At 71.2% G+C, this 57,671-nt stretch carries 46 protein-coding genes and 2 tRNA genes (2 of these 48 only partly in view); 38 read left to right on the top strand and 10 right to left on the bottom strand.

Annotation, left to right across the window (positions count from 1 at the left end; translation table 11 throughout):
• The 5 genes from proB to ACH4DZ_RS06075 all read left to right on the top strand — a co-directional run.
• Positions 1-674: the 3' portion of a glutamate 5-kinase gene (proB, locus tag ACH4DZ_RS06095; protein ID WP_398285740.1), read on the top strand. It extends 481 nt beyond the left edge of the window; 674 of the gene's 1,155 nt are visible here — the last part of the coding sequence; the start codon falls outside the window, past its left edge; the stop codon is at positions 672-674.
• A 267-nt stretch (positions 675-941) separates the two neighbouring features.
• Positions 942-1,400: a hypothetical protein gene (locus ACH4DZ_RS06090; RefSeq protein WP_210890155.1), complete on the top strand. Its 459-nt coding sequence runs from the start codon at positions 942-944 to the stop codon at positions 1,398-1,400.
• Between the two features lie 177 nt (positions 1,401-1,577).
• Positions 1,578-2,864, top strand: a complete 1,287-nt coding sequence (locus tag ACH4DZ_RS06085) for a glutamate-5-semialdehyde dehydrogenase (protein WP_398285739.1) — start codon at positions 1,578-1,580, stop codon at positions 2,862-2,864.
• Between the two features lie 85 nt (positions 2,865-2,949).
• Positions 2,950-3,540 (top strand): hypothetical protein, encoded by a 591-nt coding sequence (locus ACH4DZ_RS06080; protein ID WP_398285738.1) that lies wholly within the window; start codon positions 2,950-2,952, stop codon positions 3,538-3,540.
• A gap of 183 nt (positions 3,541-3,723) precedes the next feature.
• Positions 3,724-4,791: a hypothetical protein gene (locus ACH4DZ_RS06075; protein WP_398285737.1), complete on the top strand. Its 1,068-nt coding sequence runs from the start codon at positions 3,724-3,726 to the stop codon at positions 4,789-4,791.
• A gap of 229 nt (positions 4,792-5,020) precedes the next feature.
• Here the strand turns inward: ACH4DZ_RS06075 and ACH4DZ_RS06070 are convergent, their stop codons facing one another.
• Positions 5,021-6,139 (bottom strand): M48 family metallopeptidase, encoded by a 1,119-nt coding sequence (locus ACH4DZ_RS06070; RefSeq protein ID WP_398285736.1) that lies wholly within the window; start codon positions 6,137-6,139, stop codon positions 5,021-5,023.
• Positions 6,140-6,255: 116 nt separating this feature from the next.
• Between ACH4DZ_RS06070 and ACH4DZ_RS06065 the strand changes: the two genes are divergently transcribed.
• The 9 genes from ACH4DZ_RS06065 to ACH4DZ_RS06025 all read left to right on the top strand — a co-directional run bounded on the left by ACH4DZ_RS06065 (position 6,256) and on the right by ACH4DZ_RS06025 (position 11,577).
• Positions 6,256-6,411 (top strand): hypothetical protein, encoded by a 156-nt coding sequence (locus ACH4DZ_RS06065; RefSeq protein WP_210882676.1) that lies wholly within the window; start codon positions 6,256-6,258, stop codon positions 6,409-6,411.
• Positions 6,412-6,579: 168 nt separating this feature from the next.
• Positions 6,580-6,744, top strand: coding sequence for a hypothetical protein (locus ACH4DZ_RS06060; protein WP_398285735.1), 165 nt, complete (start codon positions 6,580-6,582; stop codon positions 6,742-6,744).
• Positions 6,745-6,791: 47 nt separating this feature from the next.
• Positions 6,792-7,466: a nicotinate-nucleotide adenylyltransferase gene (nadD, locus tag ACH4DZ_RS06055; protein ID WP_398285734.1), complete on the top strand. Its 675-nt coding sequence runs from the start codon at positions 6,792-6,794 to the stop codon at positions 7,464-7,466.
• A 16-nt stretch (positions 7,467-7,482) separates the two neighbouring features.
• On the top strand, positions 7,483-9,252 hold the full coding sequence (locus ACH4DZ_RS06050) for an LCP family protein (protein WP_398285733.1): 1,770 nt from the start codon (positions 7,483-7,485) through the stop codon (positions 9,250-9,252).
• A gap of 116 nt (positions 9,253-9,368) precedes the next feature.
• Complete coding sequence (gene rsfS, locus ACH4DZ_RS06045) at positions 9,369-9,815, top strand: ribosome silencing factor (protein ID WP_398285732.1); 447 nt, start codon at positions 9,369-9,371, stop codon at positions 9,813-9,815.
• Entirely contained in the window at positions 9,812-10,513 is a 702-nt protein-coding gene (locus ACH4DZ_RS06040) for a histidine phosphatase family protein (RefSeq protein ID WP_398285731.1), read from the top strand. Before rsfS ends, ACH4DZ_RS06040 begins: the two co-directional genes overlap by 4 nt.
• Positions 10,514-10,659: 146 nt before the next feature.
• Positions 10,660-10,732: transfer RNA gene (locus ACH4DZ_RS06035), tRNA-Ala, on the top strand.
• Between the two features lie 427 nt (positions 10,733-11,159).
• Positions 11,160-11,393 carry a hypothetical protein gene (locus ACH4DZ_RS06030; protein ID WP_010986886.1) on the top strand — a complete coding sequence of 78 codons (234 nt, stop codon included), beginning with the start codon at positions 11,160-11,162 and terminating at the stop codon, positions 11,391-11,393.
• A 111-nt stretch (positions 11,394-11,504) separates the two neighbouring features.
• Positions 11,505-11,577: transfer RNA gene (locus tag ACH4DZ_RS06025), tRNA-Ala, on the top strand.
• A 119-nt stretch (positions 11,578-11,696) separates the two neighbouring features.
• Here the strand turns inward: ACH4DZ_RS06025 and ACH4DZ_RS06020 are convergent.
• Positions 11,697-13,322, bottom strand: coding sequence for an NADH-ubiquinone oxidoreductase-F iron-sulfur binding region domain-containing protein (locus ACH4DZ_RS06020; RefSeq protein WP_398285730.1), 1,626 nt, complete (start codon positions 13,320-13,322; stop codon positions 11,697-11,699).
• Positions 13,322-14,554: a cytochrome b/b6 domain-containing protein gene (locus tag ACH4DZ_RS06015; protein ID WP_398285729.1), complete on the bottom strand. Its 1,233-nt coding sequence runs from the start codon at positions 14,552-14,554 to the stop codon at positions 13,322-13,324. The genes ACH4DZ_RS06020 and ACH4DZ_RS06015 overlap by 1 nt, the downstream gene beginning before the upstream one ends.
• Before the next feature lie 479 nt (positions 14,555-15,033).
• On the opposite strand from ACH4DZ_RS06015, the gene leuS reads away from it, so the two are divergent.
• From leuS to holA, 9 genes are all read left to right on the top strand, one after another.
• Positions 15,034-17,916, top strand: coding sequence for a leucine--tRNA ligase (leuS, locus tag ACH4DZ_RS06010; protein WP_398285728.1), 2,883 nt, complete (start codon positions 15,034-15,036; stop codon positions 17,914-17,916).
• A 213-nt stretch (positions 17,917-18,129) separates the two neighbouring features.
• Positions 18,130-19,002, top strand: coding sequence for a hypothetical protein (locus ACH4DZ_RS06005; protein WP_398285727.1), 873 nt, complete (start codon positions 18,130-18,132; stop codon positions 19,000-19,002).
• A 72-nt stretch (positions 19,003-19,074) separates the two neighbouring features.
• A complete protein-coding gene (locus ACH4DZ_RS06000; RefSeq protein WP_398285726.1) occupies positions 19,075-19,920 on the top strand; it encodes a DegV family protein in 846 nt (281 codons plus the stop codon).
• A gap of 178 nt (positions 19,921-20,098) precedes the next feature.
• Complete coding sequence (locus ACH4DZ_RS05995) at positions 20,099-21,283, top strand: helix-hairpin-helix domain-containing protein (protein ID WP_398285725.1); 1,185 nt, start codon at positions 20,099-20,101, stop codon at positions 21,281-21,283.
• Positions 21,280-24,021 carry a ComEC/Rec2 family competence protein gene (locus tag ACH4DZ_RS05990; RefSeq protein WP_398285724.1) on the top strand — a complete coding sequence of 914 codons (2,742 nt, stop codon included), beginning with the start codon at positions 21,280-21,282 and terminating at the stop codon, positions 24,019-24,021. Before ACH4DZ_RS05995 ends, ACH4DZ_RS05990 begins: the two co-directional genes overlap by 4 nt.
• A gap of 4 nt (positions 24,022-24,025) precedes the next feature.
• The gene (locus ACH4DZ_RS05985; protein WP_398285723.1) at positions 24,026-24,853 is read left to right on the top strand and encodes an arylamine N-acetyltransferase; all 828 of its coding nucleotides are present in this window, start codon (positions 24,026-24,028) and stop codon (positions 24,851-24,853) included.
• Between the two features lie 172 nt (positions 24,854-25,025).
• Positions 25,026-25,904, top strand: a complete 879-nt coding sequence (locus ACH4DZ_RS05980; RefSeq protein WP_398285722.1) for a YceI family protein — start codon at positions 25,026-25,028, stop codon at positions 25,902-25,904.
• Between the two features lie 176 nt (positions 25,905-26,080).
• Complete coding sequence (locus tag ACH4DZ_RS05975; RefSeq protein ID WP_398285720.1) at positions 26,081-26,326, top strand: hypothetical protein; 246 nt, start codon at positions 26,081-26,083, stop codon at positions 26,324-26,326.
• Between the two features lie 93 nt (positions 26,327-26,419).
• Complete coding sequence (gene holA / locus ACH4DZ_RS05970; RefSeq protein WP_398285719.1) at positions 26,420-27,406, top strand: DNA polymerase III subunit delta; 987 nt, start codon at positions 26,420-26,422, stop codon at positions 27,404-27,406.
• Between the two features lie 395 nt (positions 27,407-27,801).
• Here holA and rpsT read toward each other — a convergent pair whose 3' ends face one another.
• Positions 27,802-28,068 (bottom strand): 30S ribosomal protein S20, encoded by a 267-nt coding sequence (rpsT, locus tag ACH4DZ_RS05965; protein WP_107016309.1) that lies wholly within the window; start codon positions 28,066-28,068, stop codon positions 27,802-27,804.
• 256 nt (positions 28,069-28,324) lie between these two features.
• Between rpsT and lepA the strand changes: the two genes are divergently transcribed.
• Together lepA and ACH4DZ_RS05955 are read left to right on the top strand one after the other, a co-directional pair.
• Positions 28,325-30,193 (top strand): translation elongation factor 4, encoded by a 1,869-nt coding sequence (gene lepA / locus ACH4DZ_RS05960; protein ID WP_328496415.1) that lies wholly within the window; start codon positions 28,325-28,327, stop codon positions 30,191-30,193.
• A 252-nt stretch (positions 30,194-30,445) separates the two neighbouring features.
• Positions 30,446-32,332, top strand: coding sequence for an AMP-dependent synthetase/ligase (locus ACH4DZ_RS05955; RefSeq protein WP_398285718.1), 1,887 nt, complete (start codon positions 30,446-30,448; stop codon positions 32,330-32,332).
• Between the two features lie 33 nt (positions 32,333-32,365).
• Here the strand turns inward: ACH4DZ_RS05955 and ACH4DZ_RS05950 are convergent, their stop codons facing one another.
• The 3 genes from ACH4DZ_RS05950 to ACH4DZ_RS05940 form a co-directional block, all read right to left on the bottom strand.
• Positions 32,366-32,950, bottom strand: a complete 585-nt coding sequence (locus ACH4DZ_RS05950) for a two-component system response regulator (protein WP_398285717.1) — start codon at positions 32,948-32,950, stop codon at positions 32,366-32,368.
• A gap of 18 nt (positions 32,951-32,968) precedes the next feature.
• Positions 32,969-37,036: a HAMP domain-containing protein gene (locus tag ACH4DZ_RS05945; protein WP_398285715.1), complete on the bottom strand. Its 4,068-nt coding sequence runs from the start codon at positions 37,034-37,036 to the stop codon at positions 32,969-32,971.
• A gap of 369 nt (positions 37,037-37,405) precedes the next feature.
• A complete protein-coding gene (locus ACH4DZ_RS05940) occupies positions 37,406-37,729 on the bottom strand; it encodes a hypothetical protein (RefSeq protein ID WP_398285714.1) in 324 nt (107 codons plus the stop codon).
• 412 nt (positions 37,730-38,141) lie between these two features.
• Between ACH4DZ_RS05940 and ACH4DZ_RS05935 the strand changes: the two genes are divergently transcribed.
• Positions 38,142-39,953 (top strand): SpoIIE family protein phosphatase, encoded by a 1,812-nt coding sequence (locus ACH4DZ_RS05935; RefSeq protein ID WP_398286213.1) that lies wholly within the window; start codon positions 38,142-38,144, stop codon positions 39,951-39,953.
• 102 nt (positions 39,954-40,055) lie between these two features.
• Entirely contained in the window at positions 40,056-41,288 is a 1,233-nt protein-coding gene (gene hemW / locus ACH4DZ_RS05930; RefSeq protein ID WP_398285713.1) for a radical SAM family heme chaperone HemW, read from the top strand.
• A 182-nt stretch (positions 41,289-41,470) separates the two neighbouring features.
• On the opposite strand, the gene ACH4DZ_RS05925 is transcribed toward hemW, so the two are convergent.
• Complete coding sequence (locus tag ACH4DZ_RS05925; protein WP_398285712.1) at positions 41,471-42,274, bottom strand: DUF3097 domain-containing protein; 804 nt, start codon at positions 42,272-42,274, stop codon at positions 41,471-41,473.
• A gap of 70 nt (positions 42,275-42,344) precedes the next feature.
• Entirely contained in the window at positions 42,345-43,127 is a 783-nt protein-coding gene (locus tag ACH4DZ_RS05920; RefSeq protein ID WP_398285711.1) for an MBL fold metallo-hydrolase, read from the bottom strand.
• Positions 43,128-43,385: 258 nt separating this feature from the next.
• On the opposite strand from ACH4DZ_RS05920, the gene hrcA reads away from it, so the two are divergent.
• From hrcA to ACH4DZ_RS05875, 9 genes are all read left to right on the top strand, one after another.
• On the top strand, positions 43,386-44,402 hold the full coding sequence (gene hrcA / locus ACH4DZ_RS05915) for a heat-inducible transcriptional repressor HrcA (protein ID WP_398285710.1): 1,017 nt from the start codon (positions 43,386-43,388) through the stop codon (positions 44,400-44,402).
• The gene (dnaJ, locus tag ACH4DZ_RS05910; protein ID WP_398285709.1) at positions 44,403-45,542 is read left to right on the top strand and encodes a molecular chaperone DnaJ; all 1,140 of its coding nucleotides are present in this window, start codon (positions 44,403-44,405) and stop codon (positions 45,540-45,542) included.
• Between the two features lie 109 nt (positions 45,543-45,651).
• Complete coding sequence (locus ACH4DZ_RS05905) at positions 45,652-46,737, top strand: nitronate monooxygenase (protein ID WP_398285708.1); 1,086 nt, start codon at positions 45,652-45,654, stop codon at positions 46,735-46,737.
• A complete protein-coding gene (locus ACH4DZ_RS05900) occupies positions 46,734-47,477 on the top strand; it encodes a 16S rRNA (uracil(1498)-N(3))-methyltransferase (RefSeq protein WP_398285707.1) in 744 nt (247 codons plus the stop codon). Before ACH4DZ_RS05905 ends, ACH4DZ_RS05900 begins: the two co-directional genes overlap by 4 nt.
• A 469-nt stretch (positions 47,478-47,946) precedes the next feature.
• Positions 47,947-48,477: a hypothetical protein gene (locus ACH4DZ_RS05895; RefSeq protein ID WP_398285706.1), complete on the top strand. Its 531-nt coding sequence runs from the start codon at positions 47,947-47,949 to the stop codon at positions 48,475-48,477.
• 78 nt (positions 48,478-48,555) lie between these two features.
• Entirely contained in the window at positions 48,556-51,819 is a 3,264-nt protein-coding gene (locus tag ACH4DZ_RS05890) for a S41 family peptidase (protein ID WP_398285705.1), read from the top strand.
• Positions 51,820-51,941: 122 nt separating this feature from the next.
• Positions 51,942-52,295, top strand: a complete 354-nt coding sequence (locus ACH4DZ_RS05885; protein WP_398285704.1) for a histidine triad nucleotide-binding protein — start codon at positions 51,942-51,944, stop codon at positions 52,293-52,295.
• Between the two features lie 35 nt (positions 52,296-52,330).
• Positions 52,331-53,236 (top strand): ribonuclease Z, encoded by a 906-nt coding sequence (locus tag ACH4DZ_RS05880; protein ID WP_398285703.1) that lies wholly within the window; start codon positions 52,331-52,333, stop codon positions 53,234-53,236.
• 20 nt (positions 53,237-53,256) lie between these two features.
• Positions 53,257-54,261 (top strand): adenosine deaminase, encoded by a 1,005-nt coding sequence (locus tag ACH4DZ_RS05875; RefSeq protein WP_398285702.1) that lies wholly within the window; start codon positions 53,257-53,259, stop codon positions 54,259-54,261.
• A 20-nt stretch (positions 54,262-54,281) separates the two neighbouring features.
• On the opposite strand, the gene ACH4DZ_RS05870 is transcribed toward ACH4DZ_RS05875, so the two are convergent.
• Positions 54,282-55,604: an MFS transporter gene (locus ACH4DZ_RS05870; RefSeq protein ID WP_398285701.1), complete on the bottom strand. Its 1,323-nt coding sequence runs from the start codon at positions 55,602-55,604 to the stop codon at positions 54,282-54,284.
• Between the two features lie 320 nt (positions 55,605-55,924).
• Here ACH4DZ_RS05870 and ACH4DZ_RS05865 point away from each other — a divergent pair, with 320 nt between their 5' ends.
• Together ACH4DZ_RS05865 and ACH4DZ_RS05860 are read left to right on the top strand one after the other, a co-directional pair.
• Positions 55,925-57,034, top strand: coding sequence for a carbohydrate kinase family protein (locus ACH4DZ_RS05865; protein ID WP_398285700.1), 1,110 nt, complete (start codon positions 55,925-55,927; stop codon positions 57,032-57,034).
• A 168-nt stretch (positions 57,035-57,202) separates the two neighbouring features.
• A protein-coding gene (locus ACH4DZ_RS05860) for a PhoH family protein (RefSeq protein ID WP_398285699.1) crosses the window boundary here: on the top strand, positions 57,203-57,671 show its beginning. Its footprint extends 590 nt past the window's final position; only the first 469 of its 1,059 coding nucleotides appear in the window; it begins with the start codon at positions 57,203-57,205; the stop codon falls past the right edge of the window.

The following is a 57,671-nucleotide window of genomic DNA, read 5'->3' as shown; positions in this document are numbered from 1 at the left end:
TCCGCTTCGGCGACAACGACCGCCTCGCGGCCCTCGTCGCCCACCTCGTCCGCGCGGACCTGCTCGTCCTGCTCTCCGACGTGGACGGCGTGTACGACGGCGACCCCAGCAGACCCGGTACGTCGCGGATAGCGGAAGTACGCACTCCGGCCGACCTCGCCCACGTCGACATCGGCAGTACGGGCAAGGCGGGCGTCGGCACCGGAGGCATGGTGACCAAGGTCGAGGCGGCCCGGATCGCCGCCGCGGCCGGCATCCCGGTGGTGCTGACGAGCGCGGTGCACGCGGCGGACGCCCTCGCCGGGCGGGACACCGGCACGTACTTCCACGCCACCGGCCGCCGCTCCGCCGACCGGCTGCTGTGGCTGCAGCACGCCTCGACCCCGCAGGGCGCCCTCGTCCTGGACGACGGGGCCGTGCGCGCGGTCGTCGAGCGGCGCACGTCCCTGCTGCCCGCGGGCATCGCGGCCGTCGAGGGCGACTTCACCGCAGGTGACCCCGTCGAGCTGCGCGACAGCACAGGGCGGGCGGTCGCCCGGGGGCTGGTCAACTTCGACGCCAAGGAGATCCCGCAGCTGATCGGGCGTTCCACGCACGACCTGGCGCGCGAACTGGGCCCCGCGTACGAACGCGAGGTCGTGCACCGGGACGACCTGGTGCTGCTGACTCCGTGAACCGGGCGGCCCGGACGGGGGGCGGGGCCCGGAGCGGCGTCCACGGGACCTTCACCGGCGTACGCCCGGCGCCCGGCCCGTCAACAGGGCCCCGGCCGAAAAGAGCGGGGAACGCCGGACAAAGCCCCTGCACGGAGGTGGACCTTCGGTAAAAGTGCCACGCGGCGCCTTCCCACCTGCTCAACTTTGTCTCAGGGAGACCCCCTCAGTCCGATCAGTCGACAGTCCGAGCGGACCCATTGCGTGAAGGAGGCCGTCGTGAGACGAGTGCGCCCTGGGGCGGCGGCGTCCCGCAGTCTTGGCGGCTCGCGCGCGGCCGGCGAGGAGCGGGCGCTCACCAGCGTCGCCGCCGGTGACATGTACGAGGCGGAGGAGCCGCAGGACCTGCCGCGGCTGTGGCACGTCACGCTGAGCGTCTCGGGCGGCGAGGCCCCGCTGAAAGAGGTCAGGCGCGGTCTGGAACAGCTCGCCCACGACCATCCCTTTCTGCTGACCAGCCGGTACGCCAACGACCATGCGGAGATCCGCTACTGGGAAGAGGCCCGCGACCTGCACGACGCGGCCGCGGTCGCGCTGCGGCTGTGGGGCGAGCACCGCCAGACCGCGAAGCTTCCGCCGTGGGAGATCGTCGGCCTGGAGGTCATCGACCGCGAGACCTACCACCAGCGGATCGCGGAGGGTTACGGGCCGCTGCCGGCCACCCCGGTGGGCGTACACCCGTTCTGACCTCTGAGGCTCCTACTTCTGAGGCTCGTACTGGCTCGTACTTCGGTGACCCCTACTTCTGTGGTCCCAGCCTCTGCCATTCCCGGGGGCACACGCTTTCTACAGCCATTTCAGGACCTGTCTCGCGGTGTGGGACAACGGCTGAGCAGCTCTCGCGGGCGCACTACCCTGCGGGTTATGACCACGCTCTCGCCGTACGACTCGATGTCCCCGGTCACCCAGGCCGCCTACCGTGCCAAGGGCGCCGCCGCCGACCTCGCCCCGCTGCCGCGCGCCGAGAAGGACGACGCGCTGCTCGCGATCGCGGACGCCCTCGAAGTCCGTACGAGCGACGTCGTCGAGGCCAACGCCAAGGACGTCGAGCGCGCCCGCGAGGCAGGCACCAGCGAGACCGTCATCGACCGGCTGACGCTCACCCCTGAGCGGATCCGCGCGATCGCCTCCGACGTACGCGACGTGGTGGCGCTGCCCGACCCGGTCGGCGAGGTCGTCCGTGGCTCGACCCTCCCCAACGGCATCGACCTGCGCCAGGTCCGCGTCCCGCTCGGCGTCGTCGGCATCATCTACGAGGCCCGCCCGAACGTGACGGTCGACGCGGCAGCCCTGTGCCTGAAGTCCGGGAACGCGGTGCTGCTGCGCGGCTCGTCCTCGGCGTACGAGTCCAACTCCGCCCTCGTCCGCGTCCTGCGCGACGCCGTCGGCGGCTCCGGCCTGCCCGCCGACGCCGTCCAGCTCGTACCGGGCGACAACCGCGAGTCCGTACGGGAGTTGATGCGCGCCCGTGGTCTCGTCGACGTGCTCATCCCGCGCGGCGGCGCCTCCCTGATCCGCACGGTCGTCCAGGAGTCCACCGTCCCGGTCATCGAGACCGGCACCGGCAACTGCCACGTCTACGTCGACGCGCACGCCGACCTCGGCATGGCGATCGACATCCTGATCAACTCCAAGGCGCAGCGGCCCAGCGTCTGCAACTCCGCCGAGACGCTCCTCGTCCACCAGGACATCGCACCCCGGTTCCTGCCGCTCGCCCTCGACGCCCTCGCGGCGGCCGGGGTCACCGTGCACGGCGACGAGCGCGTCCTCGCGTACGCGAGGGACTCCAAGGCCACCGTCGTCGAGGCGACGACCGAGGACTGGGAGACCGAGTACCTGTCGTACGACATCGCGGCGGCCGTCGTCGACTCCCTGGACCGGGCCGTCGACCACATCCGGCTGTGGACCTCCGGGCACACCGAGGCGATCGTCACCACCTCGCAGCAGGCGGCCCGCCGCTTCACCCGGTTGGTCGATTCGACGACGGTGGCCGTGAACGCGTCCACGCGCTTCACGGACGGCGGCCAGTTCGGCTTCGGCGCCGAGATCGGGATCTCCACGCAGAAGCTGCACGCGCGGGGGCCCATGGGGCTGCCGGAGCTGACGAGCACCAAGTACATCGTCACGGGCGACGGGCACATCCGGCGCTGACCGGATCCGGCGCCGACCGTCTCGCCAGGCGGGAGAAATTCCATACGGTCTGCCCAAATCGACCACCCCGGTCTACTCTGGATCCGTGCCGGAGGACGTGGGGGGCACGCCGTTCCCTGACGGCTGGGAGCCCGACGACGACCGCGACCGCGGGGGTGCGGACGAAGAGTTCGCCTCCGTGGTCTTCGACGAGGCCTTCGTCCGGGCGGCGAAGGTGCACGAGCCGACCGCGGTCGAGCGTCTCCTGGCCGCCGCGGAGGCGAGAGCGGAGGCCTCCGAGGCCGAGGCCCGCCGGGCGCGCACCCGGGGCCTGCGAGGGGACGACGAGCTCTACAAGGACGGGTACGGCCCCGGCGGGCCGGGCGATTTCGGCCACGACCCCGATCTGGACGACCTGAACGACCGTGACGTCCTGCACGGCCGCTACGGCCACCCCGGCACCTACGGCAAGCAGTCCCGCTGGCACCGCCCCGTTGCCTGGCTGCTCGCCCTCGTGATGGGCATCGGCATGGTCGCGCTGGCTTTCGCGGCGGTCTACCGGGGCGCCTCGTCGAGCAGCGGGGACCAGGTCCCGCCGCCCGCCTCCACCGGACTCGAACAGGGCGGCGGTGTGGGCCCCTCGGCCTCCGCCGACTACTCCCCGCCGGCCGCCTCGGCGGTGCCCCGCACCCCGTGACGGTGCCGGTGGGCCGCTCTGCGGGGACCAGGGCCGGAACGAAGGGCCCCCACAGGTTTGAAGAGTGGTAGGCGCAACCTGGCGGGCTGCTCCGGGAGTTGACGGCGAACCTGGTGGGAACCTGTCAGAACTTGTCGTGTAGCAGGGCGTTTACCTGAGGTCCAGGAGACCTACTCTGAAAGTATGGGCAGTCCTGGAGACCCACCGGAGGGGACATCCGAGGGTGTACCCGGCGGGGGCGAGGAGGAGTACCGGTCCGTCGTCTTCGACGAATCGTTCGTCCGTGCTGCCCGCCTCCAGGAGTTCTCCGCGCAGGAGCGGATCGGCGACCACACCCCGGCCGTCCGCCGCCGCCCCCCGATGCGCCGGGGTCTCTCCCGGCAGGCCCTGGTCCTCGTCGTCCTGATCGCCGTGGCGTTCGGCACGGCGATCTACATGGGCGTACGCCATCCGTACCAGACCCCCGCCGCGAAGCATCCCGAACCACTGCGCATGACGGTGATACCGCTCGCGCCACAGAGCCGCGTACCCGGTTCGGCCGATGCGGAGGCCCTGTACGCGCACAGCCCCGCCGACCAGTTCCGCATAGGCGCCGACGGCATCACACTGCCCGCCTCCCGGCGCACCGCGCACTTCTCCGACAGCCAGATCGTCACCGCGCTGACCACGGCGAAGGACTACCTCGTCGAGTCCGCGCTCGACCCGGACGTCCTCACCGGCGGTGCCAGCCGGTCGGTGCGGATCCTGCTCGACCCGCAGCAGCTCGACCAGTTCGACCAGAGCTTCCGGAGCCCCGCCGCGGACGGGCGGCACGCGCCCACCGGCTGGCTGGTGCGCTTCGATCCGGCGCGGACCGAGCTGGCCGACACCAAGGTCAGGGTGCAGGGCACCCTGACCGCCGCCGAGACGGACTCCGACACCCTTGAGGTCAGCGCCGACCACACCTTCGTCTACGCGCTGCGGCCGACCGGCTCCGACGAGAAGGCCGAGGCCTCGCTGTTCACCGTCCGGCGCGAGCTGCACTTCCGGTTCGACCGGGACGACCTGCGCATGCACCAGGCCGAACTGCTCGTCTCCTACGTCCAGGCCGGGCCGCTGGCCTGTGCCGAGGACGCGACGAACCACCTGCGGCCGCTGCTCGCGGGGGAGACGGCGAGGGCGGGTGGGCCGGCCGGTACGGATCCGTTCGCCACGGGGAGTGCCACGGCGTTGTGCGGGTCGTTGGCGGCCAGTGCGCAGCCGAAGCTCTGACCCGACCTGACCGTCTGCGCTCCGCTGAGGGGGTGGAGGCGTCGTGGTGGTCTGCGGGTCGGCGGGGCCGGTTGCGCAGTTCCCCGCGCCCCTGAGGGAGGTGGGGGCATCGTCATGACTTGCGGGGCGGTGGGGGCTGGTCGCGCAGTTCCTCGCGCCCCTGAGGGGGTGGGGGCTGGTCGCGTCGTTCCCCGCGCCCCTTTCGGGGTGGGGCGCGGGTGTGTGGTTGTCAGGTGGTGCTGGGTGGGGGTGTGGCGTCCGGGTCGTCCGTGGGCGGGTGGTCCTTGGTGGTGGTGCCGGAAGTGCCGCCCGTGCTGCTGCCGCTCGCGAAGCCGCCGAAGCCGCGTCGCACCCGGCCGCCGAGGTCGCCCGCACCGCCCGCTATGTCGCTGACCAGCTTCATCAGCGGGTCCTTGGAGTTCTTCATGTCGGTGGCGTAACTGGCCGCGGACTGGCGGAAGGAGTCCGTGACCGAGGTGTCCCCGTCCTCGTCGCGGCGCGGGTAGTGGCCGTCCATGATCCGCTGGTAGTCGCGGGACTCCCCCCACTTCTTCAGCTCGGCCGCCCTGACCGTGGTGAACGGGTGGGAGCGGGGCATCACGTTCAGGATCTTGAGCACGGAGTCGCGGAGGTCGCCGCCGGCCTCGTACTCCTCGGCCTGGGCGAGGAACGCGTCCACGTTCATCTCGTGCAGGTGGTTGCCGCCCGCGATCTTCATCAGGCCGCGCATCGAGGCCCGCAGGTCCTGGCCGACCAGCAGCCCCGCACGGTCCGCGGACAGCTCGGACTTGCGGAACCACTCGCGCAGGGCGGTCACGATCGCCATGATCGCGAGGTTGCCGAGGGGGATCCACGCCACGCGCAGGGCGAGGCTGGTGAGGAAGAGCAGGATCGTGCGGTAGACGGAGTGGCCGGACAGCGCGTGCCCCACCTCGTGGCCTACGACCGCCCGCATCTCCTCCTCGTCGAGCAGCTCGACGAGCCCGGTGGTGACGACGATGATCGGCTCGTCCAGGCCGATGCACATCGCGTTCGGCTGCGGGTCCTGGTTGACGTACATCGGCGGGACCTTCTCCAGGTCCAGGATGTAACAGGCGTCGCGCAGCATCACGTTCAGGTGGGCGAACTGGGCGTCCGAGACGCGCACCGAGTCCGACAGGAACAGCAGCCTCAGGCTGCGCTCCGGGAGCAGGCCGCTGAGCGCCTTGAAGACCGTGTCGAAGCCGGTGAGCTTGCGCAGGGCGACCAGGGCCGAGCGGTCCGCGGGGTGCTCGTACGCCCGGGAGGAGATCCCCTCGAAGCGCCTGCGCTGCCTGCTCGGTACGTTCTCGTGGCTTTCTTCTGGCATGTGGTCCCCCATGCGTTTGGTCGCCATCTGTGCCCCCGAGGCGGGGGACAGCCTAGGCGGAGATACCTTGGACGGGCAGTACAGCGAAGGAGCAGTACGTCAAGGAGTAGTACGTCATGGAGCATTCCCCCGGATCGTGGCTCGTCGAGGCCGCGAGTGCCGCCCAGGAGCAAGGGGCGGGCAATCTCCTCCGCATCGTGCTGATCGTGATGGTCGTCGGATGTGGGCTGGCCGCCTGGTTCCTTCTGCGCGGCTACAAACGGGACGACTGAGACCCCGCGGAAGGTTCCCGCCCCGGCGGAGCCGAACTCCCCAACGGCGGAGTCGGAGTGATGGAGGAGAGGGCGCCCGCTTACGATGTGCGGAAGTCTTTATCCCGCCCTCCCCCACTCTCGACTGCGCTCGGGCGGGGGGACCCCCATGGATAGGTCCTGCTGAAGATGAGCCTCCACAGCACCGCTGCCCAGTTGGTCACACTCGCCGCCGAGGGCGAGGAGCACGGCGGCAACCACGAGAGCCTGAATCCCCTGTTCGTCGGCGGTGGAGCCTTTCTCGCCCTCCTGCTGCTGCTGTGGATCACCACCCGTTTCAACCGGGACCGCTGACGGCCGCGCGACAGAGCCCGCCGTCCGGGCCGGTAGGGTCTGCACGCATGGGAGAGCAGGACATGCCTACCGGTCCGGCGGGCGTCGTGGCACACGGCGTACGGCGTGGCACGGGAAACGGACCGTCGAACCCGGGCAAGCGCCGCCTCGGCGTCATGGGCGGAACGTTCGACCCGATCCATCACGGACACCTCGTGGCCGCCAGTGAGGTCGCCGCGCGCTTCCACCTCGACGAGGTGGTGTTCGTACCGACCGGCCAGCCGTGGCAGAAGACCGACCGCAAGGTCTCGCCGGCCGAGGACCGCTATCTGATGACGGTCATCTCGACCGCCGAGAACCCGCAGTTCTCCGTGAGCCGCATCGACATCGACCGCGGCGGTCCCACCTACACCACGGACACGCTGCGCGACCTGCGCATGCTCAACCCCGACACGGACCTCTTCTTCATCACCGGCGCCGACGCGCTCGGCCAGATCCTCACCTGGCGGGACGCCGACGAACTGTTCTCCCTCGCGCACTTCATCGGGGTCACCCGGCCCGGCCACATACTGACCGACACCGGTCTGCCGGAAGGCGGTGTCTCGCTCGTCGAGGTTCCCGCGCTCGCCATCTCGTCCACGGACTGCCGGGGCCGGGTCGCGAAGGGTGACCCGGTCTGGTACCTGGTGCCGGACGGCGTGGTGCGCTACATCGACAAGCGAGAGCTGTACCGCGGCGAGTGAGCCGAGAGGGGCACCGGTGAACGACCGATACGACGCTGGGTACGGAGGCGACCAGTACGAACTCGTCGGCTACGACGAGTTCGGACAGCCCGTGTACCGGCAGGTACCGCAGCCGGGACAGTCTCCGCAGCACCCTCAGTACTCTCCGCAACCGGACGAGTACGGCTCGTACGACCCCTATGGCGGGCAGGCGCAGGGGCAGGGACAGGTGCCGGGGCAGGCGCCCGCGCAGGATTACGGCCAGGACTACCGCCAGGACTACGCGCAGCAGGGATACGGGCAGCAGGGGTACGGGCAGCAGGGGTACGGGCAGGGCTACGGCTACGACCCGTACGCGACGGGACAGCAGGCAGGGCAGCAGACGGGGCATCAGGCGGAGCAGCAGGCGGGCCGGCCGCAGCCCCAGGTCGCCGAGCAGACCGCCTACATCCCGCAGCAGGCGGGCCCCGCGAAGGACCCGGCCCCGGCACCGGACCCCGTACCGGCGGAGGGTGACGAGCGGGCGGGTGAACCCGACTACCGCACCGAGCAGTTCGCGTTCGTCGAGGAGCAGCCCGAGCAGTCCGAGGACGTCATCGACTGGCTCAAGTTCACCGAGAACCGCACCGAGCGGCGCGAGGAGGCCAAGCGCCGCGCGCGCGGCCGGGTGGTCGCCCTCGTCGTGGTCCTCGCGATGGTCGTGGTGGGCGGGGCGGGCTATCTCTGGTTCGCCGGGAAGCTGCCCGGGTCCTCGTCGGACGCGAAGGGCGGCACGACCACCGCCGCGGGCGCCCAGAAGCGCGACGTGATCGTCGTCCACCTGCACAACACCAAGGGCAGCGGCACCTCGACGGCCCTGCTCGTCAACAACACCACCACGAAGCAGGGCACCACGGTCCTGCTGCCCAACTCCCTCGCCCTGACGGACGACGACGGCGGTGCGACCACCCTCTCCAAGTCCGTCGACGACGACGGTTCCTCGGGGACGCGCGACGAGCTCGACACCGTGCTCGGGACGGACATCGAGGGCACCTGGCGCCTCGACACCCCGTACCTGAACAACCTGGTCGAGCTCGTCGGCAACATCGACATCGACACCGACGCGGACGTGCCGGACCCCGAGGCGAAGAAGAAGGGCGAGGCGCCCCTCGTCAAGAAGGGCGAGCAGCAGACGCTCAGCGGCAAGATGGCCGTCGCGTACGCCACGTACCGCGCCTCCGGGGAATCGCAGAACGCGCAACTGCAGCGGTTCGGTCAGGTCATGCAGGCCGTGCTGCGCAAGCTGTCGTCCGACTCGCAGGCCGCGACGACCACCGTGCAGACGCTCGCGCAGATCCTCGACCCCTCGCTCACCGACAAGGACCTGGGCGCGTTCCTCGCCAAGCTCGCGGACCGCGCCAAGGAGGGCGACTTCAAGACCGCCCTGCTGCCCGTCCGGACGGACGGCCGGCTCAGCACGCAGGCGAGCGACAGTGTGGTCAAGGACGTGCTCGGCGGGGCCGCCAGGAGCCCCGAGAAGGGCGCCGCCGTCCAGGTCGGCATCCGCAACGCCACGGCCGACGAGGACGCCACCGAGAGGGCCAGGGTCGTGCTGCTCAACGGCGGCTACACCTTCGTCGACGGCGGTACGGCCGACGTCGCACAGGCGGTGTCCGAGATCACGTACGTTGACGCCGCGAAGAAGGAGGACGCGGCGGAGGTCGCCAAGACACTCGGCCTGCCGACGACCTCCGTGAAGAAGGGCAAGGTCACCTCGAACGCGGACGTGTCGGTGGTGCTCGGCCAGGACTACAAGGTGGGCGAATAGGCCGGCCCGCCCGGCCGGCCGGTGATCCGTTTATCGCGTGGGGCGCTGTCGGCGGTCCGTGAGACCCTTGGGGTATGACCCCCCGGGGTTCCTGACCGCCTACGGAAAGCCTTGTAGTGACCGCCACTGACCGTTCTGTCGAGCTCATCACCACCGCCGCGCAGGCGGCCGCCGACAAGCTCGCGCACGACATCATCGCGTACGACGTCAGCGACGTGCTGTCGATCACGGACGCCTTCCTGCTGGCCTCCGCGCCCAACGACCGCCAGGTCAAGTCGATCGTCGACGAGATCGAGGAGCGCCTCAACAAGGAGCTCGGCACGAAGCCGGTGCGCCGTGAGGGCGACCGCGACGCCCGCTGGATCCTGCTGGACTACGTCGACATCGTGGTGCACGTCCAGCACAGCGAGGAGCGCGTGTTCTACGCGCTGGAGCGGCTCTGGAAGGACTGCCCCGAGCTCGACCTGCCCGCCGACGCCCAGGCCACCCGGGGCAAGGCCGCCGAGCACGCCGACCTCCAGGACGCGGAGGACGACGCGGAGCTGCGCGGAGAACTTCGATGACGGCCGGCGCAGAGCGTCCGGCGGCGGACGGCAAGCCGCTGTCGGACGCCGGTCGCAAGGCGGGCCGGGGGCGCCGCGTCATCCTGTGGCGCCACGGCCAGACGCTGTGGAACGTGGAGCGCCGTTTCCAGGGCACCACGGACGTCGAGCTGACCGAGACCGGCGTGGGCCAGGCCCGCCGCGCCGCCCGGCTGCTCGCGTCCCTGAAGCCCGACGCGATCGTCGCCTCGGACCTGAGGCGGGCGGCGGACACCGCGGGTGAGCTGTCCGCGCTCACCGGCCTCGACGTGACGCACGACGAGGGGCTGCGCGAGACCTACGCGGGCGCCTGGCAGGGCCTGACGCACGAGGAGATCATCGCGCGCTACGGCGACCAGTACGCCGGCTGGAAGCGCGGCGAGCCCGTGCGCCGGGGCGGCGGCGAACTGGAGACCGAGGTCGCCGACCGGGCGGCCCCCGTGGTGCTCCGGCACGCCGACAAGCTGCCCGACGACGGCACGCTCGTGGTCGTCAGCCACGGCGGCACCATCCGCACCACCATCGGCCGCCTCCTCGGTCTGGAATCACAGCACTGGGAAAGCCTCGGCGGCCTCTCCAACTGCTGCTGGTCCGTCCTCGGCGAGGGCGCCCGCGGCTGGCGCCTCCTGGAGCACAACGCGGGGACCCTGCCGGAGCCGGTGCTGGGCGACGACGACTAGAACCTCCGGCCGGCACGCGTGGGTCCGCCCACGCAGGCCGGAGGATCCTGCCCCGGTGCCCCGCGGCCCCGGATTTCACTTTCCGGCTGGTCGCAGGCTAAAGTTTCTCTTGTTCCGCCGCCGGGAAAGCGGCCGGGACACCGCGAGGGGCTATAGCTCAGTTGGTAGAGCGCCTGCATGGCATGCAGGAGGTCAGGAGTTCAATTCTCCTTAGCTCCACAGGAAGATGATCCCGTCCCCGTCAGGGGGCGGGATCTTTCGTTGACCTGTTCTTCTCTGCGTGTTGAGTCACTCGGGCCTCCCCAGGCGTATACCTCTTCGGATGCATTACTCGTCGTTTGCGCTGGCCGCGGCCACTGCGGCGGGTCCCGTGTCCGGACTGGTACGAAGGCGTCGCTGACCGTATTGCTCCGGCCGTGGCAGAATCAAACGGCCGGAAGGGGGCGCGACCCGACGGGAGGGAGTGGCGATGCCTGCGAGCATCCTCGGGAAGGTCGACGACCTTTCCGATGCCGAGGTGGTACGGGACCCGATCACGCGCCTCGACCGCCCTCCCTGTGCTTCGGCCCACGTTGCTCAAGTCCTCGGCGACAACGGAGGAGTTCCCTACGTGTGCACGGCCTGCGGCCACAGCTGGAGCTGATCGATGGGTGCGCACAGGCGAAAGTGCGATTGGTGCGGCAGTGGTACGCCCATCGTCCGCGACATGGAGCCGGTCAACCACGACTACCAGTACTGGTGCGAGGAATGCGCACGGGCGCTGATCATAAAAGGCGACCCCATCGAGACGTACCGCGAGCTGGAGGGCGAGCCGATCTACGGCCGGCTCCTCGACGAGCACTGCACGCTCAAGCGCTTCTACTCGTTCGCCACGGCCTGATCCGGCCGGGGCGTCCCCGGCCGGGACCGCGACCGGGAAACGATTTGGTGGTGCGCGGAGGGACCGGTAATGTTGGCGTCGCCGCCGGGGAGACCCGGTGGGACACCGCAAGGGGCTATAGCTCAGTTGGTAGAGCGCCTGCATGGCATGCAGGAGGTCAGGAGTTCAATTCTCCTTAGCTCCACAGCAGATGAAGCGGGTCATCCGATCAGGATGGCCCGCTTCTTCGTGTCGTGACGTCTCGGTGTACCGGCGTACAGAGGTGTGCGGTGCGGCGGCCCGGGCTGCCGGGCCGCCGGTGGGTCAGCGACCGCGGCCCAGCGCGCGACGGCCGCCCCCGCCGCCCTCGCGTACGGCGGGCAGGTTCTGCCGGGGGGCCGCTCCGCGGGTGTCCTCCTCCAGGCGCAGGGCGAGCGCCGGGCAGCGTCGTACGGCCCGCAGTGCCTTCGCCTCCGCGTACCGGGGCACCTGTGCCTGCGCGACGGTCGGGAAGCCGTCGGCGCCCAGCTGGAAGACCTCGGGGAGGATGTCCGCGCACAGGCCGTGCCCGCGGCACAGCGTCCAGTCCACGAAGATCTTCTGGCGGGGTGCGCCCTGCTCCTCCTCCGGCTGGCCGCCGCCGGGGATGCCGGTGGGCTGCTGGCCGCCCTCGAAGAGCGGCAGAACACCCTCCACGGGGCGTCCGCAGCCGTTGCCGAGGACATGGGCGGCCAGGTCGTCGGTGAACGCCTTGATGGTCGACTCCAGGAACATCGCGGAGCCGTCCGGGTGCGAGCACGCGCCGCGCCGCTTCACGGAGTTGGCGACCTGCTTGAGCGCCTCCAGGGCGGCCGGACCGCCGCCGTTGAGGATGTCCTCCATGCCGCGGGCCGCGGCCGGCAGCCCGAGGTAGCAGGGGCCGCACTGGCCGGCGCTCTCCTCGGCCAGCCACTGGGCCACGCGCAGCGACTCGCCCAGCGGGCAGGTCGCCTGGCTGATCGGGAGGATCGCGCCGGCGCCCAGGGCGCCGCCCACCGCGTCCAGGGAGTTGCGCGAGACGATCGCCTCGTTGACCGTCGCGGAGTCCAGCCACTTGCCGTGGTAACCGCCGGTCAGCACGCCCTGCGGGACGGGCGGGGCACCGGCCAACTGCAGGATGTAGCGCAGCGGCACGCCCGTCGGGGCCTCGATCACCATGGGCCGGGCGACCGCCCCGGAGACGGTGAGCAGGACGGTGCCGGGCTCGTCGTACAGGCCGGTGTTCCCGTAGCGCTCGGCGCCGATGCGGGCGGCGATGGCCAACTGGGCGAAGGTCTCGGCGTTCGACAGCAGCGTGGGGGCGCCGCCGACACCGTTCTGCGAGGCGCTGGTCTTACGGCCCGGCGGGATCGCGGGGCCGCCGTCGATGGAGCGGACCAGGGAGGCGGCCGCTCCGGTCACCATCCGCACCGGGTTGCGCTGCACCCGCGCGCGGATGGTCGCGTTGCGCCGGTTGGTCAGGCCGCGCTCGGAGAGCGCGGCCTCCATCGACCGCTGGGTGGATTCCCGGGTCACTCCGATGACCAGGGTGCGGGCGCCCAGGGCCTCCGCGACCAGCAGGGCACCGTCCAGGATCAGATGCGGGGCACGGTTGATCATCACCGTGTCCTTGCGGCAGGCGGGCTCGTCCTCGCTGCCGTTGACGACGACCACGGGCCGTACGCCCCGGCGGATCGCCGTCTCGGCGACCGACCTGAGCTTCTTGTGGAACGGGAAGCCCGCGCCGCCGCGGCCCTTCAGGTTGATCCGTTCGGAGAGCTGCGCGAGCTGCTCACCGCCCATGGGCTCAAGCGGCCCGTGCACCTTCAGGTGCATGGGCAGGTCGAGTCTCTCGACGAGATCGAAACCGGAGGTGAGCTGGGGAAGGCCCACCACTCGGACTTCGGGGACGTCGGGAAGGGCCTCGTTCACTAAAAGCCTCCGGAAGGCGCGTTCCAGGGTTCGCCGTTGCTCGGTGCCTCGTAGGAACCGGGCAGCGTTTCAGTGGCGGGACCGCTGTTGTACGTGTCATTCGGGTTGTACGTACCGAGGGGGTCGTTCGTCTCACCGGTGTTGTACACGTCACTTCCGCCGTACGAGGCGCCCGGCGGGGGAGTGTCGTACGACACGGGGGTGAAGGCGCCCGTGTCGTAGTTGGGCCCGTCCGTGCGCGGCGGTGCCTCGTAGAGCGACGGCGACGGGGTCGGCCACCGGGTACCGGTGTTGCCGTCGGCGCGCGGCATCGTCTCGGTGGGCTGCATGTCGATCGGCATCTGCATGGGCCGGGTCGCCTCGGGGATCATCGGCTCCTGGGCGCGCGGCGTGCTGGACGTGGCCCGGTAGGCGGCCGCGAAGCCGCCGGTGTCGGTGAGCGACCCGGTGTCGGTGAAGGAGGCCCCGGTGTCCTGGAAGGAGCGCTGGGGGGAGCCGTTCCGCTGCTGGGGGACCGGCTGGTCGGGGAAGCCGGGCCGGCCGCCGCGTCCCTTCGGGGCCTCCGCGGCACGGCGTGCCGGGGGCTCCTCGCGGAAGGACCTGTTGTTGCCGTTGTCGAGCAGGGCCAGGACACGCTTGGCGAACTTGCGCTTGAACGACAGGGGGGCCGCGCGAAGGCCCAGTGCTCCCATGACGGCGACCAGGGCGAGGCTGTAGAGGATCACGAAGACCGGCTTCGCCTCGCGCCCCGCGAAGAGGCCGTGGACCAGGGCCGCGCACCAGGCGGGGTAGGCCAGCATGTGCACCGCGCGCCAGCGGGCGGCGACCTCGGCGGGGGACGCGAACCTGCTGCGCAGCGCGCCGGTGAGAGCGGTGAAGATCATCAGCAGGCCGGCCAGGGAGCCGAATCCGATGAGCTGGCCGGTGCCGGTGACACCCAGGCCGAAGGGGACGAAGACCGCGATCGCGGAGACGTGGTCGAGGACGAGCTTGACCGTGACGTGCAGCACCAGGAAGCCGACCGAACTGACCGCGGTCGTCCGGTGCACGGCCTGGGCTATCAGGCGCTGGCGGGTGTTGAGGAAGACCCGGTCGGTGGCGACGAGTCCCCACAGGACCGAGCAGGTCAGGGCGACGAGGGACAGCACGCCCGCGCCGAAGTTGATGAAGTCGCGGAACGCGTCACCTCCGACCACGACGCTGACGGGTATGAGCAGCAGAACGGCAGCCATCACTCCACCCTGGACCGAGCGACTCGGTCGGGAGAGCGTGCTGTTGTTGCGGCGAGAGTTCATGGGGCAACTCCGAACAGTTCGGGAAAGCGGTCCCGCTGCCGCACTCTAGGTCTAGCCATACCGAGGAGTACGAGGTTTGAGTTATATCGCTGTTATCAAAGGGCGGTGAGGGAGTTGTGATGTCCCTTAGCGGCCCTTACGCGAAGTAACCCTTGACCTTTGTCCAGCGATTGCCGACGCGGCGCGGGGAGCGACACTCAGTGCCGGAGCGTAGCCGAAAGTGCGTCGCGGCCCGCTCGGCCGCTGCGGTACCCTGACGTCATGCGTGCCGTACGCCTTCTGCTTAGTGAGCCGCGCTGATCAATTCCGGTCGTCGGAAAACCGCGACCGGCATCGGCGCGGCGCCCCCTCCTGTGCGAGGGGTTTTTTCATTTCCTGAGCCGCTGGCAGAGACGATCGATGGAGCTTTGAGGATCATGAGCGAGACGAACACCGCTGCCTCCGAGGTGGCAGCGCCGCACCGCTACACGGCCGCCATGGCCGAGCAGATCGAGGCACGCTGGCAGGACGTATGGGACGCCGAGAACACGTACGCGGCGCCCAATCCGAAGGGTGACCTGGCCGGCGACCCCGAGCTGGCGGCCAGGCCCAAGAAGTTCATCATGGACATGTTCCCGTACCCCTCCGGTGCGGGCCTGCACGTCGGTCACCCCCTGGGCTACATCGCCACCGATGTCTTCGCCCGCTACCAGCGCATGACCGGCCACAACGTCCTGCACACGCTGGGCTTCGACGCCTTCGGCCTGCCCGCCGAGCAGTACGCCGTGCAGACCGGCACGCACCCGCGGGTGTCCACCGAGGCCAACATCGCGAACATGAAGGTCCAGCTGCGCCGCCTGGGCCTGGGACACGACAAGCGCAGGTCCTTCGCGACGATCGACCCGGACTACTACAAGTGGACCCAGTGGATCTTCCTGCAGATCTTCAACTCCTGGTACGACGCCGAGGCCGGCCGGGCCCGTCCGGTCGCCGAACTGGTCGCGCAGTTCGAGAGCGGTGAACGCGCGCTGCCCGGCGGACGTATCTGGAGTGAGCTGTCTCACGCCGAACGGGCCGACGTCCTGGGCGACCACCGCCTGGCGTACGCCTCCGAGGCGCCCGTCAACTGGTGTCCCGGCCTGGGCACCGTCCTGGCGAACGAGGAGGTCACCGCGGACGGCCGCTCCGAGCGCGGCAACTTCCCCGTCTTCAAGGCCAAGCTGCGCCAGTGGAACATGCGCATCACCTCGTACGCCGACCGGTTGCTGGACGACCTGGACGCGCTGGACTGGCCCGAGGCCATCAAGCTGCAGCAGCGCAACTGGATCGGCCGCTCCGAGGGCGCCCGCGTCGACTTCCCCGTCGACGGCGACGCCATCTCCGTCTTCACCACCCGCCCGGACACCCTGTTCGGCGCGACCTACATGGTGCTGGCCCCCGAACACCCGCTGGTCGAGAAGCTGACCCCGGCCGCCTGGCCCGAGGGCACCCACGACGTCTGGACGGGCGGCCACGCCACCCCGTCCGAGGCCGTCGCCGCCTACCGCGCGCAGGCCGCCGCCAAGTCGGACGTCGAGCGACAGGCCGAGGCCAAGGACAAGACGGGCGTCTTCATCGGCTCGTACGCGACCAACCCGGTCAACGGCGAGCAGGTCCCCGTCTTCGTCGCCGACTACGTCCTGATGGGCTACGGCACCGGCGCGATCATGGCCGTCCCGGCGGGCGACCAGCGCGACTTCGAGTTCGCGCGCGCCTTCGAGCTGCCGATCCGCTGCGTGGTCGAGCCCACCGACGGCCGCGGCACCGACACGTCGACGTGGGAGAACGCGTTCGGCTCGCACGACGCCAGGATCATCAACTCCGCGAACGGCGACATCTCGCTGGACGGTCTGGGCGTCACCGAGGCCAAGGCGCGCATCACCGAGTGGCTGGAGGGCAAGGACGTCGGCCGCGGCACCGTCAACTTCCGGCTGCGCGACTGGCTGTTCAGCCGGCAGCGCTACTGGGGCGAGCCCTTCCCGATCGTCTACGACGAGGACGGCATCGCCCACCCGCTGCCCGAGTCGATGCTGCCCCTGGAGCTGCCGGAGGTCGAGGACTACTCGCCGCGCACCTTCGACCCGGACGACGCGAACACGTCCCCGGAGACCCCGCTGTCCCGCAACGAGGACTGGGTGAACGTCAGCCTGGACCTGGGCGACGGCCGCGGCACGCGCGCGTACCGCCGCGAGACCAACACCATGCCCAACTGGGCCGGTTCCTGCTGGTACGAGCTGCGCTACCTGGACCCGCACAACTCCGAGAAGCTGGTCGACCCGGAGGTCGAGCAGTACTGGATGGGCCCGCGCGAGGGTCAGCCCCACGGCGGTGTCGACCTGTACGTGGGCGGCGCCGAACACGCCGTACTGCACCTGCTGTACGCGCGCTTCTGGTCCAAGGTGCTGTTCGACCTGGGGCACGTCTCCTCGGCGGAGCCGTTCCACAAGCTGTACAACCAGGGCATGATCCAGGCCTTCGTGTACCGCGACAGCCGTGGCATCGCCGTACCGGCCGCCGAGGTGGAGGAGCGCGACGGCGCCTACTACTTCGAGGGCGAGAAGGTCTCCCGGCTGCTGGGCAAGATGGGCAAGTCCCTGAAGAACGCGGTCACTCCGGACGAGATCTGCGCCGAGTACGGTGCGGACACCCTGCGCCTGTACGAGATGGCGATGGGCCCCCTGGACGTGTCGCGGCCGTGGGACACGCGCGCGGTGGTGGGCCAGTTCAGGCTGCTGCAGCGGCTGTGGCGCAACGTCATCGACGAGACCACCGGTGACGTCACCGTCGTCGACGTCCCGGACGCCGACATCGACGCGGACACCCTGCGCGCCCTGCACAAGGCGATCGACGGCGTACGCCAGGACCTGGAGGGCCTGCGCTTCAACACCGCCATCGCCAAGGTCACCGAGCTGAACAACCACCTGACGAAGGCGGGCGGCCCCATCCCGCGGACGGTGGCCGAGTCGCTGGTGCTGCTGGTCGCGCCGCTGGCCCCGCACATCGCCGAGGAACTGTGGCGCAAGCTGGGCCACACCGACTCGGTCGTCCACCGGGACTTCCCGGTCGCCGACCCGGCGTACGCCGTCGACGAGAGCGTGACCTGCGTCGTGCAGATCAAGGGCAAGGTCAAGGCGCGCCTGGAGGTCTCCCCTTCGATCTCGGACGAGGAGCTGGAGAAGGTGGCGCTGGCCGACGACAAGGTGGTCGCGGCGCTGGACGGGGCGGGCATCCGCAAGGTGATCGTGCGGGCGCCGAAGCTGGTGAACATCGTTCCGGCGTAGGCGACGGCCGGGCGACGGCTGGGCGACGACCGGGCGACGGGGCCGGGCGGCGGCGGGGCGGCGGCCGGTGAGGCGCCGCTCCGGGTCTTCCCCTACGGGCAGGTTGGGGGTTCCGCTGGAACCCCCAACCTGCTTTTTCCGTTTACGGTGAAAGAGCCCACAAGTGCGTGGAAGAGCCCGCGTGCACTGGACGCAGCACCCGAGAGGACCGTCATGGAAGCCGTGGTCGCCATCGTGGCGCTGATCTTCTTGCTGTTCGTGACCCTGGGCATATACGCCACGGTGAAGGTGGTCGGCGCCGCGAAGCGTGGCGTGGACCGCACCGTCGCGCAGGCCCGCCGCACGGTGGAGGACTCCACACTCAAGGCGAAGACCTTCGCCCAGCCGGGATCCCTGGGGCAGCTCGCCCAACTGCGTCTCTCCCTGCGCACGTCGATGCGGGCCACCCAGGAGGCGCTGCAGGCGGGCGTGGGCGAGGACGCCTCGCTGAAGGAGTCGCTGGCGCTCTTCGACCGCCTCAGCGCGCACGGCCAGGAGCTGGACGCCGAGTTGAAGCGGCTGGAGCGCGAACCGGACAGGGCGCGCCTCGCCGAGCGGCTGCCCGCGCTGCGGGAGCGCACCGAGCAGATAACGAAATCGGCCGACGCACTGCGCTGGGCGGCCCGCGACCGTGCCCAGCGCTTCGGTGGCGACGACCTGGAGTCGCTGAGCACGCAGATCGACATGGAGGCGGGCGCGCTACGGCACTGGACGACGGAACCGTCGCCCACGGGGACGACCGGCTCGGCGAACGGCTCGGCGACCGGCTCCGGCTCGTCGGCCAACTCGTCGACCGGTCCGTCGACCGGTCCAGCGGCTGGTTCCTCGACCGGTTCCGCGACCGGTTCGTCGCCCCGGCCGGCGACGGAGTCCTCGTCCGCGCCGCCGTGGCCGGAGGCGCCGAGCGCCGCCGCCGACCAGCAGACCTGGCCGGACAACCCCGAAGCGCGCAGGGCCGAGGAGCCCACCCGGGCCGCGATCGACGCACCCAGGCAGCGGGCCGCCTACCCTTGGGAGAAGAAGCCCCGCCCGGAGAGCACGACTTGATACCGCCGGTCCGGCAGCGGGCGGCAGGGGCCGGGCTGCCTTCCACGTCCACTGACAGGTAATCTCCAGCTCATGTCCCGCCATGTCGCGATCGTCACCGATTCAACGGCCTACCTGCCGCCACGGACGATGGAGCGCCACGGCATCACCGCGGTGCCCCTGACCGTGGTCCTCGGCGACCAGGCGCTCGAAGAGGGCACCGAGATCTCGGCCCGCTCCCTGGCCCTGGCCCTGCAGAAGCGGCGGTCCGTCACGACCTCCCGGCCGAGCCCCGAGGTCTTCGCCGAGACCTACCGGCGCGTCGCCGCGTCCGGCGCCACCGGCATCGTCTCGTTGCATCTGTCGTCCGAGTTCTCGGGCACCTACGACGCGGCGGTCCTCGCCGCACGCGAGGCTCCCGTGCCCGTGCGCGTGGTGGACACCGGGATGGTCGCCATGGCCCTCGGCTTCTGCGCACTGGCGGCCGCCGAGTCCGCGGAGGCGGGCGGCACGGTCGACGACGCGGTCACGGCGGCGGAGAAACGGGCCGCGGGCACGTACGCGTACTTCTACGTCGACACCCTCGACTATCTCCGCCGGGGCGGCCGGATCGGGGCGGCACAGGCCTTGCTCGGCTCCGCACTGGCCGTCAAACCGCTGCTCGAACTGGACGGCGGGCGCATCGAGCTCCGGGAGAAGGTGCGAACCGCCACCAAGGCGATCGCCCGCCTCGAAGAGATCGTGGCCGACCGGGCCGGGAGCGCCCAGGTCGACATCGCCGTCCACCATCTCGCCGCCCCCGACCGCGCCTCGGCGCTCGCGGAGCGGCTGAGGGTACGGGTCCCGGGGCTGGTCGACCTGCATGTGAGCGAGGTCGGAGCGGTGATCGGGGCGCATACGGGGCCGGGTCTGCTGGGGGCGGTTGTCTCGCCTCGGTGAGACGCCGTGAGACGTTTCGGTGTGACATCTCGGTGTGACGCCTCGGCGAGATGCGGGCTGGTGTCCGGAGCGGGTGTTCTCGCCCGAGCGGGTGGCGGAGTTATCCACAACTGGGTGGTAATCCCCGGGAATTGAGCAAGATCATCGGGGATCGGTTCTTGTGCCCGATTCTCGTCCCATGCCACTTCGATCAGTTTCACGGACCACGACAGCCACCAGCGGACCGGGCCGCGGCCCGGCCTCCGACGTTCGTACGCGACACCGCCGCCGGCCCCACCGCGGCAGGTCCCGGCGCCGAGAGGCCTCGGCGGAGACGCTGCGCCTGCGCGCGGAGACACTCTTCGCGCCTGAACGGGGGCGGGTGCGCGGGGAGTCGCGGCACGGGCCGCCGGTGGAGTGGAGCGACGGCGCCCTCCAGGGACGCGCGGAATCGCGCGACGAGCCCTCACCGTCCGACCGCCGACAACACACTCTGTCGGGTGCGGGGGAGAGCGCCAGTGGCCCCGGGAGTCCCGGGGTGGGAGCGGGAGCGCTGGGGGGCGCGGACGGGGTCACCGACGAGGTCGCCGACGAGGTCGCGGACGAGGGCCGGACCGCTCCCGCGTGGCGGCGGCGGGCGGGGCTCGCCGTCCGGGAGCGGATGCCGCTGTGGCTTCAGTCCAGGTGCGGCCTGGAACGCAGGAGCGTGGCCGCGCTCGCTGTGGTGCTGGTCGTCGCCGCGGTCCTCGCCGCACAGCACTTCTGGTCGGGGCGGACCCAGCCGGTGCGGGCCCCGGAGATCGTGCGGGCCGCGGTTCCGTACGGGGAGGAGGGGGCGGCCGGGCAGCGGACGGCGGCCGGAACCTCCGCTGCCGCCCGGGCGCCCGCGGACGCGGTCCCCACAGCACTCGTGGTCGATGTCAGCGGCAAGGTGCGCGAGCCGGGTATCCATCGGCTGCCGGCCGGCTCCCGGGTCGCCGACGCGCTGAAAGCCGCGGGCGGGGTACGTCCGGGCACGGACACCGAAGGCCTCAACCGCGCACGGTTCCTGGTGGACGGCGAGCAGGTGGTGGTCGGGGAGCCGTCGGCGGTGGGACCGGGAGTGCCGGCGGTCCCGGGAGCCGCGGGGGGTTCGGGTGTCACGGGAGGTTCGGGTGTCGTGGGTCCCGGTGGGGCCGCCCCCGCTCCGGTCACTCCGGTCGCCCTCAACACGGCCACTGCGGAACAGCTGGACACGCTGCCCGGCGTCGGCCCTGTACTGGCGCAGCACATCATCGACTACCGGGGTCGGCACGGCGGCTTCCGTTCGGTCGACGAGCTCCGCGAGGTCAACGGAATCGGCGACCGCCGTTTCGCCGATCTGCGGAATCTCGTGCGGCCATGAGGGGCCCGGCCTCGACGCAGCGGCCGGCGGTGCACGCGGTCTCCGGCAGTCCGCTCGGTGCCGCGCATCCTCGTCAGGAGGGCCCGACGGATCTGCGGCTGGTCCCACCGGCGCTGGCGGCCTGGGCGACGGCGGCGGTGACGTTGGACGCACCGCCGGGGTGGGTCGCGGGCGTGGTCGCGCTCTGCGTGGCCGTGGCCGGACGACTCCTGCTCGTGGGGCGCGCCCGTGTGCGGGGCGCGCCGCCCGATCGACTGCCGGAGCCGGAGCCGGAGCCGGAGCCGGGGCCGGGGCCGGGGCTTGAGCCGCGGTCCCGGTCCTTGTGGTCGCTTCGGTTGCTCCGGTCGTCCTGGTCGTCCTGGTCGCAGGCCTCCGCGGCGGCCTTGCTGCTCTGTGTCGCCGCCGCGGCCGCCTCCGCCGGGCTGCACGGTGCGGATCTGCGCAGGGGCCCGATCCCGGAGTCGGCGCGGCAGTACGACCGGGTGACCGCCGAGGTGGAGGTCACCTCGGACCCACGGCTCACCCGGCCCCGGATCAAGGGGAACCGCGCCGCCCCGACCGCGATCCTGCTCGACGCCGAGGTCAGGCACGTCGAGAGCCCGGACGGGACGGTGGCGCGGACCCGTACGCCGGTGCTGCTGATCGTGGACGCGCGACCGGGAGCGGGAACGAGGCCGGGACCGGGACCGGGAACGAGGCTGGGATCGGGGCCGGGGCTGGCGGGGTCCGAGTCGGGTCCCGGGGTGGGCCGTGCGGGGGCGGGCTCGCCCTGGCTCTCCCTCCTGCCCTCCACGCGGGTACGGGTGACCGCACAGGTCGCGCCCGCGCTCGGCGGCGGCGACCGGATCGCGGCGGTGCTCCGAGTGCGCGGCAGCGGGCCACCGGCGGTGGTCGGGCAGCCGTCCGCCACGCAGCGGTTCGCCGGAGAGCTGCGGGGCAGCCTGCGGGCGGCGACCGACGGGCTGGAGCCGGACGCACGGGCGCTGCTGCCGGGACTGGTGGTCGGGGACACCTCCCGGATCCCACCGGAGCTGGACGAGGCGTTCAGGGCGACCGATCTCACACACATCCTCGCTGTCAGCGGGGCCAACTTCACGATCGTGCTGGCTCTGCTCATCGGGCCGCCGGGCCGGGCCCAGCGGATCGAGCGCCGAGGGCTGGCGCCCCGGCTCGGTCTGCCGTTGCGGGCGACCGCCCTGTGCGGGGGTGCGCTCACGCTCGGCTTCGTGATCGTGTGCCGACCGGACCCGAGTGTGCTGCGGGCCGCGGCCTGCGGATCGATCGCGCTGCTGGCCATCGCCACCGGGCGCCGCAGATCGCTGATTCCGGCGCTGGCCACGGCCGTGCTCGTGCTGGTGCTGTACGACCCCTGGTTGGCGCGGAGTTACGGCTTCCTGCTCTCCGTGCTCGCCACCGGCGCCCTGCTCACGCTGGCCCCACGGTGGAGTGCGGCGCTCCGCGCCCGCGGGGTGCCGCCGAGGTTGGCCGAGGCGCTGGCGGCCGCGGGCGCCGCGCAGGCGGTGTGCGCGCCAGTCGTCGCCGTCCTCTCGGCGCGGGTCAGCCTGGTGGCGGTGCCGTGCAACCTGCTCGTGGAGTTCGCGGTCGCGCCGGCCACGATGCTGGGTTTCGCGACCCTGACCACGGCTCCTTGGGCGATGCCGGTCGCGAAAGTACTGGCGTGGTGCGCGAGTTGGCCGGCCGGGTGGATCGCGGACATCGCCCGGGCGGGTGCGGCCCTGCCGGGAGGAGGCATGGACTGGCCGGGAAGCTGGACGGGGGCGCTGCTGCTCGCCGGTGCGATCGCCGTCCTCGTGTTCGTCGGGCGCAGGCTGCTGCGGCATCCCTGGCTGAGCGGCGCCTGCGGAGTGCTGCTTCTGCTCGTGCTGGTGCAGCCGCCGCCTCTCACCCGGGTGATCACAGGGTGGCCGCCGCCGGATTGGCGGTTCGCGATGTGCGATGTGGGTCAGGGCGACGCGACAGTGCTCGCGGCGGGTGACGGCAGTGGGGTGGTGGTGGACGCGGGACCCGACCCGATACTCGTCGACCGGTGTCTGAAGACGCTCGGTATCACCAAGGTGCCCCTCGTCGTACTGACCCACTTCCACGCGGACCACGTGGCCGGTCTGCCGGGTGTGCTGCGCGGGCGTTCGGTGGGCGCGATCGAGACGACGGGTTTGGAGGAGCCACTGGACCAGGCCGATTCCGTCCACCGGCAGGCCGCGATCCGGCGCATTCCGGTGACGCGGGCGGTGGCGGGAGAGCGGCGTCGTACGGGCGGGCTCGACTGGCAGGTGCTGTGGCCGCCGCCGAGTCGGGCCCCGGGGTCCGGGCCGGTCCCGGTCGCGGGGCCCGAGCAGGGGCCGGAGCCGGAGGGGCCGAACGACGCGAGCGTCACCCTGCTCGTCCGGTCGGCCGGGCTGACGATGCTGATGCTCGGAGATCTCGAACCACCCGCTCAGCAGGCCTTGTTGAGATCACCGGCCGGAATCGGTCTGAAAGCCGTGGATGTCCTCAAGGTCGCACATCACGGTTCCGCCTATCAGGATCCGGACCTCATACGACGGGCGGCGCCACGCCTCGCGCTCATCTCGTGCGGCGCCGACAACCCCTATGGGCATCCGGCACCGAGCACGATGGCCGCACTGGAAGCAGGGGGCGCGCAGGTGCTGCGCACCGACGTGGACGGGGCGGTAACCGTGGGAGGAGGAGACGATCACCTGCTGATCACGCGAGACTGAGGGTATGAAACCCGCACAGGTCGATGCCTACCTCCGCCGGATCGGCGTCACCCACCCCGCTTGGCCCACCGCCGACGTACTCCGTGAACTGCAGTTGCGACACCTGCTGACCGTGCCGTTCGAGAACCTGTCGATCCACCTCGGTGAGGAGATCGTGCTGGAGGAGAAACCGCTCCTGGACAAGCTGGTGGGCGCCCGCAGGGGTGGCTTCTGCTACGAACTGAACGGGGCGTTCGGCGCGTTGCTCAAGGCGCTGGGCTTCGATGTGACGCTGCTCGCGGGGCGGGTCTACGGGGAGGAGGAGCGGCTCGGGATTCCCTACGACCATCTGGCGCTGCGGGTGCGGACGGTGGACGGGGGCGACTGGCTGGCCGACGTCGGGTTCGGGGCGCACAGCCACTACCCGCTGGCCTTCGGGGAGCGGGGGGAGCAGGCGGATCCGGCGGGCGCGTTCCGGGTGATCGTGGCCGGGGCGGATCCGGCCGGGGTGCGGGGCAGCGCCGGGGAGTTCGGGGACCTGGAGGTGGTGCGGGACGGCAGGTCCCAGTACCGGCTGGAGACGCGGCCGCGGGTGCTCGGGGACTTCGTGGCCGGGGCCTGGTGGCACAGCACCTCGCAGGCGTCGCACTTCAGCCAGTCGCTGGTCTGTTCGCGGGTCACGGAGGACGGCGGGCGGGTCACGCTCAGCGGGCGCGCTCTCACGGTGACGGACCCCGAGGGTGGGAAGACGACGGCGGAGTTGGCCTCGGACGAGGAGGTGCTGGAGGCGTACAGGAAGCGGTTCGGGATCGTGCTGGAGCGCGTCCCGGTTGTCCGGAGAAGCGGCGGCTGAGGGAAAAACATAAACGGAACGGCCAATTCGGTCTACTCGTGTCTAGTACCAGCACATGCGCTGGTTTCCTGCGATGTAGTCGTCTGTTGCCTCGAAAGTCGCATCGGTGGTCGAATACCTCCCCAACAACGAGTGTTTTCACAGCGTGCGTTGACGCGAGGGTGGGTCGCAGATGGTCGGCAGCTGGCTGGGGAACCGTACGAACCGGGCGCAGGCGGGCAATCTCGCCTCGGTGCCGTTGCCGGAGGGTGCCGGTGTGCTCGGCTGCCGGGTGCTGGATCCGGTGAAGCAGCCGGTGCCGGACGCGCAGTTCCTGGTCACGGATGCGGCGGGACGCAGAGTGGTCGGCGGGGAGCTGGATCCGTTCGGGTCCTTCCTGGTGACGGTACCGGCCGGTGAGTACCGCCTCGCGGTGTCGGCCGAGGGGCACGCCCCGTACCGGGCGAATGTCACCGTGCCGGCGAACGAGGTGGCCGCGCTCGGTGACGTGACACTGAATCCCGCGCGACCACCCGCGTTACCGGCGCCGGGGGACTGGGAGATCGAGCCGACCCATTCCTCGATCGGCTTCACGGCCCGGCATATCGGGATGGCTCGGGTGCGGGGACGGTTCAACACCTTCGCGGGGATAGTGCGGGTGGCCGAGGACGTGGAGCAGTCGGCGATGCATGTGGTGATCGACGCGGGGTCGATCGACACCAACGTCCGGACACGGGACGGTCATTTGAAGTCGGCGGACTTCCTGGACGTGGACCGGTTTCCGACGGTGGAGTTCTACAGCGACCGGTTCACGCACCGGGGCGGCAGCCGGTGGGGGGTCGCCGGGGCGCTGTCGTTGCACGGGGTGACGCGGACGATCACGTTCGACACGGAGTATCTGGGGGTCGGCAACGGCACGGAGGGCGAGGTGCGGGCGGCCTGCCGGGCCACCACCGAGTTGCGGCGCGACGACTTCACGGTGAGCTGGCAGTCGATGCTGGCGCGGGGCATCGCCATGGTCGGGACGAGCATCACGGTCGACCTGGACATACAGATCGTCCCCAAGGGCTGACCCGGGACCCGGGACCCGGGACCCGGGATCAGGGATCAGGGATCAAGGTCCCGGGATCAGGGGCGGGGCCTTCGGTTGCCGGCCACTGGCCACTGACCGTCGGCCGCCGGGCGCCGGTTGCCGGTTGCCCGGTGCCCCCGGTGCGAGGCGTGGTCGCCGTGCCGGAAAATGGCCGGGTGAGCGACGTGAGACATGTACTGGTGCTGCCCGACCGCGATGCCGCTCAGGAGGCGGCGGAGGCGCTCGGTGAACAGTTCGCGCTGGACGAGGAGCCCCAGCTCGTACGGGACGCCCTGGCGGGTGAGGACGATGCCGAGGACGCGCAGTGGCTGCTCGTGCTGCGCGACGAGAACGGGCGGCTGGACGCGCGGGAGTTGGACGATTTCGTGAGGGAGTGGGACGGCTGGCGCGAGGAGCCGTAGGGGGTCCTAGGGGGCCGTAGGGGTGCCGTAGGGGGGCACGGCCCTTCGGTGGTCGCGGGCCCGTTGTCGGTGGTGCGTGGGATGCTGGGCGCGATGGCCAGGAACTCTGCACAAGACAATCCGCTCGCCCCCGTCACGATCGCCGTGGGGCAGGAGGACCTCCTGCTCGACCGTGCCGTGCAGGAGGTGGTCGCCGCCGCGCGCGCCTCCGACGCGGACACCGACGTACGGGACCTCACATCGGACCAGCTGCAGCCGGGCACGCTCGCCGAGTTGACGAGCCCGTCGCTCTTCGCCGAGCGCAAGGTCGTCGTGGTGCGGAACGCGCAGGATCTGTCGGCGGACACGATCAAGGACGTGAAGGCGTACCTGGGGGCTCCGGCCGAGGAGATCACACTCGTGCTGCTGCACGCCGGGGGTGCCAGGGGCAAGGGGCTGCTCGACGCCGCGCGCAAGGTGGGGGCGCGGGAGATCGCATGCCCCAAGATGACGAAGGCGGCGGACCGGCTGTCCTTCGTGCGTGCGGAGTTCCGTGCGCTGGGGCGGTCGGCGACGCCCGAGGCGTGCCAGGCGCTCGTCGACTCGATCGGCAGCGATCTGCGGGAGCTGGCCTCCGCGACGACCCAGCTGGTCGCGGACGTCGAGGGGACGATCGACGAGGCTGTCGTCGGGCGGTACTACACCGGCCGGGCGGAGGCCTCCAGCTTCACGGTGGCGGACCGGGCGGTCGAGGGGCGGGCGGCCGAGGCGCTGGAGGCGCTGCGGTGGTCGCTGTCGACCGGGGTCGCCCCCGTCCTGATCACCAGCGCGCTGGCGCAGGGGGTGCGGGCCATCGGGAAGCTCTCTTCCGCGCGGGGTGGGCGACCGGCCGATCTGGCGCGGGAGCTGGGGATGCCGCCGTGGAAGATCGACCGGGTTCGGCAGCAGATGCGGGGGTGGACGCCGGACGGGGTCGCTGTCGCGTTGCGGGCCGTCGCCGAGGCCGATGCGGGGGTGAAGGGGGGTGGGGATGATCCTGAGTACGCGCTGGAGAAGGCGGTTGTCGCGATCGCCCGGGCGGCGCGGATGCGGCGGGGGTAGTTTCCGTCCCTGTTCTGGGGGCTGCGCCCCCAGGCCCCCCGTCGGCCTGAACGGCCTCGTCCTCAAACGCCGGAGCGGCTGAAAGAAAAAGCACAAGCCCCGCCCCGGCCCCGAACGGGCTGAAAGAAAAAGAACAGGCCCCACCCCCACCCCCCGCTCCCGGCCCCCGGTCGCGAAACAGACCGAAAACACGAACCCCGGCCCCCGCCCCTTCCAGGGCAAGGGCCGGGGCCCGGTTCATGCTGGGGACTCGTACCCGCGTGGCGAACGCAGTCGCGTACGAGTCGGGGTGCCGGTCGGGAGCGGATGAGAGAGGGCCCGCTCAGGTCCTTCCGGCGTTCGAATCACTTCGAATCAAGTGAGTGCGGGGCCGTGGCCCAGTACTCGGCAGAGGTTCAGCCCTTGAGGGAGGCGACCTTCGAAGCAAGCGCCGACTTCTTGTTGGCGGCCTGGTTCTTGTGGATGACGCCCTTGGAGACGGCCTTGTCCAGCTTGCGCGAGGCTTCGCGCTGCGCGGCCGTGGCCTTCTCGACGTCACCCGCGGCAGCGGCCTCGCGGGCCTTGCGGATCGCGGTCTTCAGCGAAGACTTGACGGCCTTGTTGCGCAGCCGAGCCTTCTCGTTGGTCTTGATCCGCTTGATCTGGGACTTGATGTTCGCCACGAATGAGCCTTCTCAGGTTCAGGCGCACGAGACGGGGCGTCTCACGACGGTGAGTCTCATGCGCCGGTGATTTCTCTTCTGAATTTCCTGCGTTTCCTGCGCGTCCCCTGCAGAGAGGGCAGGAGACACAGCTGCCCAGATTAGCAGTCGCCCTGCTGACGGCCCAAACCGGTCGCACGTCGCCGCCCGTGGGACCATGGAGCCTACGTATCGATCCGACCCGAGGCGACAGGCGCCTCAAGAGACAGGACCCTGCGTGCCCGCGATCCCTAACAATGTGCCCGAGCCGAGCCGTACCGCCCCGGCTCAGATCCGCAACTTCTGCATCATCGCGCACATCGACCACGGCAAGTCCACGCTCGCCGACCGGATGCTCCAGCTGACCGGGGTGGTCGACCAGCGGCAGATGCGCGCCCAGTACCTCGACCGCATGGACATCGAGCGCGAGCGCGGCATCACCATCAAGTCCCAGGCGGTGCGGCTGCCCTGGGCGCCGACCGAGGATCCGGGCAACACCCACATCCTCAACATGATCGACACCCCCGGGCACGTCGACTTCACGTACGAGGTCTCGCGGTCGCTCGCCGCCTGTGAGGGCACCGTCCTCCTCGTGGACGCGGCCCAGGGCATCGAGGCCCAGACCCTCGCCAACCTCTACCTGGCGATGGAGAACGAACTCACCATCGTCCCGGTGCTGAACAAGATCGACCTGCCGGCCGCCCAGCCCGAGAAGTTCTCCGAGGAGCTGGCCAATCTCATCGGCTGCCAGCCGGAGGACGTGCTCAAGGTCTCGGCGAAGACCGGCGTCGGTGTGGACGCGCTCCTGGACCGGGTCGTGAGGGACGTGCCGGCCCCGGTCGGTGTCGCCGACGCGCCCGCCCGCGCGATGATCTTCGACTCGGTCTACGACTCGTACCGGGGCGTGGTCACCTACGTCCGTGTCATCGACGGCCAGCTCAACAAGCGCGAGCGCATCAAGATGATGTCGACCGGCGCCACGCACGAGCTGCTGGAGATCGGCGTCTCGTCCCCCGAGATGACGCCGGCCGACGGCATCGGCGTCGGCGAGGTGGGCTACATCATCACCGGCGTGAAGGACGTCCGTCAGTCCAAGGTCGGTGACACGATCACCAGCAAGGACAAGGGCGCCACCGAGGCCCTCGGCGGGTACAAGGACCCGAAGCCGATGGTCTTCTCGGGCCTGTATCCGCTGGACGGGTCCGACTACCCCGACCTCCGTGAGGCGCTGGACAAGCTCCAGCTCAACGACGCCGCCCTGGTCTACGAGCCGGAGACCTCCGCGGCGCTGGGGTTCGGCTTCCGTGTCGGTTTTCTGGGATTGCTGCACCTCGACGTCATCCGTGAGCGCCTGGAGCGCGAGTTCAACCTCGAACTCATCGCCACCGCGCCCAACGTGGTCTACCGCGTGATCATGGAGGACGGGAAGGAGCACACGGTCACCAACCCGAGCGAGTTCCCCGAGGGCAAGATCGACAAGGTCTTCGAGCCGGTCGTCCGGGCCACGATCCTCGCCCCCAGCGAGTTCATCGGTTCGATCATGGAGCTGTGCCAGACCCGCCGCGGCACCCTCCTCGGTATGGACTACCTCTCCGAGGATCGCGTCGAGATCCGCTACACGCTCCCCCTCGCCGAGATCGTCTTCGACTTCTTCGACAACCTGAAGTCCAAGACCCGCGGCTACGCCTCCCTGGACTACGAGCCCACCGGCGAGCAGGACGCCTCGTTGGTGAAGGTCGACATCCTCCTCCACGGCGACCGCGTGGACGCCTTCTCGGCCGTCACGCACAAGGACGCGGCGTACGCGTACGGGGTGCGGCTCGTCGCCAAGCTGCGCGAGCTCATCCCGCGCCAGGCCTTCGAGATCCCCATCCAGGCGGCCATCGGTTCCCGGGTCATCGCTCGCGAGACCATCCGCGCCATCCGCAAGGACGTCCTCGCCAAGTGTTACGGCGGTGACATCTCCCGTAAGCGGAAGCTCCTTGAGAAGCAGAAGGAGGGCAAGAAGCGGATGAAGATGGTGGGCTCTGTGGAGGTTCCGCAAGAGGCCTTCATCGCCGTGCTGTCCAGTGACGAGAACGCGGGCAGCGGCAAGGGGAAGAAGTAGCCGTCAGCAACCATCGGGCCAAGCCCGAGAACATGGGCCCGTCGTGCTTTCGCGCGGCGGGCCCCTGCCGTCCGAGGACTGCCGCATTTCGCCCACGCTCTGTAGGAAGTGACAGGCCGCCGCCTCTTACGCACCGGGCGGACGGGCTTTACTCTGATCACCACTCGACGTTACTCGCGAGTTAAACAACGACCGCTACTGAGCTAACCGCAACCAGCCAGTCACGCACTGTCGCGGGCCCCGGAGGATGTCGTGAGCGACACACAGACCCTGATCGAGAACCGTCCGCCGTCCGTGGCGGCCCTCTTCCTGGAGCGCGTGGCGGCCACGCCGGACGCCGAGGCGTACCGCTACCCGGTACCGGCGGCCTCGGGCGAGGGGCCGGACGAGTGGAGGTCGCTCAGCTGGGCGCAGGCGGCCGAGCGGGTCTACGCGATCGCGGCCGGCCTGATCGAGCTGGGCGTGCGGCCGGAGCAGCGCGTCGCGCTCGCCTCCTCCACCCGCGTCGAGTGGATCCTCGTCGACCTCGGCATCATGTGTGCCGGCGCCGCGACGACGACCGTGTACCCGTCGACCAAGTCCGACGAGTCGGCGTTCATCCTCTCCGACTCCGAGAGCAGGGTGCTGGTCGCGGAGGACGCGGAGCAGCTCGCCAAGGCGCGGGAGAAGCGTGCCGAGCTGCCCGATCTCAGCCATGTCATCGTGATCGACTCCGCGGGCGTCGAGCCCGCCGGCGACGAGGGTGACTGGGTGATCGGCCTTGCCGAGCTGGAGAAGCGCGGTGCCGCGTACCTGGAGAAGAACCCCGACCTGATCAAGGAGAAGGTCGGGGCGATCACCAAGGACCAACTCGCGACCCTCATCTACACCTCCGGCACCACCGGCCGCCCCAAGGGCGTACGGCTGCCGCACGACAACTGGTCGTACATGGCGAAGGCCATCGCCGCGACCGGCCTCGTCGGCAAGGACGACGTCCAGTACCTGTGGCTGCCGCTCGCCCATGTCTTCGGCAAGGTGCTCACGTCCGGCCAGATCGAGGTCGGGCACGTCACCGCCGTCGACGGCCGCGTGGACAAGATCATCGAGAATCTGCCGGTCGTGCAGCCGACGTACATGGCCGCCGTGCCGCGGATCTTCGAGAAGGTCTACAACGGGGTCGCGGCGAAGGCGCGGGCCGGCGGCGGCGCCAAGTACAAGATCTTCCAGTGGGCGGCCGAGGTCTCCCGCGAGTACGCGAAGGCCACCCAGGACAACTTCCGCCGTACCGGTGTCGCCTCCGCGCCCTTCGGCCTCTCGGCCAAGCACAAGGTCGCGGACACGCTCGTCTTCGCCAAGATCCGCGAGGCCTTCGGCGGCAACCTCCGCGCCTGCGTCTCCGGCAGCGCCGCCCTCGCGCCCGACATCGGCTACTTCTTCGCGGGCGCCGGCATCCACATCCTGGAGGGTTACGGACTCACGGAGTCGTCCGCGGCCTCCTTCGTGAACCCCGGGGAGGCGTACCGCACGGGCACGGTCGGCAAGCCGCTGCCCGGCACCGAGGTGCGGATCGCGGACGACGGCGAGATCCTGCTGCGCGGCCCCGGCATCATGGAGGGCTACCAGGGGCTGCCCGAGAAGACCGCCGAGGTCCTGGAGTCCGACGGCTGGTTCCACACCGGTGACATCGGCGAGCTGTCCCCGGACGGCTATCTGCGCATCACCGACCGCAAGAAGGACCTCATCAAGACGTCCGGCGGCAAGTACATCGCGCCCGCCGAGGTCGAGGGTCAGTTCAAGGCGGTCTGCCCGTACGTCTCCAACATCCTCGTGCACGGCGCCGACCGGAACTTCTGCACCGCGCTCATCGCCCTCGACGAGCCGTCGATCCTCGCCTGGGCCGCGGACAACGGCCTGGGCGGCAGGTCGTACGCCGAGGTGGTCGCCGCACCCGCGACGGTCGCGCTGATCGACGAGCACGTCAGGACGCTCAACGAGAGCCTGCAGCGCTGGCAGACCATCAAGAAGTTCAAGCTCCTCCCGCGCGACCTCGACATCGAGCACGGCGAGCTGACCCCGAGCCTCAAGCTGAAGCGCCCGGTCGTCGAGCGCGAGTACCAGCACCTGATCGACGAGATGTACGCGGGTACGCGCGAGGCGTAGTCGCCGCCGTGGTGCGACGGGGGCGGGGCGGGGTCACAGGCCCCGCCCCCTGCGCATCTCGCGCAGCAGGTCCTCCATGTGGCTCACATGCCGGCGCAGTTCGGCCATGTCGGTGAGACCGCTGGCCGACATGTTGGTCTCGATCGCGTGCAGCCGCCGGGCGAGTTCGTCGAACTGCGCCTGCTCGTGGGCGAGCATCCGCTCCAGCTGCTGGTTCTTGCGGTGCAGATCGAGGAAGACGGTGACCTTGGCGCGCAGCACCCAGGGGTCGAACGGCTTGGTGAGATAGTCGGCGGCTCCGGTGGCGTATCCGCGGAACGCGTAGCCCGCGTCGGAGTCCGTACCGGTCAGGAAGATGATCGGTACGTCCTTCGTCTGGTCGAGCCGCTTGATGTTCGCGGCGGTCTCGAACCCGTCCATGCCCGGCATACGGATGTCGAGCAGGACGACCGCGAACCGCTGCCGCAGCAGAGCTTTCATCGCCTCCTCGCCCGACCGGGCGCGTACGAGCGGCTCGTTGAGGGACCCCAGGACGGCCTCCAGCGCGATCAGATTGTCCTCCATGTCGTCCACGAGGAGAATGCTGGCGCGCTCGTCGGTCGATGCCTCAGTGCTCATGGTGATCGATTGCCTGCCTCATTCGGTCGTCGGCGGGACGGCGGGTTCCTCTGATGTGCCGGCCCCCGCGGTGACGGTGGTGGCGTCCGCCTGCTCCTGGCCGTCCGCGCCCTCGGGGTCGAGGAGAGCACAGACGACGGTCAGCAGCTGGTCGACGTCCACCGGCTTGGGTACGTAGTCGTTCGCACCGCGCGCGATGGACTTCTCACGGTCGCCCGGCATCGCCTTGGCGGTGAGGGCGACGATGGGAAGTCCGGCCCAGCGCGGGGTGCGGCGGATGACGGAGATGGTCTCGTAACCATCCATCTCCGGCATCATGATGTCCATCAGGACGAGCCCTACGTCGGGATTGCGTTCCAGGGTCTCGATGCCCTCGCGGCCGTTCTCCGCGTACAGGACGGGCATTCCGACCCGGCCCAGTACGTGGGTGAGCGCGAAGACGTTACGGATGTCGTCGTCCACGATCAGCACCCGCCGCCCCGGCAGGACCTGGCCCGCACGGCCTGTCTTCCACGCCTCCAGTTTGGTGGGCGCCGGCCAGCTGTCGTCCTGGTCGTGGGCGGTGAAGGGTTCGGCGGACAACTGCTCGGGCAGGGTCAGGTCCTGGTCCTCGGCGCCGGTCGGCAGGTGCCCGGGGCTGACGACCGGCACGTACAGCGTGAAGGTGGAACCCTCACCGGGCACGCTCTCGGCGACGATGCGGCCGCCCAGCAGGCCGGCGATCTCCCGGCTGATGGACAGGCCGAGGCCCGTGCCGCCGTACTTGCGGTTGGTCGTGCCGTCGGCCTGCTGGAACGCCTCGAAGATCACCGGGAGTTTCTCCGGGGCGATGCCGATGCCGGTGTCGGAGACCGTGAACGCGACCACGTTGTCGCTGCCGTCCCGGGTGAAGTGGGGCTCGGGGGCCTGGACGCGGTTGACGCGCAACTCGACCCGGCCCGACGCGGTGAACTTGATCGCGTTCGAGAGCAGGTTGCGCAGGATCTGCTGGAGCCGCTGCTCGTCCGAGAACATCTCGCGCGGTACGTCCTCGCCGACCGCCACCTCGAACGCGAGACCCCGGTCGATGGTGAGCGGACGGAAGGTGGCGTGCACGTAGTCGAGCAGCTTGATCAGCGGCAGCTTCTTGGGGCGTACGTCCATCCGGCCGGCCTCGATCTTCGAGAGGTCGAGGATGTCGTTGATGAGCTGGAGGAGGTCCGATCCCGACCGGTGGATCGTCGACGCGAACTGCACCTCCTGGTCGGAGAGATGGCCGTCCGGGTTGTCGGAGAGCAGCCGGGCGAGGATCAGCAGCGAGTTGAGCGGGGTGCGCAGCTCGTGCGACATGTTCGCAAGGAACTCCGACTTGTACTGCGACGAGGTCGCCAACAGCGCCGCCTTTTCCTCCAGTTCGGCGTTGGAGCGCCGCAACTCGGCCTGCTGCGACTGCAGTTCGTCGGAGCGGTCCTGCAACTGGATCGCCAGCCGCTGGGACTCGCCGAGCAGCGACTCCGTACGGGAGTTGGCGATGATGGTGTTGATCGCGACACCGATGGTGTTCACGAACTGGTCGAAGAACGCCAGGTGGACGTCGGAGAAGCGGGAGAACGAGGCGAGCTCGATGACACCGAGCAGCTTGTCCTCGAAGAGGATCGGGATGATGACGACGCTCGCCGGGGCCGCCTCACCCAGACCACTGTTGATCTTGATGTAGTCCGGCGGGGCCTCCTCCACCAGGATCCGCTTCCGCTCGCGTGCGGCCTGCCGTACGAGCCCGTGCACCGGCATGCTGACCGTGTCGACCGTCGCGCTCTGGGCCGACCCGTATCCGGCGATGAAGGCGAGCCCCTTGATGGGCACGGCCGTCTGCAGGGTCGTCTTGTCCTCCTCCGGATCGGCCAGGAAGAAGGCGCCGAACTGCGCGTTCACCAGCGGGGTCAGCTCGCGCAGGATCAGGTCCGCGACCTCCATCAGGTCCCGGTGGCCCTGCATGAGGGCGGCGAGGCGGGCGAGGTTCGACTCCAGCCAGTCCTTGGCGCGGGTGGTCTCACGCAGGTTGGCCACCATCAGGTTGATGTTGTCCTTGAGCTCGTCCACCTCGCCCTGGGTCTCCACCGTGATGGAGCGGGACATGTCGCCCTGGGCCACCGCGGACGCCACCTCGGCGATCGCGCGGACCTGGGTGGTGAGGTTCGACGCCAGCTCGTTCACGTTCGTCGTCAGACGCTTCCAGGTGCCGTACACACCCTCGACCCGCGCCTGACCGCCGAGCTGCCCCTCGGAACCCACCTCGCGGGCCACCCGGGTGACCTCGGAGGAGAACGACGACAGCGTGTCCACCATCGTGTTGATGGTGGACTTCAGTTCCAGGATCTCGCCGCGCGCGTCGACGTCGATCTTCTTCGACAGGTCGCCCTGGGCCACCGCGGTGGCGACCTGCGCGATGTTGCGGACCTGTGAAGTGAGGTTGTCCGCCATGTAGTTGACGTTGTCGGTGAGGTCACGCCACACACCGGAGACGCCGAGCACCCGGGCCCGGCCGCCGAGACGGCCGTCGGTGCCGACCTCACGTGCCACCCTCGTCACCTCGTCGGCGAAGGCGCGCAGCTGCTCCACCATCGTGTTGACGGTGTCCTTCAGTTCCAGGATCTCGCCGCGCGCGTCGACGGTGATCTTCTTGGAGAGGTCGCCGTTGGCGACGGCCGTGGTCACCTGGGCGATGTTGCGCACCTGCGAGGTCAGGTTCAGGGCCATGAAGTTGACGTTGTCGGTGAGGTCCTTCCACACCCCGGAGACGCCGCGGACCTGGGCCTGACCGCCGAGGTTGCCCTCGGTGCCGACCTCGCGCGCCACCCGGGTGACTTCGTCGGCGAAGGCGGAGAGCTGGTCGACCATGGTGTTGATGGTGCTCTTCAGCTCCAGGATCTCGCCCTTCGCCTCGACCGTGATCTTCTTGCCGAGGTCGCCCTGGGCCACGGCGGTGGAGACGAGCGCGATGTTGCGGACCTGCGAGGTGAGGTTGTCCGCCATGAAGTTGACGTTGTCCGTCAGGTCCTTCCACACTCCGGACACTCCGCGGACCTGGGCCCGGCCGCCGAGGTTGCCCTCGGTGCCGACCTCGCGGGCGACGCGGGTGACTTCGTCGGCGAAGGCGGAGAGCTGGTCGACCATCGTGTTGATGGTGCTCTTCAGCTCCAGGATCTCGCCCTGGGCACCTACGGTGATCTTCTGGCTCAGATCGCCGTTGGCGACGGCCGTGGTCACCTGGGCGATGTTGCGCACCTGCGAGGTCAGGTTCGAGGCCATGAAGTTGACGTTGTCGGTGAGGTCCTTCCACACCCCGGACACACCGCGGACCTGGGCCCGGCCGCCCAACTCGCCCATCGTGCCGACCTCGCGCGCCACCCGGGTGACCTCGTCGGCGAAGGCGGAGAGCTGGTCGACCATCGTGTTCACGGTCAGCTTCAGTTCGAGCAGCTCACCGGTCGCCTCGACCGTCACCGTGCGGGTCAGGTCACCGCGCGCCACCGCCGTGGTCACCAGGGCGATGTCACGGACCTGGGCGGTCAGCCGGGACGCCATCGTGTTGACCGCCTCGGTCACGTCCCGCCAGCTGCCCGACAGGCCGGTCACCTTGGCCCGGCCGCCGAGGCGGCCCTCGGTGCCGACCTCGCGCGCGACCCGGGTGACCTCGCCCGTGAAGAGGGACAGCTGGTCGACCATCTTGTTGACGGCCCGTCCCAGGCGCCGCAGATCGCCCCGGAGCTGACGGTTGCCGTCGTGCAGATCGACGCGCTGGGTCAGGTCGCCGCCCGCCACCGCGTCCAGGACCCGGGTCGCGTTGGCGGCCGGTGCCACCAGGGCGTCGAGCAGCTGGTTGACGTCGTTGATCCGGGTCGTCCAGTGGCCCTGGCCGGGGCTCGCGGCGAGCCGCTCGTCCAGTCGGCCGTGCCGCACGATCTCACGACGGACCCGCTGGGCCTCCGCGTTGAAGTGCGTGCTCCGGTCCAGGATCTGGTTGAAGACCATGCCCAGCTCGGCCACGATGCCGTGCCCCGTCGTCTCGGGCACCTTGCTGAAGTCGCCGTCCCGGGCGGACGTCATGGCGGCCAGGAGAGGACGCAGATCCGATGCGCGAATCGGTCCGTCCCCGAGCACATGCATAGCACTGTTCTCACTCATGGTGGCCCACTTCGGTAACTCGGTGCTTATGGGCGTAGCCAGTCTGTCACTCTGTCTGCATTGCTTGGGGCGTATTCGTCCGAACTGCTCAGGGAGACGCACAGTGGGGGCCATTCCGCCGCAACCGGAGTCCGGGTCCAGTGCTTCCGGGGCCTCGGCGCGCTCGCACGCGGTGGCCCGTACGTCCTTGCCGGGCAACTCCGTCGCCCCGGGCGCGGCCCGCAGGTTCGTCCGCGCGACGCTCGCCGCTTGGGCCGAACTCGGCGTGCCTGGCGCGGAGTTGGTCACCGATCAGCTCGTAGGTGACGTGATGGTGGTCGTCAGTGAGCTGGTCACGAACGCCGTGGTGCACGCCGGTACGGACGTGGAGCTGCTGTGCCGCCTCGACAACTGCACGGAGGACTGCGCGCCGGGGGCCCCGAGCGGCACGGCTCCCGTGCCGGCTCCGGCACGGGGCCCTGTATCGGGCGCCGCGGCGGCTCCTGCGCCGGGCGCCGCATCGGCTCCCGTGCCGGGTGCCGCGGCGGCCTCCGTGCCGGGCAGTGAGCCGGGCTTGGCGCCCGGTGCCGTGCCGGGCTTGGCGCCGGGCGGCGCGCCGGGAAGTGCGTCCGGCATTGTGCCTGGCCTCGTCCCGGGTGCCTCGCCGGAGGCTGTGCAGGACAGCGCGCCGGGCCTTACGCCCGGCCCTGTGCCGGGTACCGAGCCGGGCTTCGTGCCGGGTGCTGTACTGGGAACAGGGCAGGGCTCTATGCCCGGAACCGAGCCGGAGCTCACGCCGGGCCCTGCGCGGGACCTCACGGCAGGCCCTGTGCCGGGCCTCGCGTCAGCCTCCGCGCCGGGAACCGCACCGGACCTGACGCCGGGCCCTGTGCCGGGCCTCGCGCCGGCTCCCGCGCCGGACCTCACGCCGGGAACCGAGCCGGGCCTCACGCCGGGCCCTGTGCTGGGCCTCGTGCCAGCCCCTGTGCCGGGAACCGAGCCGGACCTAACGCCGGGAACCGCGCCGGACCTCACGCCAGCCCCCGCGCTGGCAACCGAGCCGGGAGCCGAGCCGGGCCCCGAGTCCGGAGCCGAGCCGGGACCCGCGTCGGAAGCCGTGTCGGCCGCCGGGCTGGGGGAGGTGGCGGTGCCCGGCATCGTGGCGGGCGTTGCGCCGGGGCTTGCGTCGGGGCTTGCGTCGGGTGAACCGCCGGGGGCCGGCGTCGGGGACGGGAAGGCGGCGCCGTACGTGCCCGGCCGGAGTGCCCTCGTCATAGAGGTGTCCGACCATCACCCCGAGCGGGTCGTGCGCGACGACAGTGCCGGGCGGCAGTACGACGCCGTCGAGTACGGCCGAGGTCTGCGGCTCGTCTCCGCGCTCTCCGACGCCTGGGGCATCACCTACCGCACCGGCACGAAGACCGTGTGGGCGCGGCTCCCCGCGGACACGGTCCCGACCGCCGAGGCGGCGGAGACCTACGAGGGCGAACACGCGCTGCGGCGCGGGCGGCGGGCCGCCGAGATCCTCGCCCCCGCACCCCGGCGCACCGTGCAGGACCAGGACTGGCTCAACCGCGGCGCCCTCTCCTTCCTCGCCGAGGCCTCCGACCTCCTGGGCGGACAGCTCGACGAGGACCTGGTCGCGGCCCTCACCGGACAGCTGGTCGTGCCGCGGCTCGCCGACTGGTGCGCGGTGTGGCTGGAGGACGAGGCGCCGGGCCGCTCCGACGGAGGCCTCGTCGGCGGACCGCGCCTCGCCCGCGTCTGGCACGGCAGCGAGAACCGCATGGAGGAGCTGCGCCGGCTCCTGGAGAAGGACCCGCCCGAACTGCCCGAGTCGGCGCGCTCCGGACCCGTACCGATGCGCTGGCCCGCCGAGGCCCTGGGCGCCAAGGCGGAGAACGGCTCGGCCCTCGCGTTCCGGCTGATCGCGGGCGGCAGACCGCTCGGCGCCCTCGTCATCGGACGGGCCGGACAGGACCCCTTCCCGGACGAGATCACCGGGCTCGTCGAGGACCTCGGCCGCCGCGTCGCGCTGGCCATCGGAGCGGCCCGCCAGTACGCCCGCCAGGCCACCATCAGCCGCGTACTGCAGCGCGGCCTGCTGCCCGGCGCGGTCGCCGAGATCCCCGGGGTGCGCAGCGCCCTCGTCTACGAGCCCTGCGACAAGGGCGGACCGAGCGGCGACTTCTACGACCTCTTCCCCGCCGGCGACGGACGCTGGTGCTTCGCCCTCGGCGACGTCCAGGGCAAAGGGCCCGAGGCGGCCGTCGTCATCGGCCTCGCCCGGCCCTGGCTGCGGCTGCTGGCCCGCGAGGGATACGCGGTGCCGGACGTCCTGGACCGGCTCAACCAACTGCTCCTCGACGACGCCACCGAGACCGCGGACGCGGCGGCCCGCGCCCTCGTGGCGGCCGGCGGCCAGGGCCTCGCCGACGAGGGCCCGCAGAACCGGTTTCTCTCTCTCCTCTACGGCGAGCTCGTCCCCGTCGAGGGCGGGGTGCGCTGCACCGTGGCCTCCGCCGGACACCCGCTGCCGCTGCTCCTTGAGCCCTCCGGGGAAGTCCGCGAGGTGGCCCGGCCGCAGACCCTCCTCGGGGTCTTCGAGGACGCCAGCTACCGCTGCGAAACCTTCGAGCTGTGCCCCGGCGACAGCATCCTGTGCGTCACGGACGGTGTGACGGAGCGGCGCAACGGACATCGGCAGTTCGACGACGAGGAGGGGCTCGCCGCCGCGCTCAACGGCTGCGCGGGACTGAACGCCGATCTGATCGCCGAGCGCATCCGGCGACTCGTGCACGAGTTCGGCGGAAAGCCGCCGGAGGACGACCTGGCCCTGCTGGTGCTGCAGGCGGAGTAGGCGGAGCGGAGTAGGTGGCGTAGGCGGGCAGGGCCGCGTAACCCTGCGTACGGGTACATCCGTGCGTACGGGCACGTCCGCGCGTGCGGGACAATGGAGGACATGCCTTCCGCACTTCCCGACGGCGAGCCCGTCCCCGACGACGGGGCGCTGCCCGCGCACGCCCTGGCCGACGCGGCCGACCGCCCGCTCGGGTTCTATCTGCACGTCCCGTACTGCGCGACGCGCTGCGGCTACTGCGACTTCAACACGTACACGGCGACGGAGCTGCGCGGCTCGGGGGGCGTGCTGGCCTCCCGTGACAACTACGCCTCGACCCTGATCGACGAGGTCCGCCTCGCCCGCAAGGTCCTCGGCGACGACCCGCGGCCCGTCCGCACGGTCTTCGTCGGCGGCGGTACGCCCACACTGCTGGCCGCCGGCGATCTCGTACGGATGCTGGGGGCCGTCCGGGACGAGTTCGGGCTCGCGGACGACGCGGAGATCACCACGGAGGCGAATCCGGAGTCGGTGGACCCCGAGTACCTGGCCACGCTCAGGGCCGGCGGGTTCAACCGGATCTCCTTCGGCATGCAGAGCGCGCGCAAGCATGTGCTGCAGATCCTCGACCGCACCCACACCCCCGGCCGGCCCGAGGCGTGCGTCGCCGAGGCCCGCGCGGCCGGCTTCGACCATGTGAACCTCGACCTCATCTACGGCACACCCGGCGAGAGCGACGACGACTGGCGGGCCTCGCTCGACGCGGCGATCGGCGCCGGGCCCGACCATGTGTCCGCGTACGCGCTGATCGTCGAGGAGGGGACGCAGCTCGCTCGGCGCATCCGGCGCGGCGAGGTGCCGATGACCGACGACGACGTCCACGCGGACCGCTACCTGATGGCCGAGGATCGTCTGTCGCAGGCGGGGTTCTCCTGGTATGAGGTCTCCAACTGGGCCACCTCGGAGGCCGGGCGGTGCCTCCACAACGAGCTGTACTGGCGAGGGGCCGACTGGTGGGGGGCCGGGCCCGGCGCGCACAGTCATGTGGGCGGGGTGCGGTGGTGGAACGTCAAGCATCCCGGGGCGTACGCGGGGGCCCTGGCGGGTGGGCGGTCGCCCGGGGCGGGGCGTGAGCTGTTGTCCGAGGAGGACCGGCGGGTCGAGCGGATCCTGTTGGAGCTGCGGTTGCTGTCGGGGTGTCCGTTGTCGCTGCTGCGGGCGGAGGGGCTCGCGGCGGCCGCGCGTGCGGTGGGGGAGGGGCTGCTTCAGGCCGGTCCTTATGGGGAGGGGCGGGCCGTGCTCACCCTCCGGGGGCGGTTGTTGGCGGACGGGGTGGTCCGGGACCTGGTGGACTAGGGCCGTTTCCTCGCCCCCGCCGCCCCTACCCTCCCCCATCGTCCACGCATGGGGGCTGCGCCCCCTCGCCCCCCGTGTCGCGCTGCGCGCTCGTCCTCAAACGCCGGACGGGCTGAAACGGATTCAGCCCGTCCGGCGTTTGAGGACCGGGGGTTCGGGGGCAGCGCCCCCGAGGGACGTCTCTACTCCGGGGTCGTGACGAAGTCGATCAGTTCCTCCACCCGGCCCAGGAGTTCCGGCTGGAGGTCCCGGTACGAGTGGACCGAGTCGAGGATCCGCTGCCACGCGGCCCCCGTGTTCTCCGGCCAGCCGAGCGAGCGGCAGACGCCGGTCTTCCAGTCCTGCCCGCGCGGTACCCGGGGCCAGCCGGGAATGCCGACGGACGCCGGTTTCACCGCCTCCCAGACGTCGATGTACGGGTGGCCCACGACCAGCGCGTACTCGCTCGTCACGGCCTCCGCGATACGCGACTCCTTCGTGCCGGGGACCAGGTGGTCCACCAGGACCCCGAGCCGCGCGTCCGGCCCGGGAGCGAACTCGTCGACGATGGCGGGCAGGTCGTCGACGCCCTCCAGGTACTCGACGACGACGCCCTCGATGCGGAGGTCGTCGCCCCACACCCGCTCCACCAGCTCGGCGTCGTGGCGGCCCTCGACGTAGATGCGTCCCGCGCGGGCCACCCGGGCCCGCGCACCCGGCACGGCGACCGACCCCGACGCCGTGCGCGTAGGGCGTACCGGCGCGGCGGACGGGCGTACGAGGGTCACCACGCGCCCCTCAAGGAGGAAGCCGCGCGGCTCCAGCGGGAACACCCGGTGCTTGCCGAAGCGGTCCTCCAGCGTCACCGTCCCCGCCTCGCAGCGGATCACGGCACCGCAGAACCCGGTCCCGGGCTCCTCGACCACGAGCCCGGGATCCGCCGCGACCTCGGGCACGGGCTTGGGCTTCTTCCACGGAGGGGTCAGATCCGCTGAGTACTGGCGCATTCGGATGACGATAGGAGAAGCCCGGTCCCGGCAGGTACACCGACACCCCCTCGGCAGGCCCGAACACCGTTCACGGCACGTCGAAGCGCCGGGCCAGCGCCTCCCGTTGGGCCCGTACGAACGCCGCGTCCACCACCGCCCCGTGCCCGGGCACGTACAGCGCGTCCTCGCCCCCGAGGGCCAGCAGGCGGTCCAGCGCGGCGGGCCAGTGGGAGGGCACGGCGTCCGGCCCGGCCTGGGGTTCGCCGGACTCCTCGACGAGGTCGCCGCAGAAGACGATCTCCGGGGAGCCGGGCCCGGCCACCAGGACCGCGAGGTCGTGGCCCGTGTGCCCCGGCCCCACGTTCGCCAGCAGGACCTGCCGGCCGCCACCCAGGTCGAGCGTCCACTCGCCGGAGACGAGATGCCGGGGCCAGACCAGGAGATCCGCCGCCTCGGCCGCCTCCCCGGGATCGGCGCCGTTGCGCACGGCGTCCGCGAGCAGTTCCTCCCGGCCGTCGCCGAGAACCCTCCCCCAGTCTCGGCTTCGCCCGACCGGGGGGACCCCCGTGGCGCCCACCGCGCCGAACACCTCGGCCCCCGCGAACGCCGCCGCCCCGAAGACATGGTCGAAGTGCGGATGCGTGAGCGCGAGGTGCGTGACGCGCCCGCCCCCGAGCAACCGCCGCGCCCGCGTGCGCAGCCACGCGCCCTCCCGCACGCTCGATCCCGCGTCGATCATGAGTGCCGCGTCCTCGCCGGCCACGAGCCCGGCCGTGCAGTCCCACCCCGGGAGGCGGCAACGCCCCACGGACGGGGACAGCTCCTCCCAGCCGGATCCGTCGCGTCCGGACTCCTCCCACATCACGTCCATGCGCCGACGCTAACCCCGTCGGCTGCGCCTGCATGTTCCCGACAGAGCGGGACACCCTCGTACACGTCGCCTGTCCGATGTGCCCGGCGTCACGACATCGCAGGCCCGCCCTTGCCCAGGCCGCACCCACCGGCCGTACACTTGGCGCGGGGATGCTGGCACTCGCGCGCACTGAGTGCCAGGCGAGGCCACCGAAGACGACTGATGACGACCGACGACGACCGATGACCGCGCGGAAGACCACGGGAGGTGTGCGCGATGCTCAGTGAACGCAGGCTCGAAGTGCTGCGCGCCATCGTCCAGGACTACGTGGGCACGGAGGAGCCGGTCGGCTCGAAGGCGCTCACGGAGCGCCACCGGCTGGGTGTGTCACCGGCGACCGTCCGCAACGACATGGCGGTCCTGGAGGACGAGGGGTACATCGCGCAGCCGCACACCAGTGCGGGGCGCATCCCCACGGACAAGGGATACCGCCTCTTCGTCGACAAGCTCGCGGGCGTCAAGCCGATGACCGCGCCCGAGCGGCGGGCGATCCACCACTTCCTGGACGGCGCCGTCGACCTCGACGACGTCGTGGGGCGGACCGTGCGGCTCCTCGCGCAGCTCACCCGGCAGGTGGCCGTCGTCCAGTACCCCTCACTCACCCGCTCGACCGTGCGTCACGTGGAGCTCCTGTCGCTGGCCCCGGCCCGCGTCATGCTCGTACTGATCACGGACACCGGGCGCGTCGAGCAGCGCATGGTGGACTGCCCGGCCCCCTTCGGGGAGGTCTCGCTGGCGGATCTGCGCGCGCGGCTCAACAGCCGGATCACGGGGCGCCGTTTCGCGGATGTGCCTCAACTGGTGCAGGATCTCCCCGACGCCTTCGAGGCGGAGGACCGGGGGACGGTCGTGACAGTGCTCTCCACCCTCATGGAGACTCTTGTCGAGGAGACCGAGGAGCGGTTGATGATCGGCGGCACCGCCAACCTGACGCGCTTCGGACATGATTTTCCCCTCACCATCCGTCCGGTGCTGGAAGCGTTGGAGGAGCAGGTCGTGCTCCTCAAACTGCTGGGTGAGGTCAACGATTCGGGCATGGCCGTACGGATCGGTCACGAGAACGCCCATGAGGGACTCAACTCCACTTCTGTGGTGTCGGTCGGCTACGGTTCGGGCGGCGAAGCAGTCGCCAAACTCGGCGTGGTCGGACCGACGCGCATGGATTACCCCGGAACGATGGGAGCGGTACGAGCGGTGGCACGGTACGTAGGACAGATCCTGGCGGAGTCGTAAGTGGCCACGGACTACTACGCCGTACTCGGCGTGCGCCGCGACGCGTCCCAGGACGAGATCAAGAAGGCATTCCGGCGGCTCGCCCGCGAGCTGCACCCGGACGTCAATCCCGATCCGAAGACGCAAGAGCGCTTCAAGGAGATCAACGCCGCGTACGAGGTGTTGTCGGACCCGCAGAAGAAGCAGGTCTACGACCTCGGCGGCGACCCGCTGTCCCAGGCGGGCGGCGGTGGCGCCGGTGGCTTCGGCGCGGGCGGCTTCGGCAACTTCTCGGACATCATGGACGCGTTCTTCGGTACGGCGTCGCAGCGTGGCCCCCGGTCCCGCACGCGGCGCGGCCAGGACGCGATGATCCGGCTGGAGATAGAGCTCGACGAGGCGGCCTTCGGCACGACGAAGGACATCCAGGTCGACACGGCCGTCGTCTGCACCACCTGCAGCGGTGAGGGCGCGGCCCCCGGCACCTCCGCGCAGACCTGTGACATGTGTCGCGGTCGCGGCGAGGTGTCCCAGGTCACGCGGTCCTTCCTGGGGCAGGTCATGACGTCCCGGCCGTGTCCGCAGTGCCAGGGCTTCGGGACGGTCGTTCCGACGCCGTGCCCCGAGTGCGCGGGCGACGGACGGGTGCGCTCGCGCCGGACCCTGACCGTGAAGATCCCCGCCGGTGTCGACAACGGCACCCGGATCCAGCTCGCGGGCGAGGGCGAGGTCGGCCCCGGTGGCGGCCCCGCCGGCGACCTGTACGTGGAGATCCACGAGCTGCCGCACAACATGTTCCAGCGGCGCGGCGACGACCTGCACTGCACGGTCACCATCCCGATGACCGCGGCGGCGCTCGGCACCAAGGTCCCGCTGGAGACGCTCGACGGGCTCGAAGAGGTCGACATCCGCCCCGGAACGCAGTCCGGGCAGTCGATCCCCAAACACGGGCGCGGGATCACCCATCTGCGGGGCGGCGGGCGCGGCGACCTCATCGTGCACGTCGAGGTCATGACGCCCACGAAGCTCGATCCCGAGATGGAGCGGGTCCTGCGGGAGCTGGCTCAGCTGCGGGGCGAGGAGCGGCCCACCGGGCAGTTCCAGCCCGGTCAGCAGGGCTTGTTCTCCCGGCTGAAGGACGCCTTCAACGGCCGTACCTGACAGGTGGACCGCTGGTGACCGCCGGGCGCGCCGCAGGATGATTCCTGTGGCTTATGCCCGGCGGACGGCCGGATTCGGACTTGTACGGAGGACGTGACAACATGCCGTCATGTCCTCCGCGCTGACCGATCTTTTCCCCCTCCCGATCGTGCAGGCCCCGATGGCGGGCGGCGTCTCCGTGCCGCAGCTCGCCGCGGCCGTGTCCGAGGCCGGGGGGCTCGGTTTTCTCGCCGCCGGCTACAAGACGGCCGACGGCATGTACCAGGACATCAAGCAGCTGCGCGGGGCCACGAGCCGGCCGTTCGGCGTGAACCTGTTCATGCCCCAGCCCGAGTACGCGGACCGGTCGGCCGTCGAGGTGTACGCCCACCAGCTCGCCGGTGAGTCCTCCTGGTACGAGACCGAACTGGGCGACCCCGACAGCGGACGCGACGACGGCTACGACGCCAAGCTCGCCGTCCTTCTCGACAACCCGGTGCCGGTCGTCTCCTTCCACTTCGGCTGTCCCACCCGCGACGTCCTGGACTCCCTGAGCCGGGCCGGCACGCTCACCCTGGTCACCGCGACCACCGCCGAGGAGGCGCAGGCCGTGCAGTGGGCGGGCGCCGACGCGGTGATCGTGCAGGGCGTCGAGGCCGGCGGCCACCAGGGCACCCACCGCGACAACCCCGAGGCGGACGGCTCCGGCATCGGACTCCTGTCGCTCGTCGCACTGGTCCGCGAGACCGTGCAGATCCCGATCATCGCGGCCGGCGGCATCATGCGCGGCAGCCAGATCGCCGCCGCGCTCGCCGCCGGCGCGAGCGCCGCCCAGCTGGGCACGGCCTTCCTCGCCACCCCCGAGTCCGGCGCCAACGCCCTGCACAAGCAGGCGCTGACCAACCCCCTCTTCGTCCGTACGCAGCTGACGCGGGCGTTCTCCGGCAGGCCCGCGCGAGGGCTGATGAACCGCTTCATGCGCGAGCACGGGCCGTACGCGCCCGCCGCCTATCCCGAGGTGCACCACCTCACCTCCGCGCTGCGCAAGGCTGCCGCCAAGGCGGGGGACGCGCAGGGCATGGCGCTGTGGGCGGGACAGGGGCACCGGCTCGCCCGCGAACTGCCCGCCGGGCAACTGGTGGAGGTGCTCGCGGCCGAACTCGCCGCGGCCAGGACAGCGTTGTCGGCCGAGCAGGGCGGGGGCGCCGGGCGATGACCGCGCCGGTGTTCGTGGTGGACGAGGTGCCCGGCGGGCCCGAGTTCGTGCTCGACGGGCCCGAGGGGCGGCACGCCGTCTCCGTGAAACGGCTGCGCACCGGTGAGGACGTGGTCCTCACCGACGGGCTCGGCCACTGGGCCGAAGGAGTCGTCAAGACGGCCGAGGGCAAGGACCGGCTCGTCGTGGCGGACCTCCACGTGCACGAGGAGCCGCCGCCCGCCCCGCGCATCACCGTCGTACAGGCGCTCCCCAAAGGTGATCGCGGTGAACTCGCCGTCGAGACCATGTCGGAGACCGGCGTCGACGCGATCGTCCCCTGGGCGGCGTCCCGTTGCATCACGCAGTGGAAGGGCGAGCGCGGGCTGAAGGCGCTGGCGAAGTGGCGGGCCACCGCGCGCGAGGCCGGCAAGCAGTCGCGGCGGGTGCGGTTCGCGGAGGTCGCGGACGCGATGACGACCAAGCAGGTTGCCGCGTTTCTCGCCAAAGCGGAGTTCGCGGCGGTGCTGCACGAGGATCGGCTGTACCCGGGGTTGCCGCTCGCGACAGTCGAACTCCCTTCCGAGGGGGAGATCGTGCTGGTCGTCGGGCCCGAAGGGGGCGTGTCCCCCGAGGAGTTGTCGATGTTCACCGGGGCCGGGGCGAAGGTGTGCCGACTGGGGCGAAGCGTGTTGCGGACGTCCACGGCGGGGACCGCGGCGGGTGCGCTGCTGCTGGGCCGGACGGGGCGCTGGTCGTAGCGCCGGCTTCGTCCGCGCGTTCGGTGGGGGTGGCCGTACGGGATCGCGCAGTTCCCCGCGCCCCTAGGTGCCTGGGCTTGTCCCGGCGTTTGAGGAGCAGGGAGTTGAGGGCCGGCGCACAGGACTGCGCAGTTCCCCGCGCCCCTGGGGGGCCTGGGCTCGTCCGGCGTTTGAGGAGCAGGGAGTCGAGGGTCGGCGCACAGGATTGCGCAGTTCCCCGCGCCCCTGGGGGACTGGGGGCGCGGGGAACTGCGCGATCGGCCCCACTGGCCCGCAGACGACAGCGAACGGTCAGGTCGGCTCTCCAGGGGCGCGGGGAACTGCGCGAACGGCCCCCACCGGCCCGCAGACGACTCACTTAGCCCGGCCGGCGTTTGAGGACGAGGGGTTCGGGGGCTGGCCCCCGAGGGGGTGAGCGTGGCCGCATGGGGTCTACCGCGCGAGGGCGACCAGTGGCACGCTGCCGTGCATGGTGGCACTGAGGCGTATACGGCACCGCGGCCCGGCGATCGGCCTGGCCGCCGTCTCGGCCGTGTTCGCGCTGGTCGCGTGTGAACCGGGCGACGGCCTGAACACCGCGGCCGTCGCGATCACCACCGACCAGAAGGGCACGAGCGAGCTGGAGAAGCGGGGCGTCGACGTGCGCTGGCTCACCTGCACCGCCGCGTACGGCGAGAAGAGCGCGTCCACACCCTCGGCGACCGTGCGCAACGTGGCGTCCGTCGACTGCGTGGGCGAGACCGGCGACGGGCAGGACATCAGCATCAAGGGCCAGGTGACGCAGGAGGTCAACGGCACCTGCGTACGCGGCGATCTCACCTCCACGGTGGGCGGCAAGGAGGTGTTCCGGGCGAACGTCCTCGGCAACTGCCGGGCGAACACACCGCCCGTCGACAACCGGACGACTCCGCCCGCCGGCCAGCCCGGGGCGACCGTCACCGTCACCCGCACCGTGACCGTGTATCCGAACCCGAGTTGCTCCTGCATCTCGGGAAAGTGATCAATGCGACGAAGCGCCCGGCCGGTGAAGTGATCGAAAGCTCTGGTCGCGGCTGGGACGGCTGCATAGGGTGATCGGGTGACACAGCCTGCATCCGCCGCATCCGCATCCGCCGCATCCGCCGCGACCTCCGCGTATCTCCGGTATCCGCACCTGCACGGTGAGTTGATCGCCTTCACCGCCGAGGACGACGTCTGGGTGGCGCCGCTCGACGGCGGCCGTGCCTGGCGGGTCAGCGCCGACAACGTGCCCGTGAACCATCCACGGATCTCCCCGGACGGGACCACCGTCGCCTGGACCTCGACCCGCGACGGCGCCCCCGAGGTGCACATCGCCTCCGTCGACGGAGGCCCCGCCAAACGCCTCACGTACTGGGGCAGTTGGAAGACCCAGGTGCGCGGCTGGACCCCGCAGGGTGAGGTCCTCGCGCTCAGCACGCAGGGCCAGGCGAGCCTGCGCCGCAGCTGGGCCCGCGCGATCCCGCTCGACGGCGGACCCGCGACCACCCTCCCGTACGGGCCCGTCGGCGATGTGGCCCACGGCCCCGGCGGCACCGTCCTGCTGTCCGCGCCCATGGGCCGCGAGGCCGCCTGGTGGAAGCGCTACCGGGGCGGCACCGCGGGCAAGTTGTGGATCGACCGCGAGGGGGAGGGGGAGCGCGGGGAGTTCGTACGGCTGCACGCCGACCTCGACGGGAACCTTGAGTACCCCTCGTGGGTCGGGGAGCGGGTCGTCCTCCTCTCCGATCACGAAGGCGTGGGAGCCGTGTACTCGTCCCTCGCCGACGGATCGGACCTGCGACGGCACACCGGGATCGAGGGCTTCTACGCCCGGCACGCCTCCACCGACGGGACCCGCGTCGTGTACGCGTCCGCCGGTGAACTGTGGATCCTCGACGACCTCGACGGGGCCGAGCCACGCCGGCTCGACATCCGGCTCGGCGGCCAGCGCGTCGATCTGCAGCCCCATCCCGTGAACGCCTCCCGCTGGTTCGGGGCCGCCGCCCCCGACCACACCGGACGCGGCAGCGCGGTCGCCGTGCGCGGAGCCGTCCACTGGGTCACCCACCGCTCCGGGCCCGCCCGCGCCCTCGCCGCCGAACAGGGCGTACGGGCCAGGCTGCCCCGCACCTTCCGCGCCGACGGCGAGGAGCACGTGGTGTGGGCGACCGACGCGGAGGGCGACGACGCGCTGGAGTTCGCCCCGGCGACCGGCGTGGCACCCGGCGCGACCCCGCGCAGGCTCGCCGCCGGACAGCTCGGCCGCGTACTCGCCCTCGCGATGGCACCCGACGGCAGCCGGGCCGCGGTCGCCTCGCACGACGGACGCGTCCTGCTCGTCGAGCGCGAGACCGGCGAGGTCCGCGAGGTCGACCGCAGCGAGGACGGCGAGGTCACCGGGCTCGTCTTCTCCCCCGACTCCGCCTGGCTGGCCTGGTCGCACCCCGGCCCGCGCCCGCTGCGCCAGCTCAAGCTCGCCAACACCGCCGACCTGTCGGTGACCGAGGCGACACCCCTGCGATTCCGCGACTACGCGCCCGCGTTCACCCTCGACGGGAAGCATCTGGCCTTCCTGTCCGCACGGTCCTTCGACCCCGTCTACGACGAGCACGTCTTCGACCTCGCCTTCGTCGGGGGCTCCCGGCCGCACCTCATCACCCTCGCCGCCACCACCCCCTCGCCCTTCGGACCGCAGCGGCACGGCCGGCCCTTCGAGGCGCCCGACAAGGACGAGACCCCCGACAGCGAGGGCTCCCCGGCCACCCGGATCGACCTCGACGGGCTCGGCGACCGCATCGTGCCGTTCCCCGTGGAGGCCGCCCGCTACACGAGTCTGCGGGCCGCCAAGGACGGACTGCTGTGGCTGCGGCACCCCGTGCGCGGTGTGCTGGGCGCCTCCCGCGCCACCCCCGACGACCCGGACCCCAAGACCGACCTGGAGCGCTACGACCTCGCCCAGCAGCGCATCGAACACCTCGCCTCGGACGCCGACGGCTTCATGGTCACCGGCGACGGCAAGCGGATCCTGCTGTGGACCGACGGCAAACTGAAGGTCGTACCGAGCGACCGGCGCGCCTCGAACGACGACGAGAGCGACACCAACATCACCGTCGACCTGTCGCGCATCCGCCAGAGCGTCGACCCGGCCGCCGAGTGGCGCCAGATGTACGACGAGACCGGCCGCCTCATGCGCGACAACTTCTGGCGCCCCGACCTGGGCGGCACCGACTGGGACGGCGTACTGGACCGCTACCGGCCCGTCCTCGAACGGGTCGCCACCCACGACGACCTGGTCGACCTCCTCTGGGAGGTGCAGGGGGAACTCGGCACCTCGCACGCGTACGTCATGCCGCGCGGCGGATTCGGGCACGGGGAACGGCAGGGGCTGCTCGGCGCCGACATCTCCCGCCACGAGGACGGCCCGCAGGGAGCGCCGCTGTGGCGTATCGACCGCATCCTGCCGTCGGAGACCTCCGACCCCGACGCGCAGTCGCCGCTCGCCGCGCCCGGAGTCGCGGTGCGCGCGGGCGACGCGATCGTGGCCGTCTCCGGGCAGCCCGTCGACCCGGTCGCGGGACCCTGGCCGCTGCTCGTCGGCACGGCCGGCAAACCCGTCGAGCTGACCGTCTCCCCGGCGGGCGGCGGCGATCCGCGGCACGCGGTGGTCGTGCCCATGTCCGACGAGGAGCCGCTGCGCTACCACGCGTGGGTCGCCGACCGGCGTGCCTATGTGCACGAGAAGTCCGGCGGACGGCTCGGATATCTGCACGTGCCCGACATGCAGGCGCCCGGCTGGGCGCAGATCCACCGCGACCTGCGGATCGAGGTGGCGCGGGAGGGACTTGTCGTGGACGTCCGCGAGAACCGCGGCGGGCACACCTCCCAGCTGGTCATCGAGAAGCTCGCCCGGCGGATCGTCGGCTGGGACCTCGCGCGGGGGATGCGGCCGACGAGTTATCCGGAGGACGCTCCTCGCGGGCCCGTCGTCGCCGTCGCCAACGAGTTCTCCGGGTCGGACGGGGACATCGTGAACGCAGCGATCAAGGCGCTGGGGATCGGGCCCGTCGTCGGTACGCGTACATGGGGCGGTGTCGTCGGGATCGACAGCCGGTACCGGCTGGTCGACGGGACGCTGGTCACTCAGCCCAAGTACGCGTTCTGGCTTGAGGGGTACGGGTGGGGGGTGGAGAACCACGGGGTCGATCCGGACGTCGAGGTGGTCCAGGCGCCGCAGGATTACGCCGCCGGGCGGGATGTTCAGCTCGACGCGGCTGTGCGGATCGCGCTGGAGGGGCTCGCCGACAATCCGCCGAAGGTGGCTCCGGAGTTGCCGGAGGCGTGAGAGGGCGTTCGTCGGGTGCGGGTGCGTGGGGGCGGTCGCGCCGTTCCCCGCGCCCCTGATGGGGCACTCCCGGTCGGTACCATGCCGGGGCATCGATCAACTCGGGCTGAGGAGGCTGCGTGATGGCAGGGGAACCGCAGGACGACTGTCTGTTCTGCAAGATTGTCGGGGGGAAGATTCCGGCGACCCTCGTTCGTGAGACCGGGACGACTCTGGCGTTCCGGGACATAAACCCGCAAGCACCCACCCACATCCTGGTGATCCCGAAGGTCCACCACCCGGACGCCGCCTCCCTCGCCGCCGCCGAACCGGAGATCCTCGCCGACGTCGTGCGCGAGGCCGGCGAGGTCGCCGCCGAGGAGAAGCTCGACAGCTACCGCCTCGTCTTCAACACGGGGAGCGGAGCGGGGCAGACCGTCTTCCACGCGCACGCCCATGTGCTGGGCGGCCGCGGTCTGCAGTGGCCCCCCGGATAGCGAGAACCGGATAACGAGAAGCCGGACAACCCGACGTGTCCGTACGTGAATTGGTGGTCCTCGGGACCGCCAGCCAGGTTCCCACCCGGCACCGCAACCACAACGGCTATCTGCTGCGCTGGGACGGCGAGGGCATCCTCTTCGATCCCGGCGAGGGCACGCAGCGGCAGATGCTGCGTGCCGGGGTGGCCGCCCACGACCTGCACCGGATCTGTGTCACGCACTTCCACGGCGACCACTCGCTGGGCCTGGCCGGGGTGATCCAGCGGATCAACCTCGACCGGGTGCCGCACGAGATCAGCGCCCACTACCCGCGCTCCGGGCAGAGGTTCTTCGACCGGCTGCGGTACGCGACCGCCTACCGCGAGACGGTCGCGCTCACCGAGGCGCCGGTGGACGCCGACGGGGTCCTCGCGTCCACGAGGACGTACACGCTCGAAGCCCGCAGGCTCTCCCATCCCGTCGAGTCGTACGGCTACCGGCTCGTCGAGCCCGACGGGCGGCGGATGCTGGGCGACCGGCTCGCCGCGCACGGGATCAAGGGTCCGGACGTGGGGCGGATCCAGCGGGAGGGCGTGCTCGGGGACGTCCTGCTGGACGACGTCAGCGAGGTGCGGCGCGGGCAGCGGTTCGCGTTCGTCATGGACACCCGGCTGTGCGACGGGGTGTACGCGCTCGCCGAGGGCTGCGACCTGCTCGTCATCGAGTCGACGTTCCTGGACGAAGACGTACGGCTCGCCGTCGACCACGGGCACCTGACCGCCGGGCAGGCGGCGACCGTGGCGCGGGACGCGGGCGTACGGCATCTGGTGCTCACGCACTTCAGCCAGCGGTACTCGGATCCGGGGGAGTTCGAGCGGCAGGCACGGGCCGCCGGGTTCGAGGGGGAGCTGACGGTGGCGCACGATCTGCTGAGGGTGCCGGTTCCGAAGCGTCGGTGAAACACCCGTACCATGCTTCGATGCACCTCCCCAAAGCTGAACTGCACCTGCATATCGAAGGCACGCTGGAACCCGAGCTGGCCTTCGCCCTGGCCGCCCGCAACGGGATCACGCTGCCGTACGCGGACACGGACGAGCTTCGCAAGGCGTACGAGTTCGCCGATCTGCAGTCGTTCCTGAACCTGTACTACGGGCTCATGGCCGTGCTGCGGACCGAGGACGACTTCGCGGACCTCGCCGACGCGTATCTCGCGCGCGCCGCCGCGCAGGGAGTGCGGCACGCGGAGATCTTCTTCGACCCGCAGGCGCACCTCGCGCGGGGCGTCGGCATCGGCACCGTGGTGGAGGGGCTCGGGCGGGCGCTCCACCGCGGCGAGGCCGCGCACGGGATCTCCACCCAGCTGATCATGTGCTTCCTGCGGGACGAGTCCGCCGGGTCCGCGCTGGAGACCCTGGAGGCCGCGAAGCCGTACCTGGCGCCGAGCGGCCCGATCGTCGGCGTCGGACTCGACTCCGCCGAGGTCGGCCACCCGCCGGCCAAGTTCCGTGAGGTGTACGAGGCCGCCGCCGCGCTCGGACTGCGACGGGTCGCGCACGCGGGCGAGGAGGGGCCGCCCGCGTACATCACCGAGGCGCTCGACGTGCTCGGGGTCGAGCGGATCGACCACGGACTGCGCTGTATGGAGGATCCGGAGCTGGTGGCCCGGCTGGTGCGGGACCGGGTGCCGCTGACGCTGTGCCCCCTGTCCAACGTGCGGCTGAGGGCCGTCGACGTGCTGGCGGAGCACCCGCTGCCCGCGATGCTCGACGCGGGACTGCTGTGCACCGTCAACTCCGACGACCCCGCGTACTTCGGCGGATACGCCGGGGACAACTTCGACGCGGTGCGTACGGCGCTGGGGCTCTCCCCGGAACGGCTGCGCGAACTGGCCCGGAACTCGTTCGTCGCCTCGTTCCTCGAACACGACGAGGAGCGGCGGGCCCGGTACATCGCCGAGGTGGAGGCGTACGAGTTCGGGGCCTGAGGGCCTGATGGTGGTGTGGTTCAGGGCGTGGGCGCCGACGGTGACGTGCCCGAGTTCCGGGGGCCCGCCGTGCCGAACTCCTCTCGCGCGGGCTGCGGGTGGTCCACGGTGATCTCCACCACGGGCTGTTCCACCGGTTGTCGCGCCGGCTGCTCCACGGGGCCTCCGCGCCGGACCGGTTCCGGGCCCCGGAGCACGGGGCCGCCCGTGGTGCGCAGGGCCACCGCGGCCAGCGGCACGGCCAGCAGGACCAGGGCCGTCGCGAGGACCCAGCCCATCGCGGGATAGCCCGCCGCAGCCGACAGCAGGCTGCCCGCCAGGGGGCCGCACGCCGTGCCGAGGGAGGACGCCGAGCCCGCCAGAACGGCCCAGCGGCCGTGCGGGTCGAGCGACGCGGCCAGGCTGATCAGGTAGGAGAGGACCACCGGGTAGAGGGCGTTCCAGGCGATCTCGCCCACGGCGAAGCTCGTCAGACCGTCCGCGCCCGCGCTGACCACGATGCACACCGCGATCAGGGCGGTGCCCGCCCCGACGGGCAGCGCCCGGCCGATGCGGGGTCCGAGCGCACCCGCGCACAGCACGCCGAGCAGGCCCGCGCCGAGGGCCGCCGCGAAGACCACCCCGACCGTCGCCTCGCCCAGACCCGCCTGCCGGGTCCCGATGTGGCTGCTGACGCCCCAGAGGGAGTTCTGGGCCAGGGACCAGCAGAGCATGGCCGCGGCGAGCACCAGGCCCGGCCGGCGGTGCGGCAGCGGGGGCGGAGGCGTCGAAGCGGGGCGACGGGCGGTCGTCGGGACCTCACCGGAGCCGCCGGGCAGACGGGCGGTCGCGGGCCATACGAGGGCCGCGGTGAGCGCCACCGCCGCGAGGGGCAGGCCGTGGCCCGGACCCAGGTGGGGGACCGTCAGATAGACGGCCGCCGCGAGCGCGGAGACGCTCAGCAGGCCCAGGGTCGTGGTGCGGTGGGGGTCCCGCCGGGCGGCCGTACCGGCCGCGGCGACCGTGGTGGCCGTGCCGGAGCCCAGACCGCCGACGAGCGCGCCGGCGATGACGGTGGGTACGTCGGCCGACAGCGCGGCCGTGCCGTAGCCGGCCACGGCGAGCAGCAGGCCCGCGCGGGCCAGGCGCCTGGCGCCCAGCCGGTGGATCCGGGAGGCGAGGGCGAAGCCCGCCGCGGCCGAGCTGAGCAGCAGCAGACTGCCGACGGCGCCTGCCTGTGTGGCGGAGAGGGGGAGGGCCGCGTCGAGTCTGCCGACGGTGGTGGGCAGCAGGTACGGGCCCAGACAGCCCGCCGTGAAAAGGGCGACGAGGGGCCAGGACGGAGCGGTGGAGCGGGCGGACACGGGCGTTCCCTGGGCATGCGGACGGAAAGGGGGGCCAAGCGAGGGGAGTTGGTGCGGCCGTCGACGGACAGGAACGCGCGGGCAATTTGTATCAAGCGGAAGGGTGGATTCGATAAGCCGCAAGGTGTGATCTGGAGCACTTGCTGTTTGAGAGGTGAAGCTCCGGGTAACAGAGCGGGATTTCGGCCTGTCCTGAGCCTGAACCGGAGCGGGAGGCGACCCGCGGCCGACGGGACGCGAGGGCCCGGCGTGACCCTCCCCGCCCTGAAGAGCGTTTGGTGCACACTGGCCTGAATCCGCACCACTCAGGGGAGCGCACCGTGACCGCGTCCAACGGGAAGGGACCGTACCGACAGGCCCAGTTCGACCCACTCGCCGAACTGCGCCGCTCCGACGACCCGCCCTGGGACGTCTACCTCACCGGCACCGTCTTCCTCGACATCATCTTCACCGGACTCGACTCCGCCCCCGTCCGCGGCACCGAGTCGTGGGCCCGCGGAATGGGCTCCAGCCCCGGCGGCGTCGCGAACATGGCGACCGCGCTCGCCAGGCTCGGCCTGAAGACCTCGCTCGCGGCGGCCTTCGGGGACGACCACTACGGGGAGTACTGCTGGGACGCCCTGGAGCAGGGCGAGCACATCGACCTCTCCGCGTCCCGCACCGCGCCCGGCTGGCACTCCCCGGTGACCGTCTCGATGGCGTACGAGGGTGAGCGGACCATGGTCAGCCACGGCCACGAGCCGCCCCCGGAGGAGCCCGCGCCCGACTGCTCGCCCCGCGCGCGGGCGGCCGTCGCCTCGCTGACGCCGGGCACCAGCGCGCACTGGATCGCCGGGGCGGCGCAGCGGGGCACCCGGATCTTCGCCGACGTCGGCTGGGACGACACGGGCCGCTGGGACCTCGCCGGCCTCCCCGACCTGCGGCACTGCGAGGCGTTCCTGCCGAACGCCGAGGAGGCCATGCGCTACACGGGCGCCTCGTGTCCCCGCGCCGCCGCGCACGCGCTCACCGAGCACGTGCCGCTCGCCGTCGTCACCCTGGGTGCCGAGGGCGCGTACGCCGTGGACCGCCGGACCGGCGAGACCGCGGAGGTTCCGGCCATCGAGGTCGAGGCGATGGACCCGACCGGGGCCGGGGACGTCTTTGTCGCCGGGTTCGTGACGGGCACGCTGGCCGGCTGGCCGCTCGCCGACCGCCTCGCCTTCGCGGGCCTCACCGCGGCCCTGTCGGTGCAGGAGTTCGGTGGATCGCTGTCCGCGCCCGGCTGGTCGGAGATCGCCGCCTGGTGGCGCCGCGTGCAGTCCTACGACCACCAGGATCCCGCGGCGCTCGGCCGGTACGCCTTCCTGGAACCGCTGCTTCCGGAGAGCGCCCGGGCCTGGCCCCTGCGACGGGCCGTACCGACGATCGGATTCCGCAGATCCGCCTGATCCGCCTGATCTGCCTGATCCGTGCGAGGAGACACCCGTGGGGCCACAGGTGCGGTGGAAAAGTCCTACGGGGTTGTCGGTGCCCCGACGTACTCTTGGAGACACCAGGCTGCCGTACCGGCAAGCGTGTCTCACCGAGGAGGATGAGCAGGCCTACAGAGCCGGCCCATGACTCAGACACCCACAGCTCACACCCCCGCGCAGGGGCAGTCACGAGCCCATTTCACCGTCCCCGCCGCGCACCCCATGGTGACCGTGCTGGGATCAGGGGACGTCCTCCTGCGCGTGATCGAGAAGGCCTTCCCGGCGGCCGACATCCACGTCCGGGGCAATGAGATCAGCGCCGTCGGCGACGCCCGTGAAGTGGCCCTCGTCCAGCGACTGTTCGACGAGATGATGCTGGTGCTCCGCACCGGACAGCCGATGACGGAGGACGCGGTGGAACGCTCGATCGCCATGCTGCGGGCGACGGAGAACGGGGAGGGCGACGGCCCGGAGACCCCGGCCGAGGTCCTCACACAGAACATCCTGTCCTCGCGCGGACGCACCATCCGCCCCAAGACGCTCAACCAGAAGCGGTACGTCGACGCCATAGACAAGCACACCATCGTCTTCGGCATCGGCCCCGCCGGTACGG

It is taken from the genome of Streptomyces sp. NPDC017991 (assembly GCF_044328075.1).
In the GTDB taxonomy this organism is placed as follows: domain Bacteria; phylum Actinomycetota; class Actinomycetes; order Streptomycetales; family Streptomycetaceae; genus Streptomyces.
Note: the sequence above shows the minus strand (reverse complement) of the source record. Positions and strands in the feature narration are given on the sequence as shown.

Excerpts from the sequence above, each read along its gene's own strand:
- nadD (WP_398285734.1), top strand. The coding sequence starts at position 6,792 with ATGGGAGAGCAGGACATGCCTACCGGTCCGGCGGGCGTCGTGGCACAC.
- ACH4DZ_RS05940 (WP_398285714.1), bottom strand. The coding sequence starts at position 37,729 with ATGCCGGACGCACTTCCCGGCGCGCCGCCCGGCGCCAAGCCCGGCACG.
- ACH4DZ_RS05945 (WP_398285715.1), bottom strand. The coding sequence starts at position 37,036 with ATGACGTCCGCCCGGGACGGCGACTTCAGCAAGGTGCCCGAGACGACG.
- ACH4DZ_RS05895 (WP_398285706.1), top strand. The coding sequence starts at position 47,947 with ATGGTGGCACTGAGGCGTATACGGCACCGCGGCCCGGCGATCGGCCTG.
- ACH4DZ_RS05905 (WP_398285708.1), top strand. The coding sequence starts at position 45,652 with ATGTCCTCCGCGCTGACCGATCTTTTCCCCCTCCCGATCGTGCAGGCC.
- hrcA (WP_398285710.1), top strand. The coding sequence starts at position 43,386 with ATGCTCAGTGAACGCAGGCTCGAAGTGCTGCGCGCCATCGTCCAGGAC.
- ACH4DZ_RS05920 (WP_398285711.1), bottom strand. The coding sequence starts at position 43,127 with ATGGACGTGATGTGGGAGGAGTCCGGACGCGACGGATCCGGCTGGGAG.
- ACH4DZ_RS05885 (WP_398285704.1), top strand. The coding sequence starts at position 51,942 with ATGGCAGGGGAACCGCAGGACGACTGTCTGTTCTGCAAGATTGTCGGG.
- ACH4DZ_RS06000 (WP_398285726.1), top strand. The coding sequence starts at position 19,075 with ATGTCCCGCCATGTCGCGATCGTCACCGATTCAACGGCCTACCTGCCG.
- ACH4DZ_RS06040 (WP_398285731.1), top strand. The coding sequence starts at position 9,812 with ATGACGGCCGGCGCAGAGCGTCCGGCGGCGGACGGCAAGCCGCTGTCG.
- ACH4DZ_RS05995 (WP_398285725.1), top strand. The coding sequence starts at position 20,099 with ATGCCACTTCGATCAGTTTCACGGACCACGACAGCCACCAGCGGACCG.
- hemW (WP_398285713.1), top strand. The coding sequence starts at position 40,056 with ATGCCTTCCGCACTTCCCGACGGCGAGCCCGTCCCCGACGACGGGGCG.
- ACH4DZ_RS06075 (WP_398285737.1), top strand. The coding sequence starts at position 3,724 with ATGGGCAGTCCTGGAGACCCACCGGAGGGGACATCCGAGGGTGTACCC.
- ACH4DZ_RS06085 (WP_398285739.1), top strand. The coding sequence starts at position 1,578 with ATGACCACGCTCTCGCCGTACGACTCGATGTCCCCGGTCACCCAGGCC.
- ACH4DZ_RS06070 (WP_398285736.1), bottom strand. The coding sequence starts at position 6,139 with ATGCCAGAAGAAAGCCACGAGAACGTACCGAGCAGGCAGCGCAGGCGC.
- ACH4DZ_RS06005 (WP_398285727.1), top strand. The coding sequence starts at position 18,130 with ATGGAAGCCGTGGTCGCCATCGTGGCGCTGATCTTCTTGCTGTTCGTG.
- ACH4DZ_RS06030 (WP_010986886.1), top strand. The coding sequence starts at position 11,160 with ATGGGTGCGCACAGGCGAAAGTGCGATTGGTGCGGCAGTGGTACGCCC.
- ACH4DZ_RS06065 (WP_210882676.1), top strand. The coding sequence starts at position 6,256 with ATGGAGCATTCCCCCGGATCGTGGCTCGTCGAGGCCGCGAGTGCCGCC.
- ACH4DZ_RS06060 (WP_398285735.1), top strand. The coding sequence starts at position 6,580 with ATGAGCCTCCACAGCACCGCTGCCCAGTTGGTCACACTCGCCGCCGAG.
- ACH4DZ_RS05875 (WP_398285702.1), top strand. The coding sequence starts at position 53,257 with ATGCACCTCCCCAAAGCTGAACTGCACCTGCATATCGAAGGCACGCTG.
- ACH4DZ_RS05900 (WP_398285707.1), top strand. The coding sequence starts at position 46,734 with ATGACCGCGCCGGTGTTCGTGGTGGACGAGGTGCCCGGCGGGCCCGAG.
- ACH4DZ_RS05980 (WP_398285722.1), top strand. The coding sequence starts at position 25,026 with ATGGTCGGCAGCTGGCTGGGGAACCGTACGAACCGGGCGCAGGCGGGC.
- ACH4DZ_RS05985 (WP_398285723.1), top strand. The coding sequence starts at position 24,026 with ATGAAACCCGCACAGGTCGATGCCTACCTCCGCCGGATCGGCGTCACC.
- leuS (WP_398285728.1), top strand. The coding sequence starts at position 15,034 with ATGAGCGAGACGAACACCGCTGCCTCCGAGGTGGCAGCGCCGCACCGC.
- ACH4DZ_RS06015 (WP_398285729.1), bottom strand. The coding sequence starts at position 14,554 with ATGGCTGCCGTTCTGCTGCTCATACCCGTCAGCGTCGTGGTCGGAGGT.
- holA (WP_398285719.1), top strand. The coding sequence starts at position 26,420 with ATGGCCAGGAACTCTGCACAAGACAATCCGCTCGCCCCCGTCACGATC.
- ACH4DZ_RS05950 (WP_398285717.1), bottom strand. The coding sequence starts at position 32,950 with ATGAGCACTGAGGCATCGACCGACGAGCGCGCCAGCATTCTCCTCGTG.
- ACH4DZ_RS05990 (WP_398285724.1), top strand. The coding sequence starts at position 21,280 with ATGAGGGGCCCGGCCTCGACGCAGCGGCCGGCGGTGCACGCGGTCTCC.
- ACH4DZ_RS05925 (WP_398285712.1), bottom strand. The coding sequence starts at position 42,274 with ATGCGCCAGTACTCAGCGGATCTGACCCCTCCGTGGAAGAAGCCCAAG.